This is a genomic window from Litoreibacter janthinus (assembly GCF_900111945.1).
In the GTDB taxonomy this organism is placed as follows: Bacteria; Pseudomonadota; Alphaproteobacteria; order Rhodobacterales; family Rhodobacteraceae; genus Litoreibacter; species Litoreibacter janthinus.
In genome coordinates this window covers 3,473,571-3,527,419 of sequence record NZ_FOYO01000001.1, presented here as the reverse complement: position 1 = coordinate 3,527,419, position 53,849 = coordinate 3,473,571, and the positions used below count along the sequence as shown (strand labels likewise).

Sequence of the window (53,849 nt, the reverse complement as noted above, 5' to 3'; positions counted from 1 at the left end):
GGCCTTGGCCATTGCGAACAACATGAAGATGAGCCAAATCGCCGCTATGGTTGCGCCATATCCGACGCTTGGAGAGGTTAACAAACGCGCCGCAGGTGCCTATTTCTCGCCAAGGCTATTTGAAAGCGATATGGTGAAGAAAGTTGTTGGTTTTGTGCAAAAATTTCTGCCTTAAAATGCGCCCGTGGGAGGCAATCGGTTGATTAATTCGCTCTCAGGTCGGTTTCTTTTGCTCACGATCATTTTTGTGATGATCGCTGAGGTGCTGATCTTTGTCCCTTCGGTGGCGCGGTTCAGGCAGGACTACCTGCTTGCAGGTCTTGAAAGGTCGCAGATTGCCTCGCTTTCGGTCCTCGCGTCGCAGGATCAAAGCATTTCTTCCAGCTTGGCACAGGAATTGTTGGATAATGCCGGCGTTTATAACGTCGTTTTGCGGCGTGACGCGGCCAGCCAGTTGGTGCTGTCCTCCCCAGTTCCCGGCCCTGTGACCACAATGGTTGATCTACGAGACCCATCGGCAATTTACCTGATGGTTGGTGCTTTGAAGCAGCTATTTGATGCGCCGGAGGGCGTCATCCGCGTGTTCGGCTCTCCGACGCAAGCAGCAGGCTCAATGATCGAAGTCGCGATGCCACAGGCGCCCTTGCGCGCTGCGATGATCGACTACGGATTGCGAGTTCTGGCACTATCTGCGGTAATTTCGATCATTTCGGCCGCATTGCTGTTCTTGGCTGTGCGCCGCTTCATGGTGCGCCCGATCAAGCGGGTGGTTCATTCGATGGAGGCTTATGCACAGGCCCCTGAGGATGCGCGTAGGGTGATCAAACCCACATCGACTATCACCGAGCTGCGCGCCGCCGAGGATACGTTGGCGGAGCTGCAAACACGTCTGACGGGGTCGCTCAAGCAAAAGGAGCGGCTGGCGCAGCTGGGTGGGGCCGTTGCTAAGATCAGCCATGACTTACGCAACATTCTGACCACAGCGACTTTGTTGGCCGACCGCATGGAGCGCTCGGAAGATCCTGCGGTGCAACGCTCCGCGCCCAAGCTGGTGAATTCACTAAGCCGTGCCGTGAATTTATGTGAAGGCACGTTGGCCTTTGGTCGCGTTGATGAGGCGCCCCCGAAACTGGCTATGACTCAGGTGCATGAAATCGCCGAAGACGTTATGAAAAGCGAGCAATTGTCTGCATCCGACACTGTCAGTTTCGAGAATGAAGTGCCGTCTCAACTGATGGTGCGCTGTGATGGAGAGCAGCTTTACCGTATTCTGGGGAACTTAGTGCGCAACGCGCATCAGGCGCTGGAGGCGTCGGGCAAACCGGGGCAGATAAAGATCAAGGGCAGCGAGGATGTCGATGGATGGCATTTGACCGTTTCTGACTCCGGGCCGGGGTTGCCACCTAGAGCGAGAGAGAACCTTTTCACGGCCTTTGAAGGTGGCGTGCGAAAGGGGGGGACAGGACTTGGGTTGGCGATTTCGGCAGAGCTTGCACGCGGGCATGGCGGATCACTCACGCTGGTGCGCTCTGACGAGCAGGGCACAGAGTTCAGGCTACACCTTCCCAAAGAAAACGCATTGTTCGGAAATGCTGCTGAATAAGCCAGCTTTCGCGATATCTCCCCAGACTCGACAATAAATTGCCAGTTTTTGCTGCGAGCTTTCCTTGAGATTTTTGAGGGGCTTAGGAACCGATGGGCAACTTTTATCGGAATGTCATTCTTGGAACCGCCGCCAGTTTTATGCTGGTTGTAATGGCGGGCTACGCGGTCACCAGCACAGAAGAGCCGCCGATGGTCTACACAACGGTCGACGAAAACGGTGCAAAGTCCGCAGCCATTGGTGAACGAGATCATACGTTCTCTATGACAGCGAAAGGCGCTTATGCCACTGAGATCAGCTTCGTCGACAGTGTCCGCGCTTGGTTCGGCGTAGATATCGAAGCCGAGAGACAAGCCGCACACCGCAAATCAGAACTCCGCAAACTCGAACTGCGTCGCAAAGGGCACAAGACCTACAACACACGCACTAAGGGGGTTCTCTACAATGGCTCTTAGGGAGGGAATGCCATGCTAACCAAAGTCGTTTGGAAAATGGCGCTTTTCAGCTTCAGCATCTTCATGTTGCTTTTGACCATGGGCTATGGGCAAGGCAACTACACCACACCTCAAAACTGGGCGATTTTCTCGGGACAAGCCAAGATTGCTCAGCCCGGCGCGCGGGTTTCGGGATTTCGATCCGTTGCGCCCGAAGCCGCGGCGGAAAAAACGATCTGGGACACTATTCGTGACACGACTGAAGAATGGATGGGCGGCGGCAATATGATGAGCGGCGGTAGCGACTCCGGCAAAAGCGAGCTTCAAAAACTCAACAGCCGTACCAAACGCGTCAACGCAATGGCAAAGATGCAATCACTGTAAGGTTTTCCTGATGAAGGCGATCGGTAAAGCAATCACATACATGGCGCTCAATGTTCTGGGGCTTGGCATTGTGTTCACGATCATGGCCTACGACATGCCCGGTGTTTATCCGGGGATTTCGGATGTACGGGCCTTCCTCAGCGAAAAACTCGGCAAAGGCCCGGCACCAGAAATGTCCGCGTTGCAAAGGCTGCGTGAGCGCAATGCGAGGTTGCCGCTTAAGGCGCAATGGCCAGGGGCGCCAATTGGCGGAGGAACGACCTACGGCATTTTAGACGTGTTTCGGATGAAGGAGGTTTTCCTGCCGAAAGATCGCCCGACCGAGCCACTACGGACCCGACCAGGGGAATACAGTAACGGCGCAAAGTTACCCACTGTTGGCGAAACCCGAAAATCAAACAACGTTCTTCGCACAACCGACTAAAATGCGCTTGCATTGCGGGGGGGGCGGGGTTACATCGCCCTCACCCCGCGCGCTGGTAGCTCAGTTGGATAGAGTACTTGACTACGAATCAAGGGGTCGGGGGTTCGAATCCTCCCCAGCGCGCCACTTTTTCCATTGTCAGACGACACATAGTTTTGACCCTTATGTTGTAAGGACTCCATCTTCGTGGGCCGCGCCGTAGCGCGGCCGAGAGCTCTTTCGCGCGCGTGTTCCTTGGAACTCGTGCCGAGACGATTGATTATTTCTCGTTAGGGCTACACCGATCATCGTCTAGTGGCTTGGCGGCGTGTGCGACGCTGTCCTTTGCGACAATTTCTGACAGGTCAAATGCCCGATGAGCTGCCAGATCTGTCCCGGCCGCAATATCCGCACCGACCATGCTCGCGACAGAAGCGCGCGCGATATCTGGAGAGATTTGCAGGACGAATTCGATGCACTCATCCTCTGCTTTCTTTTTGGTGTTCTTCAAGTTGCCGCGCACAGCCACTAGAACTGGATCGGCGTCGCGATGGACGACCACATCTTGCAGGTTATACTCTTTTGCAATTTCGATGACGCTCTCAACCAAAGCATCGGCGAGAACTTTACGGTTTCCAGAATTGCAGTTCATGATTTTCTCCTATCTCATCAATACGATTGCAGCTTCATTGCGAACTTCAGCCACGTCATCAACGCCAGACGTTCTGCCGTCGCCCGGCAGAAAATAAATGTCGTTGAAACTGAATGTCGAAAATGGCGCAATGGCGCTCGTCAGCGCGGACTGCAGGGGAGCTACTCCGTTAGGGATTCCGGCATTTAGGCGGCTTGCAACTTCACCGCCGCACAATCCGGCACCCTCGGTCCGGTTCCATTCCCAGTGATCAACTGAAGCCACAAGGTTCCCACTCGCATTGAGGCGAATGAACAGGTAATAATGGATCGTCGCTTCAGTATCATTTCCGCCGGCAAAACAATACCATGGTAGATCAATATTGACTCGGAATGACAGATCCACAAGCACCCGCCATGCAGGGTGTCTGGCTGGTTGATTTTGCCCGCCCCAAGTGGCGCTATACGGGACCATGCCAGCTCGAATGCCAGTGATCCGTCGGGCTCCCGATGGAAGGTTGGCGTCGAGGATGCGCCGATTGGCGCTGGTATCAAGCACCGGAACGAGGGCGATCACGATGTCCGAATCCTGACGAACGCGCGCAAGTGATGCTTTGCGGTTGCCAAAGGTCCATGTCACCCAAGCCCATCCATTTGCGGGGAAGCCGACGCTGTTACAATTGGCTGCCCCTGTGAAGGAACTTTTTTCGAAAATACAGCTCGTCAATGTAGGCATAACAACTCCTCAAAAATTTTTGCGCTGAACATGATCCACAAGGTCATATGCGAAAAAGAAATTTACAGAAAAATCGTGCCAAACGCGGTTTGCGGTAAGCGTTCGGCTTAAAGTCGGGGGATAGAAATTTTTAAGCCGAACAAAAAAATACTATCACAATTCGACGTCGTTTCATAGTTTATCAAGCTGTCTCGCAGCTCATGAGGAGCCGAACGTCCAGCTTCAAATGAACCATCCCGGTTTTTTGCAAACTGTTAGTTACGTTTTCCAAACAGCAAAACCGTCTGTCTCCAACTGCTTATAGTATGCGCGATCTGCTTTTCTGGCCGGAGGATTTTCATTTTGCAAAGGTGGTGTTTCATGCCGACTCGATCGGGTTTCTCACTCGATCGGGCCCTCTGCGATTGATGGCATCTGATCTAACTAATTCAATCACCGGTTTTGCAGAGGCGTTGTCATAGGAGGCGCCGACGGTGCTGCGCGATGATTCCAGCCCGACTTGGGCCAGCGGCGCGGTATATCTGATCGACTTCGATTGGGACTCGCGGTCCGTTTGGTGAAAGAGGCTTTCCACTGGGTTGCGTGCATAGACGCTAATGCTCGGCTCAGGTCTTCGTGCCCATCACCAGTGCTCTTGCTGCTGTGCTTCAGGCAAGCGTGGGGTGCAGCGAGTAAAGTGCAGCTTCAGATTAGAACCAGGAATTCTCGAGCCAATTTTCGGCGGAACTCAGGATGCACGAAGCAGCGTATCTGAAGCGCGTTACTCAGTGGTACGTTGGGGCAGGGGAAGTGCCAGAGATTGAGTGCTTTTTCTACGCGCCCAAGACCGCCTCTGTTTCATCCCGAAGCCGTTTGGCAGAGGCGCCTGGTGCTGAACCCCAAACGGCGATCCAGCGATAAAAGATTGGGGTCAAGAAAAGGGTGAACACCGTGGCAAAGCCCAAGCCTCCGACGATAACCCAACCCACAGCGATGCGCGCTTCGGCGCCCGCCCCCGAAGTCAGGACGAGGGGCAATCCGCCAAACACCGTGGACACCATCGTCATCATCACGGGGCGGATGCGCAAGTGCATCGCGTTGCGTATAGCGCTGTCGATGTCCTCTCCGGCCTCTCGCAACTGATTGGCGAACTCCACAATCAGAATGCCGTTTTTAGCCATCACACCGATCAGCATCACCAGGCCGATTTGGCTGTAGTAGTTCAATGATCCGCCGGTAATGGAAATCGCCAACAACGCTGCAGCAAGCCCGAACGGCACTGTCATCATGATCACAAGCGCACTGGCGAAACTTTCGAATTGTGCAGCCAACACCAACAGAACAACGATCAAGGCCACTCCAAAAACGGCGTACATGCCAGCCGCAGTGTCATCCAGTGTGGCGGCCTCGCCGGTTAGAAGTATGCCCATGCCATCGGGTAGGACTTCTTGCGCAATGGCCCGCATGCGCTCCACCGCCGTAGAAAGATTGACTCCTTCGCCGAGATTGGCCTGCATGGACACCGCCAACGCGCCGCCGTACCGTTCAATCTGTGCCTCGCTTACAACCGTTTCCAGCGACGCCACGGCCGACAGAGGAATGTATGCGCCGCTGTCCAGCCTGATCGATATGGAAGCAATGTCGGACGGATCATTAATCGGTGGGCCGCCCGGGACGACATTTACGTCGACCTCTGTGTCATTCGAGAAGACGCTGACGGCCACCTCGCCTTGCACCAAAGCCCGCACAAGCTTTGTGATGTCAGAACTGTTCAGGCCCATGTCCCCCGCGGCGCTATCATCCACCGTCACTTCCAATTGCGCGTCAACACTGTCGTTGGAAAGTTGCGGGTTTGAGAACGTTCCGTCTAGAGACATTGCAGCAACAAGATCGTCGGCGGCTTTCGTCATGTTCTCAAGGTTGGTCCCAGTGATTGCGAACCCGAGCCCTCTACCTGCGCCGCGGATGTTCAGGCTGTTGGTCGAGCGCGCGCTCACCTGTATCCCCGGAACGGTCGACAACTGACCGCTGATCTCGGCGATCAACTCCTGCTGCGTGAAATCACGGTTCGCCCAATCGGGTAGGCGCACGACGATAAACGCGCTTGTCCCGCCGCCCACGCCGATGATGCTCTGCACTGCTTCGATCTGGCCGTTGTCGATATATGGGGCAAGAATGTCTTCGACCAACAGAACTTGGGTGTCGAGGTAATCGACCGTCGTGTCCGATGCGCCACGTGCCTGAACAATGAAAAATCCTCGGTCTTCGTTTGGCGTCACTGTCGAGGGCAATGTCATCGCTGCGCCAACTGCGATCATGGCAAAACCGAAGGCCACGGCGAGAATGAGCAGGGGTGTTCGGATCGCGAAATCAATCACCTGGTCGAAGCTGCGGGACAGGCGGCCTGGAGGGGTGCCTTGGTCATTCGCCTTTGATTTTCCCGGATCTAGCAAAGCAGCCAAAACCGGCGCGAGCGTTAGCGCAGTGATCGACGATAAGGTGACGGCAAACGCCAGAACGAAGCCGAACTCGGAAAACACGCCGCCTGCCTGTCCGGGCAGAAATGAGATCGGGATGAAAACCGCAGCCAAAGTTGCCGTTGTCGATATGACTGCGAAAAAGACTTCGTTGGTACCGGATGCAGCGGCAGCAAATGCCCCCATCCCCGACTTACGTTTCCGAACAATGTTTTCAATCACCACAATCGCGTCATCCACAACCATCCCCGTCGCCAGAACAAGCGCCAGAAGACTGATGGTGTTGACCGAAAACCCCGTTAGCCAAATTGCGGCAAGCGTGCCGATTAGCGCGACTGGGATCGTGATGGCGGGAATTAGCGTTGCCCTTGGCGAGCGTAGGAACAAGAAAATGACCGCGATCACGATCACGGTCGCCAGCAGGATGGATTTCACAACTTCGTTGATAGACCCTTCTATGAAAATCCCGTCGTCTGACGTGATAAGAAGCTGCACACCTTCGGGAAGCAGAGCACGCAACTCATCGACGGCTGCTGTTACGTCCCGGGAAATCTCCAGCGTATTCCCGACGGATTGCCGCGTGATATCAAGCCCAACGGCGTTTTCGCCATTTACTCGCGCGTACACACTCGTTTCTTCTGGGATCAACTGAACAAAGGCGACGTCGGCCACTTGCGTTGTGTCGTTGACAGGCAATTCGTTGATGGACTTAACGGTGACTTCTTCGTTGCCAACCCGCAACGAAAGGGTCTGGGATTGCGTCGAAAGTGAACCCAAAGCTGTGTCATCGCGCAATTGCTCCAAGGCAGTCGAGACATCAAAGATAGTCAAACCACGGCTCAGCAACGACGGCATATTCACGGCAACGCGGAATTCGTTGGCTCGGTTACCACGCACCGTGACTTCAGCGATGCCGTCGATCAGAGACAGACGCTCATAGATCGGGCCTTCTGCAATCTTGGTAAGATCATCAAAGTTGGCGTCCCCCAGCAAAGCCAGACGGATAATCGCGTCCGAATTGCTGTCGCTTTTGCTGACGCTGGGATCGTCGATGTCGTCGGGTAGAGATCGCAGTGCGTCCGATACGATTTCGCGAGCCTCATTGGCGGCAATGTCCACGTCCGTTCCGTCCGATAGGTCAATCGTGATGCGGCTTGATCCTGCACTCGAAGTTGACTCGATATACGACATCCCTTCGAGGGCACTCAATGCGTCCTCAAGAACCTGCGTGACCTCAGTATCGACGGTTGTCGCCACTGCGCCGTCATAAGTGGTTCGCACGGACAAAACGGGTCGATCTACATCGGGCATTTCTCGAATGTCGACGCTGCTCAACGCCGCTAGACCGGCGATAATAATCAGAAGGTTCAAAACGATGCCGAGGATCGGTCGCGCGACGAAAGTGTCAGCAAAACCCGCCTTGTGCGCTCTCTTCTCTATGCTCATGAACCTTGAGCCTCTCGGGGCTGTGCCGTAGCGATTTGAGTGCCGTCCCGTAACTTCGAGGCACCTTCAACAACAATCTGCGCACCCAATGATGCGGCTGTTTCTATCCAGACCCGATCGCCTTCGCGATATCTAATGGTGACGGGAACACGGCTGGTCTTGCCATCCTCCGCAACCCAAATACCCGCGCCTGAGCGGTCCCATGTGATCGCGGTAGATGGCACGACGGGGAGTGGGGCGGTCTCTTCGTACATGCGGGTCGCAAAGGTCATGCCGGACAACAGCAAGCCTTCGGAATTGTCGATTTCGGCCTGGACCGTGGCGCTGCGAGTCACGCTGTCGAGGCGGCTGTCGAATGCTGTGATCCTACCCTCGAACACGCGCCCGGCATAAGTCGGCGTTGACACGAAAACCGGTTTACCTTTGGCCAACAGCCCGATCGAGCGTTCGGGAACCTCAAATTCCGCCAACAGGGTCGCGGACTCGTCAATCGTTACGATCAAATCACCGCTCGACAATCGATCGCCGACGTCGACGTCGCTCAGGCCGAGGCGTCCGGAAATTGGCGCGACTATTGTACGGTTTTCCAACGCAAGTTCGGCCAACCCGACATTGGCTTGTGCCAGCCTCAGTGCCACTCCGGCTTCGGACAGGGCGACGTCAGTAACGACAGAGCTGCCGTTTTTGTGAAGTCCTTCATAGCGCGTAACAGTAGCCTGCGCTTGATCGCGGTTGGCTTGCGCGATTTCAAGGGACAGACGCTGGGTACGATCATCTAAGCGCAGAATAATATCGCCCTTCTCGACCAGATTATTTGCTTCGAGCGCTGCTTCGACAACTTCGCCTGCTTCAGTCGACATCACATCGGCGCGGCGCAGTGAAATCGCACTACCAACCGCTCGCAATACGAGCGTGTAAGTGCTTTCCTCAAGCGGAGCGAGAACAACCGTAGTCGACCGGCCTGGCCCGCGTCGAACGGCATTTTTACCCCGCGTCTGATTGGCATTCTCAACTGGCGCGCTGCCAAATATCAGGGCGACCTGTTCAGGCACCCCAAATGCGATGCCGTAAGAGCCCGCAAGGACGCCCAACGAGGCAATGACAACAATCAGTTTTTTCAAAGTCTTCCTAGCTCCTAAATTCACGTCATATCTTGGGGAAGGTTTGGCGAAAATGTTGTGCCACCTAGTTGTGCTTCACATCATGCTTTCAAACACATCATCACGTTGAAACCATCTGTGCCGGACAACGGCTATGACAATGTGCCCGAACGCCACCGCTGCTAGAACCCATCCCATCTCGCAATTGCCATGCTCTAATCGAATACTTGGCGAACTAGGCCAAATCTGTCTGCACTGTCTGATAGAGTGATCATGAAGCAAGCTTCCTAGTGATTGTGCTCCCCTTACTACGGGCGATGTGGCCAACTCCGTCGATATTATTTCAACTTTTTTGTAACGTGAATTCCATGACCATCATGGCGGCATTTTCTTGGGGCACTACGGCCTTGTCATTTGCCATTGCCGCGGATCGTGCAAAGTCTCCGAGCGGCGCAGCACTACCGTGAGTGCGCGCTGAGCGAAACTCTGACAATCCTGCCGATGGTGGTGAGTACCGAACGGTCAGATGACCTCAGTTATCTTTTGGATTTTGGAACATGGTCAAGCTTTCCAGAAACGAGACGAGCTTCCCTTGTTCGAGCGGTTGCAGGGCCTTAAATGCCACAGCGCTGTCCTTCGCGTCCCCGCCGTGGCTGATGATGGCGTCTTTTAGGCTTGTGGCGCGACCATCGTGTAACCATGGTCCTGTCGCCCCGACACCTGCAAGGGACCGTGTGAGAAATTTGCTAGCGCCTAAGCCAAGTGGGTCGCTTGGATCGGCCAGTTCAGGTCCCATATCGTGGCGTTTGAAATCAGTGAACCAACGCGCCGTTGGTTGCCCATCTCCATCCATTTCCAACGCGCCAAGGTGATACGCCGCTCCGTCTTGCAAAGTGATCACATTGTTGGGTTGATCGCCATTCAGATCAAATGCCATGCCATTGGTCTGCGTAAAGCCATGGCTTTGCGGGTCAGATCCATCTGGAAAAGCCACATCAAAGAAGCCTGCGACGACACTGGGTTCACGGAAGACTGTGTCTTGCAGAGGCATTGATGGGGTGTGACAGCTTGCGCAACCGGCATCAGCGAAAAGCTGTTCGCCTGCGAGGATTGCTGAGCTCTCCTGCGCGCTTAACTCGATCAAATTAAGATCGGCCAGTTCCATTTTGCTCACGGGACGTTCGAGCGCAGCCATATACGTTGTCAGGGCGGTCATGTCCCCGACGGTTAGCTCGTCTGTTACGCCGTCGAAATCACCATCTTGATCGCCGACCAGCTCCACCGCTTGTAGGCCAAGTTCATTATGGGCAGCACCGCGCGTGAAGGCGCGGATCGTGGAATGGTTACCCTTCCAGCCGAAGGGCTTGATCACCAGATCGGAGTCGATACCCTTCAATCCTGCGCTGTCGATCTCTATTGTGCAGGGCTCCTGGCGTGTGCGGGTTAAGATCAATGTTCCGTAATCCACTCCCTTTGAACTCAACTTTGCGGAGGACTTTCCGTTGCTGCAGGCCGCCTGACGCGCGGCGTCACGTTGCAGGTAAAGGTCGGTGGTAATCTCTTCTGCCAGCCTTTGAGGGATGCCTAAGGCAAAGAGCGGCAAGGTATTGCGTTCAAGATACTGGCTGGGATCACCGGAATGAGCCGGGTCCACAACGACATTCAAAGCGATGTCGCCCGCGCCGTTCGCAAAGGGGGCGTTGTGGCAGGCGACGCACGACGTAGCATTTGCCCCACCTTCACGTTTCGGAAAATGGCTTGCCCATTCCATTGGCCCCTTGAGGTCAGCACGTGGGAACCGGGTGAACCTGCGTCCTTCGCCGATGTAGGCTCCAACGCCTTGGTCTGCGCCAAAGCTGAATTCGGTCAGCTTGTCCCCTGCTTCAAACGCTTCAAGAAAAGCGGCGACGGCCTCTCCGTCTTTGATCATTTGGGTGAGCGCGCGTTGGTCGACTGGTGGTGGTGCGCTATCTCCTTGGGCCGCGATTGGCAGGAGGCTCATCATTAAGGCTGTAAGAAAAATCTGACGCATGCTTTGTCCATTTTATGTGGTGGGGTGAGCCCTGATAGGGCGCGACTGACCGCAGGAAGTGACGGGAAATTCTGCGCGCCACTATTGGACAAAGGGGCCGTATGAGTGGCCCTAAGCCAAAGTGATAGGACAGCTGACGTTTCGAAAAATTGGGCTTCTTAGCCATTCCGGCTGCGCGGTTTCAACCGCTGAGATCGCCAAAGAATAGCTCTATGACTTTGGCTTAGGGCCGCGAAAACCCGACCCTAGATCAATATCGCAAGTGCTTGAAGTCGTCCAACACTGGGACATGCCACGGGGACTTCCAGCCGTGTTCAAAACCTTAACAGTGAGAAGAACTGACTATGTCCAACCCTTTCAACACGTCCGCAATGAATGTGGTGGCAGCCGTTTTGGCCCTTACCTCTACGACGCTCACATTTGCCGACGAAATGCTGATTATCGACCCAAATTCAGGTGAAGCCGTCTTTTTTACAGAGTCGGCGTCCGAAGCCTACTCGCAAGGCCTGCGCAATGACGATGGCGGCGCGTCGGCGACTAAGGGCTATCGAACCCAGATATACGATCTGGCGTCCGACTTACCAGAGGGGGGTGCAGGTGTTCTCGTAGTCGACCCAATCACTGGCGAGGTGGTTTCCTTGACTGACATCGATGTCTCAAGCCTAAGCGATGATGATCGCCGTTTCATTGGGGATCAGTTGTTCTTTCAGGGGATCGGCCCGAACCATGCAAGCCAAGGCGATCTCATCTTCAATTAGACCTGAGTCCACGGTGTATCAGTTGACATGCTGCGCAGTGACGGCTTAGCCAAACCACGCGACCAAAGGAAAGAACTCATGAAGTGGAATTTACTGGCCTCGGCAAGCATTTTGACAGTCTTGTGCCTGACCTCCGCAGCATACGCGCAGGACACTGTCGCCGACGCAGTTGTCGCGCGGCTTCAGTCGAACGGCTACACGGTCACAGAGGTTCGAAGATCTTGGCTCGGGCGCATTGTGATTACTGCACAAAGTGAAACGAACGAGCGTGAAGTTGTTTTAAACAGAACGTCGGGTGAGATCTTGCGCGACCAGACTTTTGCAGTGACCTCTCCGTCAACAGGTGCTCCGGCTCGCCCGACAAGCTCTAAAGGTGGCAAGCCCGGGCCAAAAGGGCCTGCTACACCTGACGGGAGCGCCCCTGGTGGCGGGACTGGCGGCGGTGGCATTGGCGGGAACGGCTAAAACAACGTGATGTCAAAAAATCAAACGTGGCGCAGCATTGCGCAGGTCAAGCTATGCTGACCCGTCCTTGGATCGTGTGGGTCCTCGTCATTATTCAAGGTCTATGCGGTGCTTACTTCCTTTGGGAGATCGTGGCCTCTGTTTTGGGTATTCCATCGGTTCCGCTCCGGTGGAATGCACGCGAACTCGTCGAAGCAGGTGCCAGCGTCGGCTTAATTCTTGGGGCCGTACTTGGCATCCGTCTGGCTTTGGTCGCCCAAAGCGCCACGCACCGCGCCGAAACTGCACGACGTCTCACATCTGGTGAGTTCGCATCCGTGGTCGAAGACTACTTTGCCAAGCTTGGCCTGACGAACGCTGAAACTGAAGTCGCATGGTTCGTGCTGAAGGGTATGTCATTGTCCGAAATCGCAGATTTACGGCAAACGCGCGTTGGGACAGTGAAGGCACAATGCACGGCTATTTACAGAAAGGCAGGAGTCAGCGGCAAGAGCCAGCTCTTTTCGCTGCTGGTCGAAGATATTCTATTGTAAATAAAGAACTTTCATTCTTGCTGGTTGTGACCGTCAACTTACCGTTGGACCGAGGGCGGCGACGTCGCAAGGAGGGGAGCTTCAGGTTCGAACCCGACTTGCCGAGATGCCGGAATGCGGCGCATGGCTGTTATCACGGGGGGAGATCGTTCAGCACCCCCTTTTGTCTTCATCGAGGATCATGGTGGTTTGAAACTTCGCAGTTGGGCCACGCTTCAGAAATCGCGTTTTGCTGGCTGACCCATATGTTTGACCCGCGAACACGGCGCTTTCGAGCCTTAGGAACTATGTTATCCCTCTCGTCCGGGTTCGTTCGGATCGTTGGAGAACAGGGCTATCTTGTTGCCTTGAGGATCACGCAGGTATCCAACATAAAAGTGGGGACCATACGCAGCGCGAAAACCGGGCTGACCCTCGTCATGGCCGCCAGCGGCAAGTGCGGCGGCGTGAAGATCACGAACCTGATTTTGGCTGCGAGCCTCAAATGCAACCATGGCACCGTTGCCAGCTGTTGCCGGATGTCTGTTGAAGGTTGGTTTGACGTAGAAATCCGGCAGTTGAAGTGTTTGCCCGGGTTGTACAGGCAACACGTAGCTAAGTCCTTCAGCACCTTCTTCCAGCCCATAGTCAAGGGCAGGGAGGAACGCCGAATAAAACCGTTTCGCTCGGGCAATATCATCGGCACCGACTGTAACATAGGCTATCATCAACGGTTTCCTTGCCGAGATTTGGATATCGAAATGAGATTATCGCAATAGGTTTGGCCAGCAAATAATTCGGCACACCATTCGATCCATTGTTGAATGTGGCGTTGTGCCGTTGCAGCATTGTGGACGCCACTGGTCTATCGCGCAATGGGTCGGACTAAACTTCATCGGCTATTTCAACCTTTAGCCGATACCGCTCACCTAAGTGGATTTGGGATGCTCTCGTGTTGGGTGTCGAGGATCAACCGAATGCTTCTGCAATCAACGCAATTGATGTCACAAGATCTCGCCCGCCGGTTACGGAAATAGATCGATAGATGCGGGCCAACATAAAGCGACTTGGCAACGAAGGACTTTATCCAAGCCTCGCAGGGTGACGTGACCCAGTTTGCAACCGTGTCTGCCGTCAGATTATATCTATGTGGTTTGCTACATGGGGCAGCACATAGTAATTTTGGTCCCAGGTCCCCTCCAACTTTGAGCGGACACCTTGGGGGATATCCGTCGCGTTAGGCGGGCATCTTTTAAGTAAGCCCGTGCGTAGAGGCCTGATTTTTGCATCACGATGATAGACCCTCCAGGATTGGGTTTTATTACGTCACCCCTTGGCCTCAACCTTTTTGTGGTGTCGGATATAACTGGTGAACCGATGCTGACGATCACTGTGCGAGCGATTCCGTTTGTCTTGTGCATGTTAGTGGTTGTTTTATTCACCGCTTACATGCCTGCCGCTTCCACGGCCCTTCTGTCTGATCACAATAAATAGGAACGTCCATGACCCGAGAGTATCTGAAGAAAGCCTCCCTAACCTCCAGGTCGGACGCGTCTGAAACCCACAAGATTGTGACGGACATCCTGTCTGATATTGAAAAGGGCGGTGACGCCAAGGCTTTGGAATACGCTGCTAAGTTTGATCGGTACCACGGCAACGTCTTGATGACCCAAGCCGAAATTGAAGCAGCGACCTCGTTGGTGCCAGAAAAGCTAAAGGCAGATATTCGGTTCGCCCATGACAACGTCAAACGCTTCGCTGAGTTGCAAAAGAGCACCGTTGCGGACGTTGAAGTGGAGATTGTTCCAGGCTTTCTGGCTGGGCAAAAGTCGATACCGGTGGATGCGGCCGGCTGCTATGTGCCCGGGGGGCGCTATAGCCATATCGCGTCGGCAATCATGACGGTGACTACAGCCAAAGTAGCAGGTTGCAAGAATATTACTGCTTGCTCACCGCCCCGCCCTGATGTCGGTGTGGCGCCCGCGATCGTCTATGCGGCGCACATTTGCGGAGCGGACAACATCCTCGCTATGGGCGGCGTGCAGGGAGTGGCAGCCATGACGTTTGGTTTGTTCGGCCTCCCGAAGGCGAACATTCTTGTCGGGCCGGGCAATCAATTCGTGGCCGAAGCCAAACGCATTTTGTTCGGTCGCATAGGCATTGATATGATCGCAGGTCCGACAGATAGCCTTGTGCTGGCCGATAAAAATGCGGACGCCCATATCGTCGCGACGGACTTGGTGTCTCAGGCGGAGCACGGATACAACTCGCCTGTCTGGCTCGTGACCGATGACCGTGAGCTGGCTGAAAAGGTAATGGCGCTTGTCCCTGACTTGATCGAGGACTTGCCGGAACTGAACCGCGACAATGCGTTCGCTGCGTGGCGTGATTATGCAGAGGTGATCATCTGTAAAGATCGTGTGGATATGGCCGCGTGTTCTGATGAATATGCGCCCGAGCATTTGACGGTTCAGGCAGAGGACCTTGATTGGTGGTTGGAGAATCTAACCTGCTACGGGTCGTTGTTTCTGGGCGAAGAAACCACCGTTTCCTATGGCGACAAAGCGACCGGTACAAACCACGTATTACCGACATCGGGTGCTGCTAGCTACACCGGCGGGCTTTCCGTTCATAAGTATATGAAAATCGTCACATGGCAGCGTGCTACGCGCGAGGGGTCCAAGGCTGTCGCAGAAGCCACGGCTCGGATATCGCGCCTTGAAGGTATGGAAGGCCACGCACGGGCGGCAGATGTGCGGTTGGCCAAGTATTTCCCAGGCGAGAATTTTGACCTCTCGTCCAATGGATAACGCGTCCTCACTCTTCGACGTCAGCGGTAAGGTGGCCTGTGTCACCGGAGCCAGCTCGGGATTGGGGCGTCGGGCGGCCATCGTGCTTGCATCTGCAGGGGCAAAAGTCGTCGGTGTTGCCCGACGTGCTGGCGCACTTGAGAGCTTTCAGAATGAAGTTGGATCGGCGGCAGCCGCCGTGGTTGCCGACGTGGCCGACCGGTCCGGGATTGAGCAGCTTGTCGCGGACATTTCCGCCCCATTTGGCGCCCCTGATATCGTGCTCCATGCCGCGGGAGTGAATACCCGCGAGGCGGCGGACGATGTAACGGATGCGGGGTGGGATCAGACGTTGGCCCTTAACCTGACAGCGCCGTTTTTTCTGAGCCAGGCGCTAGTGCCTGCGATGAAAGCAAAGGGATGGGGTCGGATTGTGAACTTTGCGTCCCTACAAACGACGCGCGCGTTTCCGGGTGGCATTGCTTACGGTGCAAGCAAAGGGGGGATCTCCCAGCTGACTCGTGCCATGGCCGAAGCTTGGTCACCGTTTGGGATCACTGCCAACGCGATCGGGCCGGGGTTCTTTCCCACGGAACTGACGGCGGCGGTCTTCGGTGATGAAGATCGAGCCGCACGCAATGCGGCCCAAACCTGTGTGGGGCGCAACGGTACATTGCAAGACATCGACGGCCCTGTTCTGTTCTTATGCTCCGACGCGTCCAGATACGTGACGGGACAAGTGCTAATGGTCGACGGGGGGTTTACCGCAAAATGAAAGCTCTGGTTTATGATGGTGTAGAGACATTAGGTTATCGGGATGTTCCTGACCCCACGCCTAGAGATGGAGAGTACTTAATCCGTGTTGAAGCCGTCGGAATCTGCGGGTCCGACATGCATGCGTATCTTGGCCATGACTCGCGTCGCCCCGCGCCGTTAGTGCTTGGTCATGAAGCGGCAGGCGTCATTCAAGGCGGACCGAATGACGGGATGCGAGTGACGGTCAACCCATTGGTCACCTGCATGGCTTGCAACGCTTGCAAAGCAGGGCGCGAGAATCTTTGTCCAGAGCGTCAGATTATCTCTATGCAGCCGCGTGAGGGGGCATTCGCTCAATACGTTGCGATGCCCATGCGCAATTTGGTTGAGGTTCCGTCGGGCGTCCCCCTTGAGAAAGCTGCCCTTGCCGAACCGCTCGCAGTCAGCTGGCATGCCGCAAGATTGGCCCTCGGCGCACTTCACCCGTCAATGGAGCGCCGTGCCGTGGTGATTGGCGGCGGTGCCATTGGGCTTGCGGCAGCGCTTGCTTTGAAAGCGATGGAGGTTGATGACGTTCTGATCGTGGAGCCGAACGCCGCTCGACGTGCATTTCTGACAGATCATTGCGGACACACCGTTGTTGAGAAGACGACGGACTTCGCGCCCATTGTGATCGATGCGGTTGGGTTTGGGGCAACCCGAGCGAGCGCCTCTCAATTGGTTGAGGCAGGCGGTGTCATTGCACATGTCGGGCTAGGTGACGAAAATCCGGGGCTGGATGTGCGCCGGACGACACTTCAAGAGATTACCTTCATTGGCACTTACACCTATACCGCACAGGATTTCCGCGACACGGCGCTCGCGATTTTTGACGGACGCCTTGGCCCTCTGAACTGGACGGAAACCCGCAAACTTAGCGACGGCTATGAGGCATTCCAAGACCTGCGGGAGGGCCGGGTCGCTGCACCAAAAATCATTCTTAACCCATGGCCGTAACTGGATTGCAGCGAGCAGAGGTCGCTCGTGTGTAGCAAGATGCGCATATCGATGGAACGTGATTACGGCGTGTCGACATTTCAAACCCGTTGGACGTCCCCGACAACCATCAATCCCAGCTTTGCCTGACACGTTTGTGGTTCCAAACGCATGGCGCACCAAAGAATAGTCAGTTTGGGAGAAGCGCTTCCTGAATGGCGTCATCCCAACCCAGATGAAGTGTGTCGCCGTCTCGAATGACAGGGCGTGCCATCACCTTGGGCTGAGCGGAAATCTGGGCTTCCGCCTCAGAGTTCTTTAGCCAATCATTCAGCGCACGGTAGTCGTTTGACGTCCTGTCCACGAGCCGATCACCAAATTCATTAATGAGTTCGGCGAGCTCATCGTCGCCTAAGGGTTCGGCACGGATATCGCGAAAGCTGACTTCTATGCCCGCGCCTTCCAGCGCTTTTCGTGCGCGTTGGCAGACTGCGCAGGTGTTCAATCCATAGATAATCATGTCGCAATCTCCTGTGGTGATACTTGCGCAACTTCCCGCATCGCTGTGCGCAACGCAACCGTTACAGAAAATCCCCAAATGTGCGCTTTTGGCTTTCTGACAGCGCTACTCTTGCACTTTCAGTATCCGGCTGTGCTTTTGGATTTCAGCCCTGACTTCGCCAAAGCTACGTAGCCCTCTGGCCTCTAGGATCGGGAGCATCGCAACAAGGACCTGAGCAGTTGCTATAGCGTCTCCAAGGGCGGTGTGTCTTAGGTCTGGGCGAATTTCAATGTTCAGCCTGTCGCAAATGGCATCCAAGGTATGCTCGGCAGAGCCGCCAAAAACGATTGCTGACAAATGCACGGTATCAAGAACCGGATTGTCGAAATGCAACGTGGCGGCTTGCTTGTCGCGGTGAAGAAACGCCATGTCGAACGGCGCGTTATGGGCGACCAGAACAGACCCTTTTGAGAAGCGATGGAAATCGGCGCGCGCCTTCGAAAACGGCGGTGCTTCGACAACCATTGCGTCGCTGACATGGTGCACTTTGGTTGAGCTTGGAGGGATCGGGCGGCCAGGGTTTACCAAGGTCTCGAACACTTCGGTTTCAATGATCTTGCCGTTCACCACACGGATTGCGCCTAGCTGCACAACATCGTCCTTGGCAGGATCTAGACCGGTCGTTTCGCTATCGAATACGACGAAACAGAGGTCTTTAAGGATCTTATCATTTGCGGGGCTTGGCCCGCTTTTCTCAAATAAGTCGAAGTCATAGACCAAAGGTCGCTCGGCATCGAATGCCAGCGGCTCCAGCATCAAAGTGTAGCCTGCATTGCCTTCGAAGCTCCGGATATGCCCAGAATAGGTGGTGCCGGAAAGCCCGCTAATTGTAATGGCGCGTCGTTTCGTTCCGTCTGCTTCCATCTCTGACAAGATTTTGCGCAGCGACGCTTCGTCCAGATAGTCAAAGACCGACCCGTTCAGACGGGCAGGGGCTTCGCGCTCCATCAGGGTGGCGGCTTGCCCATCATAGAGGACGATCTGATGATCCTGTGTCGCCACGATTACTGCGATGGGGATGTCCGACAGAATGCGTATAAGCTGGCCGCGCTGGCGTTCGAGCCGCGCTGTTTTCTGCGCAACAGTTTCTGCTGTTGCATGGCTGGCCGTTGCAAGTTTTTGATGAATGGCTGTCGCGGCAGGGGCCAGATCGCCCAGATACTGTGCTGTGCATGTGTCGATTTCAGTTTTGGTGTCAGCCGCCGAGTGAATGCGGAACTGTGCCGCCAAATGTTCGATCGGCTTACTGACATTCTCGTCAAACAAGCGCCAGACAAAGGCGGCGAGCGCGAGCAATCCAAACCCGGACACAATCGCGATTGTGGAAAAGGCCGACATCGCCTGTTGATCACCGAGTTGTCGATAGCCCAGCCAGACCGCGCCCAGAACAATCGCCATTCCGCCAAAACCGATCAGGCAGAAAAACAAGAAGATCCGAAGGCGAAGGCTGAGCGACCTCATGTCATGATGCCTCGCACGCCGCTGTCAGGATCGGGTCATCGGGCTCCACCGATCGCCATTCGGCGTCGAGCACTTTGCCGTCAGCGCCGAACTCGATGCCATCGACGACATCCGCGCGTTTGGCATTCATGCAATCGAACAGCATTGGGACTTTTGCCGTCCGCGCCCACCGTCCGTAGAACACCAGATCGACGATGCGCTGATCGGGTTGGGCGTCATGGGTGCGCGCCATAGCCTGATCAACAGCGACAAAGCGCGCGATGTATGGCTTGGCGTAGGTCCAAGGGCGGTAGAAAGCTCTTTCTTCGATCGCCTGGGCGACGACGAAGCCCTCGGGCATGCTGGCTTTAGTGCGTTCGAACCACCCATATTCGCTTGAGATGGTTGCCATAAGCATCGCAACGCCAGCGGCGGCGGGGATAAGCCACTTTGGCAGTCGCCCCTTCAAAGTGCGGTTTATCGCCCAGACGAGAAGGGCCGCAGCCGCGCCTGCCACAATCGTGCCGATAAGTTCAAAGAACATGTGCCCCTCCCTAAATTTGTTACCCTAAGACGCCGCGCCCCTGCATCAACGCCGATTGCATTGTCTTGATTACCACAAACGCGTCGCGAAGGTGACTGCGTTCAAAGGCAGATAACTCTGCCGGCGGTAAAAAGTTGTCGGGCTGTGTCCCGCGTCGGATTTGGCCCGCCTGATGTTGCAGACGGCTTTGCGCAACAAGGTCATAGGCGTCGAGCAGGTCTTGCCCGCCGCTCTTGCTTATCACCTCTGCAGTGATTGCCGCCTCAAGCCGTGCGCGAGTATTGACAACATCTAGTTCACCCTGCAGCGCATACATGCGGCCCAAATCGACCACGGGAACGACCCCGTTCAGCTTCATGTCTATGGTGTGGCGATGCTCGCCAGATCGGATGGTGGCCAGTCCCTTCAACAGCCCCAAAGGCGTGGCATGGGTCAGAGCGTTGCTGGCCATGTGGGCAGTGAAGATCGAGTTGGCTGCCGCCGCTTCGAGCGTATCGCCTTGGAGGCCTTCGAATAGGGCGGCATCCCCACCAATCGGGCGCAGGTCGAACATAACAGAAGCAAGCATCTGCGCTTCTTTACTCGGGCTTTTAATCCAGTGTTGGAAATACTCGCGCCAAACTGACACGGGCTGTCGCCAGCGCGGGTTGGTCGCCATCATGTCGCCGGGGCAATAGACATAGCCACAGGCGTTCAGGCCATCACATACGAAATGCGCGAAAGGTTCAAAATAGGCGAGCGCTGCCTCGCTCATGTCGTCCTCTAGGATGAGGCAATTGTCTTGATCCGACACTCCGGTTTGTTCTTGGCGTCCTTGGCTGCCGCACGCCAGCCAAACATATTTTGCTGGAGGCGGTCCGAACTTTTCTTCTGCAAGTGCAAGAAGCCGCCGCGTCACAACATCCGCGATATCCGTGATCATGCGCGTCACTACATCGTGCCGATTGCCCGCGGCGACCAACTGCATCAGCAGATTAGGAATGCGCTTGGTGACATCTGCCAGAGCCTCGGCCGATTTGGCCTGCCCTGCTTCCGCAACAAAACTTGCGGTGTTGGAAGCTTGAAATCGGGTGAGATCAGTTTGCGTGACGATGCCTACCAGCTGGCCGGCGGATGTGATCGGGAGGTGTCCAAGCTTGTATTCCATCATCAGATGCAGCACGTCGGAGCCGATCGCTGTAGGTGGCAAGGTGCGCGGGGCATGTGTCATTACCGCGCCAACGGGCGTTTCATAGCCAAGACCTTCTGCCAACGCCTTGTTCGCTAAATCTCGTAAGGTGAGGATGCCGACCAAAGCGCCGTGCTCAACAACGCAAAGGCTGGAGATTTTGCGCTCACGCATCATCTTGGCCGCGTCCTGAATGGTCAGTGTTGGTGCGCAGGTGGCAGGATCGGGTGCCATTAGTGTCTCGACACGTATGCTGGTCAGGTCAAATTTGCGCGAGGTGACATTGGTCTCGTCTGACCGCGTGCGGTCAAAGAATCGGCGGAAAGGATCATGTTCGGCGCGAAGCTTATGGAACAGGTCGGGCGCGAGACAAATTAACTGGCTATCTTCCTCCGCGCGAGCGGAAGTTACGGCGAACCCATCGCGCAATAGCCCGCGTTCTCCGAAGGAGTTTTCGCGGCCCAGATGCGAGATTTCGCTTCCAGCGTCATCGCGTACACAGATTTGGCCAGTCATGACGATGTAGAGCCCGCGGAGGAAATCCCCGACACTGTAAATATCTTCGCCTTTGGCGACTTCGATCACATCGGCCCGTTCGATTGCTGCAGCAAGCGCGATCTCGGGAAGCATGTCGTAGGGATGGAGGTGAGAAAGGAAAGGGCGGACGGTGTCAGTCATGAAATGTCCCGCGATCAGAGCGCCAAGGTCGCTCCAAATCTATAAAGTTCTGTGGGTGGGGACCAGCGGGCCAATTGCCGCTGGTCCCTGTGTTTTAGTGGTCGACTGCAGCGCCAGCACCTGCTGGTGTACGTACGCTTTCGACAAGGTCTTTGATGTCTTGCGGAGTGTCCGCGGTCGACATCGAGACGATGTAAGCCACTGCGAAGTTGATGATCGCACCCACTGCACCGATAGCGGTCGACTGAATGCCCAAGAGGGAACCGTCAACAGTATCAGGGAATGAGTTGGTGCCCGCGATGAACAACCAGCCCTTGTGCAGGAAGATGTAGACCAGCGTAAAGCCAAGGCCTGCAAGCATCCCAGAGACCGCGCCGACATTGTTCACGCGCTTGGAGAAGATGCCCATCATCAATGCCGGGAAGATCGACGCCGCTGCCAAGCCGAAGGCAAGGGCCACGGTTTGCGCCGCAAATCCCGGAGGATTGAGCCCAAGGATCGTTGCAACTCCGATAGCAATGGCCATAGCAATCCGTGCTGACATCAGCTCGGCTTTTTCGGACATGTTCGGTGTCAGTTGGCCCTTAAGCAGGTCGTGGCTCACAGCAGAAGAGATCGCCAAAAGCAAACCAGCTGCCGTGGACAGTGCTGCCGCAAGGCCACCTGCTGCAACAAGGCCGATAACCCAACCCGGAAGGTTAGCAATCTCTGGGTTGGCCAGAACAAGGATGTCACGGTTGAAGTTGGTCAGCTCGTTGCCTTGCCAGCCATTCGCAGCCGCTTTTTCCGCCATCGCGTCAGACTTGTCGTTGTAGTACTGGATTTTGCCGTCGCCGTTTTTGTCTTCCCAGTCGAGAAGGCCGGTTTTTTGCCAAGTAAGCATCCAATCATACTTTTCGTCAGTCTCGATGGTCTCAACCGAAACAGCCTCGCCGCTGGTTCCATTGGGCCACATCAGTTCGGTGATGTTCAGGCGAGCCATTGCGCCAACAGCAGGCGCCGTCAGGTAAAGCAATGCAATGAACACCAATGCCCAGCCAGCGGACCAACGTGCGTCAGACACTTTTGGTACGGTGAAGAAACGCATGATGACGTGAGGAAGACCGGCGGTACCGATCATCAGCGACAAGGTAAAGAGAACCATGTTCAGGTTATCTTTGTGCGCCTCTGTGTAACTTGCAAAGCCAAGCTCGGTCACGATTTGGTCCAGTTTGGTCAACAGGTAAATAGAACCTTCGCCGCCGGTGGCAGTAGTTTCAGAAAACAGACCGAACGCTGGGATCGGAGTGCCTGTCAGTTGCAGCGAGATGAACACAGCTGGAATGGTGTAGGCCATGATCAGAACGACATACTGAGCAACCTGCGTATAGGTCACGCCTTTCATGCCGCCCAGAACCGCGTAGGCGAACACCACACAAGCACCGATCAAAAGACCAGCAGTGTTTGAAATCTCAAGGAAGCGGCCAAAGGCCACGCCAACACCGGTCATTTGCCCGATCACATATGTCGTCGAGGCCACGATCAGACAGATCACAGCAACGAGGCGTGCAGTTGGAGAATAGAAACGATCACCGATGAATTCCGACACTGTGAACTTGCCGAATTTGCGCAAGTAAGGTGCCAGTAGCAAAGCAAGCAACACGTAGCCGCCGGTCCAGCCCATCAGGAAGGATGAGTTGTCGTAGCCGGTAAAAGCAATAAGGCCTGCCATCGAAATGAAAGATGCAGCCGACATCCAGTCAGCGGCAGTCGCCATACCATTGGTGACAGGGTGAACGCCGCGACCTGCGGCGTAGAATTCCGAGGTGGAGCCAGCGCGGGCCCAAATCGCGATGCCGATGTAGAGTGCGAATGACGCGCCTACAAACAGCAGGTTCAGTGTAAACTGGTCCATTAGATCAGTCCTCCTCTACGCCGTATTCACGGTCGAGTTTGTTCATTCGCCAAGCGTAGAAAAAGATCAGTGCGAGGAAAACAAGGATGGAGCCTTGCTGGGCAAACCAGAAGCCCAGATCAGTGCCGCCAATGGCGATGCCGGATAGCATTGGGCGAAGCAGGATGCCGAACCCGAAGGACACAAGTGCCCAGATGATAAGGCTGATGTAGATGATGCGAATATTGGCTGACCAATAGCCCGCTCCGTCCTTCTCTGCCTTTGTGTGAGTTGATTGATCCGCCATTGTGGCGCTCCTCCTCTTTGATGTTAAATTCGGTACACCACTGTCGATGCGTTGTGACTTAAGTTCTGCTCCGGCGCTGGGTCAGGGAGAGCGGAGGCGATGACTTGACTGGTGCGCGTAAACGCTTCAGCGGCAAATTGGATCGAATTCATGCTGATACCCATATCGCCCTCCTCAAACCTATGACCCCGAGGTGCCTTCCTGTGCGGATGACGGCTCCCCCTCCCGAGAGTCGATGTAAATAACCCTACGTCATTATGTGTAAAAAATGGACTAGTACGTTGTGTTGGAAGTGTTTTTTTGTAAATTAATTTTCCTTTTACGCTTTGTTGCTGTAAAGAAAATTTGCTCATCGGGCCAAATGTAAGCAATCACATAGCTTTGCGTGTTATTAGCACATGCAAATTTTTTGTGTTAGCGCCCAACAGTTTTGGAGGCTAGCGTCGCTTGCGTTCGAGTTTTCTGACCTTGTGCCACTAACACCGCGCCAATTGATCCTAGCGGGCCCAACTGAACCCGAATCCTGTCTTGATTGCCCCGATCTAGAACATCGACGTTCACCTCAGTTTTTTCCGCCAGGCTCGCTTCGCTCCATCAAGCGTCGTTAAGGGCGAAATCAATTCGATCGGCCTTGAACCGGGCAGCTGGCGTCAAGTTTAAGAAGGTTATTCTGGCCTCTGTTCCGCATCATTTGCATCAAGAAAGGTTTTCCGGCAGGAATGATGTACCGCGATCAGTTCTAGACTGACGTCCGTTCTAGCGCGGCGCGGTATCGGGATCATTCAGATTGGACTGAGGGCGATCTCAGTTGGGGGCTTCTCATGGTAGAAAAAAAATCGATAGCGGTCATTGGGCTTGGGTCCATGGGTTACGGTATCGCGCAGTCCGTGCTTCGTGCCGGTCATACAACCTATGGGTTCGACATTAACCCCGATGCCGTGGCGCGGTTTCAGGCTGAAGGCGGGGCCGCAGGCGCTTTGAGCGACGTTGCTGGCAGATTAGATGCCGTCATGGTTGTTGTTCTGAATGCCGCGCAAACCGAGGCTGTGCTTTTTGGAGCGGACGGTGTTGTTCCACGTCTTAAACCGGGTGCTGTGGTGATTTCATGCGCAACAGTCGCGCCGGACTTCGCCAGAGCTATGGAAGCAGCGTGCGAAGAAAAGGGTCTCAACTATCTGGACGCGCCAATTTCTGGCGGATCAAAGAAGGCTGCCGAAGGTGCGTTGAGCATCATGGCGTCTGGGACGCCGGACGCATTTGCGGCTGCGCAACCGGTTCTCGATGCGACTGCTGGGACAGTCTTCGAATTGGGCGATAGCGCTGGAGCTGGATCGGCTATGAAAGCGGTGAATCAATTGCTCGCTGGCGTCCATATTGCTGCAATGGCTGAAGCCCTTACCTTTGGGATGACACAAGGCGTGACACCAGAGAAATTCGTCGAAGTTATCAGCAAATGCGCGGGCACCTCTTGGATGCTTGAAAACCGTGCGCCGCATATTGTTGACGGAGATTATACACCGCATTCCTCGGTCGACATCTGGCCCAAAGATCTTGGCATTGTTCTTGATATCGCGAAATCAGCGAAATTCGGTGCGCCCTTGACGGCAGCAGCACTTCAGCAGTTCTTAGCCGCCTCTGGGTCGGGGCTGGGGCGTGAGGATGATGCTGCGGTGGCCAAGGTCTATGCGCGCAACGCTGGGCTCACTTTGCCGGGAGAGTCTTGATGCTGCTTGGATGCATAGGGGATGACTTTACAGGTTCGTCCGATCTCGCCAATACGCTGTCGAAGCAGGGCATGCGCACTGTTCAATACACAGGGATTCCAAACGGCAACGCCGAAGCCGATGTCGAGGCAGGGGTCGTCGCGCTCAAGTCGCGATCGATTGACCCGCAAGATGCAGTCACCCAATCTCTCGCGGCGCTGGAGTGGTTGCTGGCACAGGGATGCGAACAGATATTTTTCAAATATTGCTCGACCTTCGACTCTACGCCGGAAGGCAATATCGGCCCTGTTGCTGATGCTCTGGCGCTGGCTCTGGACGCGCATAAGGTCATCGTTTGCCCCGCTTTCCCGGGTACGGGGCGGTCGATCTATCATGGGCACTTGTTTGTGAAAGACGTGTTGCTCAGCGAGAGCGGAATGCAAAACCATCCACTTACGCCGATGACCGATCCCGACATTCGCCGCTGGCTTGCTCCGCAAACCAAATTCGAAGTGGGGCATGTCGGAGCAGAGTCGGTTTTGGCGGGTGCAGATGCGATCAAGGGCGCACTTGCGGCGGAGCACGCCAACGGGAAGAGACTGGTTGTTGTCGATGCGTTGCGCGATGCGGATCTGATGGAAATTGGCGAAGCCGCAGACGGACTTCCACTGATCACAGGTGGATCAGGGGTGGCGCTGGGTCTGCCGCGCAACTTCGCACGGCGCGGGCTGATTTCTCAGAACACAGCAACTTGGCGTGGAGAGACTGGTAAATGCGTCGCGTTGTCGGGTTCGTGCTCTAACGCAACCCGTGCACAGGTTGAGTTGCACAGCAGATCCAACCCGTCGATTGAAGTACCCGCTGCTGATGTGATCGAGGGTCGTTTGCTCCCCGAAACGGTGGTGCACTGGCTAGTGCAGGCCGATGGTATCCCTTTGGCGTTCAGTTCGGCTGACCCTGCGGCTGTAAAAGAAGTCCAGGCAGAATTCGGTCGCGAGCGCTCTGCTGAGGCGCTGGAGGGATTCTTTGCAGAGGTGGCGCGCCAGCTTGTGAGATCGGGGGTAACTAAACTCTTGACTGCGGGCGGTGAAACCTCTGGCGCTGTCGTTGAAGGCCTAGACCTGACCACGCTTGAAATCGGTCCGGAGATCGATCCCGGAGTGCCTGCGCTACGAGCCGGGAATGCTCTCGTCGTGGCTTTGAAATCCGGCAACTTCGGAGCACCAGACTACTTCGAAAAAGCTGCACGGGTGCTTGGTGCCAGCACTACTCAATAGGCCGAACGAGAGCGGATAGTGTGGCGTCGCCTCTTCGTGAAGCTCTCGTGGCGTTTGAAGACCTCGCACAAAACGTAAGGTGAGTCCCATCACAGCAGCGATCTACGGAATTGTCCGGTTGTGATCGGGCGCCTACGGGAATCCTTGCTCGGAGGCCCTGAAAACGGCAGGCCATTGCCCGCGAATTGTCGCAATTCTCGCCGAAGTGTTGCGCTAGTTGAGTTAGCGATAATCGGAAATCACGATGAACACTTTTAAGCAGTTGTCAGGCGTTAAACTGTTTGAACGAGCCAGAGGCAACTTATGAGTGTCCTCGCTGCTGTGCTCAAACGCATTCAGCTATTCGTCTTCGCTTTTATGCTTGCGGGTAGTTCTATGATGTTTGCCGGAATAGCCTCGGGCAAACTGGAACGCGGTGATCTCTATACAGGTTTGGCAGGACAGTTTGCGGCAGTGATTGCAGCAAATCCGGCGCTGTTGGGTTGGATCGCGGGAGGGGATCGTTTCGTAATGTCTGGCCAACAGGCTGGTGTTGGCAGTTACAGCGCTCCGCTGGGACCTGTTCCGCGCATCTCGACCCCTCAGCCGCCTCGGACGAGCTTGCAAGCGTTACGACAACGCCAGCAGCAATTTGTTGTGATAGACGAGCTTGCGACTGACGGGTAGGGGAACTGCCTAGAACGTCACTTCGACGCCGGGCAGGCGCAAACCCTTCATCAGCTCCCGCACTTCCTGACGGGCTGCGATGTTGGAGATGTTGAGGTTCTTCACACCGATGTCGCCCAAATCCAGCAGCGTTAGGCCACGTGGGAAAAGCTCGCGGAAGATGACGCGCTCTGAAAAACCGGGTGCGACGCGAAATCCGATCCTCTTGGCCAAGGAATCTACGGCGTCGGTAATCTTCTTCTTATTGTGCATCCGCTGCGTTCCAACACGGTTGCGCACGACGATCCAGTCAATCGGGGCAAGGCCAGCTTGCGCGCGCAGTTGGCGCGCCTGCCAAACCATCTCGGCATAGACAGATGGCCCGATAATCTTCTGCGTTTCCGGCTCGATACGCGCCAACAGGTCAAAGTCGATAAAGCTGTCGTTCAGGGGCGTTACCAAAGTATCGGCCAGCGAGTGCGCCACTTGGCTCAACCGCGTGTGAGAGCCCGGGCAATCAATTACGATGAAGTCGAAACGGCCTTCCATTCCAGCGACAGCTTCTGTCAGTCGGCGGTCATAGATGTTCTCGCCCGCGCCCAGCGTTGACGAATCGACTTCGGGCAACTCGACCACTTCGGGGCTGGGCAGTGTCAGCCCGTTTTTCTTGGCAAAGCGCACGCGGTTTTCGCAATATCGGGAGAAACTGCGCTGGCGGAGGTCAAGGTCCAATGCCCCCACAGTGAAGCCTGCCCGCACAAGCGCGGTTGCCACATGCATGCAGTTGGTTGATTTACCTGATCCGCCTTTTTCGTTGCCAAAGACGATAATATGCGCGGCCATGTTCTGTCCCGTATTTTAGTGCGTGCCCCTTGTCGGGGTTTGCAGGGGTTATAATCACGGGGCGAGGGGAGGGGAAGCAAAACCGCCGTAAAGACTGAATGCTTATGTGAAGTGTTATCGCGCGGGTAAATGACCCCATGGTAAGGCGAATGTTGGTGCGCGTTGATGCGGCCAGCACTTCATCCAATTTGAAGGCATAAAAAAAGCCGCTCTGAAAAGAGCGGCCTTTAAATCGATACAGAAAGAAGGGTTTAGAAGCCCAGACCTTCGTATTTGTTTTTGAACTTGGAAACACGTCCGCCAGTGTCCATCAGGCGTTGGTTGCCGCCGGTCCACGCTGGGTGCGCGGAAGGGTCGATGTCCAATGCCAATTGGTCGCCCTCAGCGCCCCAAGTGGATTTCATCTGCACAATGTCGCCATTGGTCATTTTGACGTTGATGATGTGGTATTCTGGGTGAGTATCTTTTTTCATGACAGTTCCCCTTACGCCTTAGGCGCTTTGTAGTTGGAATCCTCGGCGATACGAGCGGATTTACCGCGACGCGAACGCAGATAGTACAGCTTGGCGCGACGAACGCGGCCACGGCGGACTACGGTGATGCTGTCGATGTTGGTGGAGTGCAATGGGAACACACGTTCCACGCCCTCACCGAAGGAGATTTTGCGAACGCAGAACGAACCGGCAATACCTTTGCCGTTGTTACGCGCGATGCAAACGCCTTCGTAATTCTGAACACGGCTACGCGTGCCCTCTGTCACTTTGTAGCCAACGCGGATGGTGTCACCCGCTTTGAAGTCGGGGATGTCATGCCCCAGAGCGGCGATTTGTTCCGCTTCCAACTGTGCGATCAGGTTCATCTGAAACGCTCCTTTTGTGATCCCGGTTTACCCGGAGAATGTGTCTCGCGTTCTAAGAGCTCTTGGTCTTCTTCCGGGTCCACCGCAGTGCCCGCCAGAGTTTAGATCGACGTTGCTTTAAGTGCCTTAGTTTTGCATCCACAGAGTACGCCGAAAAAAGCGCGATGGATGACCAATAAAACAAAGGCTCCGGTCAGTATTCTGATTCCAGATTGGCGGGGTATAGGAGGGTTCGCCGCGTAGATCAAGCGGCCATGTCCCTAGACGCAATTATTAGTGATTTTCGCAACGGAACGGTTGAAGAGATCTCCGCGCCTGCCCATTCTCGGGCCCTCATAACCCGGAGCCTCCCAATGACACAATCAGACACCATCAACCGCAAAATCGTTCTCGCGGAACGCCCTGTTGGCCTGCCCAACGAAAACACCCTTCGTCTGGAGCAATCCGAGGTTCCGACAGCGGGCAAAGGGGAGATGCTTTTGCGTACGGTATATCTGTCGCTTGACCCTTATATGCGCGGCCGGATGAACGATGCGAAATCCTATGCCGAGCCCGTCAAGATCGGCGAAGAGATGACAGGTCAGGTGGTCGCAAAGGTCGTGACCTCGGATGTGGACGGCTTTGCTGTGGGCGATTTCGTTCTGGCTGGCAACGGTTGGCAGGATTATGCGGTGTCGGATGGCACTCAAGTCCTCAATCTAGGGACCGATCCTGAAAACCCGTCTTGGGCTTTGGGCATCATGGGGATGCCGGGCTATACTGCCTATGCAGGGCTGCTGAAAATTGGTGAACCCAAGGCGGGTGAAACCGTGGTTGTGGCGGCAGCGTCGGGACCGGTTGGGGCGACAGTGGGGCAGATCGCCAAGATCAAAGGGTGCCGCGTAGTTGGGATCGCGGGCGGAGCCGAAAAATGCGCACATGTGGTCGACAACCTTGGTTTCGACGTCTGCATTGATCATAAGGCTGAAGACTTTGCAGCACAGCTCAAGGATGCGTGCCCTGACGGGATCGACGTCTATTTCGAGAATGTTGGTGGGAAGGTTCTCTACGGGGTTCTGCCGCTATTGAACCCGTTCGCGCGGATGCCTGTTTGCGGCATGGTGGCATGGTACAATATTCCCGGCCTTCCAGAAGGGCCTGACATGGGCCCGGCGATCATGGGGACGATCCTTCGCATGAAAGTGAAGGTCCAGGGCTTCATCATTTTCGACAGCTTTGGCCCCGAGACTTACAAAGAGTTTGCCGCCGAGATGACAGGTTGGCTCGCCGAGGGCAAAGTGAAGTATAAAGAGCAGATTGTCGAAGGTTTGGAGAACGCGCCGGCCGCTTTGAATGACCTGCTTCTGGGTCGCAGCTTCGGAAAAATGGTGGTGAAGGTTTAGCGGTCAACATGCTTGCGCTTCGCCCAAAGATCGGGCCGGCGCGTTTTTGTCAGAGCTTCGGACTGCTCGCGGCGCCAGATGTCGACTTTGCCGTGGTCGCCAGAGGTTAGAACCTCTGGCACGCCGAGGCCTTTCCATTCGGCAGGGCGTGTGTACTGCGGGTGCTCCAGCATTCCGTCCGAAAAGCTCTCTTCCTCGGTTGATGCGGCATTGCCCAAAACGTCTGGCAGAAGGCGCACTGTCGCATCGATCATCGCTTGTGCCGCGATTTCTCCCCCCGTCAGGACGAAATCGCCAAGGCTGATTTCTTCGATCTCGTAGAAGTCCAATACGCGCTGATCCACCCCCTCGAACCTTCCGCACAGCAGGGTGATGCCATCGGCCTGCGCCCATTCGGCGGCCTTGGCTTGATCAAACGGTTTGCCGCGCGGTGAGAGGTAGACAACGGGCCATTTTGCCCGTTCTGATGTGCCGCGACTGGCGAAATCCAAGGCCTTGCCGACAATGTCCGCGCGCAGCACCATCCCCGCGCCGCCACCATATGGCGTGTCGTCGACATTGCGGTGCTTGCCTTCGCCGAAGATGCGCAGGTCGATCGGATCCAGAGTCCACTTGCCTTCTTGCAGAGCCTTACCGGTCAACGAGGCCCCAAGCACGCCGGGAAAGGCGTCGGGGAATAGGGTGATTACTTTGGCGGCCCAAGCGCCTTTCAGACGCGTGGGTTCCGCCATCAGGTCACGCGGGGTGAGTGAGGCAGTTATGGTCTTGCGGCCATGGGATTTGGATGGTGTGCTCATAAGCGCCATCTACGCCAAACCGGTTTGCATTGCAAAGTGCGATCCCGCGCAATCTGCCTTCTTGCGGCGGCACGTGTGCGCGAGTGTTATGGCGCTATCGCGTCCAATCGCTGGTTCGGGACTAGTCCAGAAGTCCTTCTGGAGGATCGGCAATGATGCGACCTGCGGCAAGATCCACTGTCGGCACAGCTTCCAAAGTAAAAGGCAGCAGAACCGACCCTTTCAAGTTCGGTCCGCGAAGCTCCAGTATGTCGCCTGCGCCATGGTTGAGAACAGCAGCCACTTTGCCCAGCAACTCGCCGCCGGTGTCCAGCACATCCAGCCCCATCAGATCGGCGTGGTAGTACTCGTCATCTGGAAGGGAGGGTAACAGGTCACGATCCGCGGATAGTTTGACCCCGCGCAACGCATCCGCCTCGTCTTTGAAACGGACGCCGGACAAACGCGCCGCAAAGCCGTTTTTGACCGGGCGCGTGATCTTGATGGTGTACTGAACCCCGTTGTCGCCCATAAGCGGTGAGTAGAGGGCGATGTCCTCGGGGTGGGCGCAGAAGCTCTTCAGCCGCACCTCGCCTTTGACGCCGAACGATCCGGCGATTGCTCCAACTACAATCTCATCTTTGCTCATTTGGGCTGTGCTCCAATGCAAATCCCGTCGACCATCGCTCCACCCGCTTGGGTGCAGCGACCCGCTGTTAACCCGCGCTCTACCTTGAGCCCGCCATAGAAGGCCAGCCCCATAAAAACCAATGTGAATAAACGTCGGATCATGCGTCGACTCCCATTGCGCGGGCGATCAGGCGGTAATCTGCCTCGGGGATTGAAAACTTGCCTTGTCGAAAAGCCATTCCCCAATGGCTGGGGCGGGTAACGAAGGTCAGATGCTCTAGAAGCGGGCGCACGGGCACTTCCTTGACGTCATCGAAATTGGCGTCCCGCACCCACGCAGGGAGGCCGGTCATGTAGTCCATTTGTCGTGGTGCTTCGCCGGAAATGGTGGCGTGACCCACAAAGGCCTGAACCGGATCGCCATCGAATTCGGTCTTCGGGGCGTAGAAGATCACTTTGTCGCCGACATCCAGATTGCGCACTGCGGCTTCTTTGCCGTGACTAAATGCGACGAACCCCTGCCTTTTGCCTGCCGCAACATGCAGGGCATGAACGACGCCTATGACATATCGCCGGCTCATGCGCGGGTTATGTCCAGCGTTGGGGCGCGGGCTTCCCAACCTTCGCGGAGCAGCTCCGGAGTGTCATGATCTTCCTCTGGATGGCCGAGGCAGAAATACCCGATCAAGGCCCATTCCTCAGACACGCCCAGATCGCGGCAAAGTTGGACTGGATCGAGAACCGAGACCCAGCCGAGCCCCAAGCCTTCTGCTCGGGCGGCGAGCCAGAACAATGTGACGGCTGACACCACCGAATACCGGCGCATCTCAGGCATAGTGCCTGCGCCAAGTCCGTGACCTTTGGGGCTGGCCTCATCACAAAATATCGCAAGCTGTACGGGCGATCGGTCCATGCCCGCGAGTTTCAGCTTGGCGTAGTTGTCTGCTTGGTCACCGTCATATCGGGCCAAGGCATCGGCGTTAGCGCGTTCAAAATTGGCGCGGGCGGCTGCGCGCGCCTTTGTACTTTCGACGCGAACAATGCGCCACGGCTCCGATAGCCCAACGGACGGGGCGTGCGAAAATGCGTCGAGGCACCGCATAAGCAGTGCCTCGTCCACGGGAGTGGTTCGGAAGCGGCGCACATCGCGCCGCCACCGCATCAACTCATATAGCTCGTCCCGGAATTCCGGTTCGAAGTTACGCATTGCTCAAAGCGCAGATTACTCTGCGGTTTCTTCGGCTGCAGCTTCTTCAGCTGGTGCTTCTTCTGCAGGAGCTTCAGCCGGAGCAGCAGCTGCTTCAGCAGCGGCAGCAGCTTTGGCGGCTTTCTCTTCGACGCGGTCCTGAGCTTTTTTGCCCGGCTCGCCTTTTTTCAGGTTGGCGCGCTCTTTCTTCTCGATAACGCCAGCAGCTTCGAGGAAGCGGGACACACGGTCAGAAGGCTGAGCACCTTGGTCGAGCCAATGCTTAACGCGCTCCATGTCCAGCTTTACCCGCTCTTCGCTGTCTTTTGGCAGCAGTGGGTTATAGGTGCCCAGTTTTTCGACGTAGCGGCCGTCACGTGGCATGCGGCTGTCAGCAGCAACAACGCGGTAGAATGGGCGCTTTTTGGACCCACCACGGGCCAGACGGATTTTCATTGCCATTGTGTAGTTCTCCTTAGGATGGCTGTGCCGGACAAGTGTCCGAAATTATTGAAACTTTTTGTGGTTCTGGATGACTTCCCGAATGATGAAGTTCAGGAAGGATTTAGCGAATTCAGGGTCGAGGTCGGCGCGTTTTGCCAAATCCTCAAGTCGTTTGATTTGCGTTGCTTCCCGATCAGGGTCGCTCGGCGGTAATTCGTGCTCGGCCTTCAGTTTTCCCACGGCTTGGGTGTGCTTGAACCGCTCGCCCAGCGTGTAGACAAGGATCGCGTCCAGACGGTCAATGCTGGCACGATGTTCTTTCAGGATTTCGGCGGCTTTGGTGACGGCGTCAGTCAAGTGCGAACCCTTTCGGTTTGAAGGCTGGATCATGATAGTGGCTGATCTCCATCGCGATCCCATGTGCGAGCTGGGTGTCTCTCAGCGCTTCGGGCGATGGGTGACGATACACGGAATCCTCATCCCCGATGGACTTGGCGTCCTTGTCCTTTTTGCAACCCAGTCGTTCGGCAAGCCGCACAGAGTCCAGATTGTAGGGGTCAAGATAGCTGACCGCACCTTCCCAGCCAGATTTGTAGAAATGACGACGCGCTGCATCGACAGCTTCAAGCGCATAGCCTTTGCCGGCAACTTCGGGCCAGATGATCCAAGCCAGCTCGCGCTCCGGCCACATGGCTGGTTGCCAGCCGCCGGCCATACCCAGCGTTACGTTGGTGTCCTTGTCGTGGATCATCCACATACCAAACCCGCGAATTTCCCAATGGCCGATCTCGGCTGCATAGAGCATCCATGCTTCGTAGGGGTTCAGCGGGCCGCCCATGTAACGGGCGCGGAAGCTGGTGAAGGTCGCTTTGAAATCCGGATAATCCTGTGGCTCTGGTCCTTTGAGGATCAGGCGTTTGGTTTCCAGAACGGGAATGTCGCGGTGTCCCATCTTACGCGGCCTCCGGCATTGGGTGGCGGTAAACAAGGCAGGGTGCGTCAGGTTTCGGCTGCACGGCATTCGGATCAAGAACCGCACCAAGACGCTCGGCCAAGGCAACGGAACGAGTGTTGCCGGTTTCGATATAACTTACTGCGGTGTCCCAGCCCAAAACGCGGAATGCAAAGTCGCGGGTCGCGGACGCAGCCTCGAACATGAGGCCTTTACCTTCGAGGCCAGCGTCCCAACACGTCCAGCCCAATTCTTTTTCTGGCCAGTTGATCGGGTAGTATGGCCCAACAGCACCAACTGCGGTGTCGTTGCCCCTCAGCGTTACAATGAACGTGCCAAACCCGCGCAGGGCCCACATCCCTGTGATGTGAGCAAACGCATTCCATGCCTGACGCAAGTCTGTGATCGGCCCACCTGCCATCGACGACCGATCCGTCGCGTAAAATGCACGCATAGGCTCGAAGTCGTCGAACTTTGGTCCGCGAAGAACCAATCGCTCTGTTTCAAGCGTGGGGGTCGAAAAGGTTACGATCATTTCTTTTTGCCGAACCCTGACAAACCAGGGGGGAGTGCGCTGCCGCCCAAGCCGGGCATTCCGCCGAGACCACCTGGCAGTTTGGCACCCATTTGCTTGGCGGCGGCTTCCATTGCTGCCGGGTCGTTCATATCGGGCATGCCGCCCTTGCCGAACATGCCTTTCATGGCTTGTTTCAGCATTCCGCCTTTGCCCATTTTTCCCATCTTCTTCATCATGTCGCCCATCTGGCGCTGCATCTTCAGAAGTTTGTTCAGCTCTGAAACCTCCATGCCCGCGCCTTTGGCGATGCGCTTTTTGCGCGAAGCTTGCAAAATCTGCGGGTTGGCGCGTTCTTTCTTGGTCATCGACTGGATCAGCGCAATCTGCTGCTTGAGCATCTTGTCGTCCATGCCAGCCTCTTTGGCCTGACCTGCCATCTTCTTCATGCCGGGCATCATACCCATGAGGCCTTCCATGCCGCCCATCTTGAGCATCTGCTCAAGCTGGTTCTTCAGGTCGTTCATGTTGAACTGACCCTTTTGGAAGCGCTTCATCATCTTTTCGGCTTGTTCAGCCTCGATGGTTTCTTGTGCCTTCTCAACCAAAGCGACGATGTCGCCCATGCCAAGAATGCGGCCCGCGATACGGTCCGGCTCGAAGGTTTCAAGCGCGTCCATCTTTTCGCCGAGGCCGACGAACTTGATCGGCTTGCCGGTGACCGCGCGCATGGACAATGCCGCACCACCACGCCCGTCGCCGTCCATTCGGGTCAGAACCACGCCGGAGATGCCGATTTTGCCATCAAACTCTTCTGCGACTTCAACGGCGACCTGACCAGTCAGGCCATCGACGACCAGCAGCGTTTCGCGTGGTTTGACGATGTCACGGACGTCTTCGACCTCTTGCATCAACACTTGGTCGATTTGCAGACGGCCCGCTGTGTCGAGCATGTAGACGTCGTAGCCGCCCAATGTCGCTTGTTGCTTGGCGCGTTTGGCGATGTCGACGGGTTTTTCACCTTTGACGATCGGCAGGGTGTCTACACCGATCTGCGCGCCCAATATTGCCAACTGCTCCATAGCGGCGGGGCGGTTCACATCGAGCGATGCCATCAGCACGCGCTTATTGTTTTTTTCCTTGAGCCGTTTTGCCAGCTTACCCGTCGTCGTCGTCTTACCGGAGCCTTGAAGGCCGACCATCAGGATTGGGGCGGGCGGGCTGTCGATCTTCAGCTCACCGGGTTCTTCGTTGTCGCCCGCCAGAATGTGCTTCAACTCGTCATGGACAATTTTGACAACTTGCTGGCCGGGGGTAACCGATTTGGTCACGTTTTGACCGGTGGCTTTGTCAGCGACGGCTTTGACGAAGTCTCGGGCCACAGAAAGGGAAACGTCCGCTTCCAAAAGGGCGACGCGCACCTCGCGGAGGGCGGTTTTTACGTCGTCCTCGGACAATGCGCCTTGCTTAGTGAGCTTATCAAAGACGCCAGAGAGGCGTTCGGACAGGTTCTCAAACATGGGCTCTCGGCTCCTTTATTCTCACATGTGACCCATACCTAAGCACGGACCGGCGAAACGACAATTGCCCCCTCCCAGTCATCAAGGGTGGGGTCAAAACAAACAGTTTGGCCCCCATGGGCGCGACGCGCTGATGGGGGGCGATCCCTACACTAGGCAGGGACCGGAAGACTGGTGCTTCCGGATGTTGTGCGCGATTTACGCGGTGGGGTGCTTGGAGTCAAGCAGTGCGCTTAACGGCATGGTCTCTGAGTTCATTCGCCACGATGAGCCGTGAGCCAAGAGTTGATTATATTAGCCATACCCCGATGATCGCTAAAATTGTCATATACCAAAGTCAAAGGATGGATACCTGCGCTTTGGCCGTGCGGGAAGCTTAAAGCGACACGGTAGGTCGTCCCCTTGTCACCTGTGCTGCTTTGCACGATGGCTTCTGACACCTCGTCGATCCGGTGCTCGATAGTCGAGCCGCCAAGCAAAGAGCGCCGCCTTATAATCACTTTTCCCTCAGGGCCGAGAAAGAGAACCTGTGTGCGACGCGCGAAGGCGAAGAGCATTCCGAATGGGATAAGACCCAACCCCATAAAGACCAATCCCATCAATTCGCCGCTGAGGAAAATCGATAGTCCGATCCCAATGAACAATAGACCACCTGCCACCAGAGCGAGTGAGATAACCCAAGGGCGGTTCTCGATAACGAGTTGCTCTGGGATGTTGCGCGTTACCTTCATGAGCTGGACATTAGCCAATAGGACGCGGTTGAGAAGGCCGTTCTCATTTCGCGAGGCTATTTTCGCTTGCAAAATTGAACGAAACTGGAGTTGTTTGGGGTAAATCGCGCGCTTTCGCACAAAAGGAATCTAACCCCATGAATATCGACAATTGGGACGAATATCGGACGGCTTATCAGGTTGCCCGCCTTCGCACGGTCAGCGCCGCTGCGGAGGTACTTGGTGTCCATCATGCTACAGTGATCCGTCATATAGACAGCTTAGAGGGTAAGTTGGGGGCCAAGCTGTTCCAGCGTCATGCTCGCGGCTACACCCCCACTGAGGCTGGGGAAGATTTGTTGACCGTTGCAGCGGCGACTGAGGATCAGTTGACGCAACTTGCAGGACGCATTCATGGCCGTGGGGCGTCGGTCTCGGGCGACCTGATCGTAACCTGCCTGCCGCAAATGTCGCCATTGATGGCGCGCACCATCACCAAATATCAACGTGATAACCCCGACATTCGCGCTGAATTGATCGTCGACACGCGTCCGCTTCGACTTGAATATGGTGAGGCCCATGTAGCTTTGCGGGCTGGCGCGCCGGGTGACGATCTGGACAATATCGTGCAGGAGTTGGCGCGCCTACCGATGGGGCTTTACGCTCACAAAGACTATATTTTCCGGCACGGCCCGCTGAATGGTATTGAAGATATCCCGAACCATCGCTTTTGCAGGATATCCACGATCAACCCTCGTGCGCCGTTTATGAAATGGATCGGCGAGCATGTGCCGGAAGAGAACGTGGTCTATAGGTGTTCTGACACGAATTCTGTCGAAGATGCAGTGATCGCAGGGGCCGGTATCGGGTTTTTGCCTGCATATATCGGCAATGAACATCCCGACATGAAAGAGGTTATGCCGTCCGATCCAACTTGGTCTTCCACATTTTGGTGCGTGACCCATGTGGATCTTCACCGGACCGCGAAAGTGCATTCTTTCGTTACCTTCCTGAAGGAAGAGGCCAAAGGGTGGGCCGATCTTTAAGATGACCCGTCGCATCGTATTGTTCGAAGGCAAGTTTCCAAGACTATCCCGTGCCCGAACGGCGCAGAAATGACCCCTTCAAGGCGCGGCCATCTGGCTATGCTGTTGTTCTCCGTCTTGGTGGCCGGATCTTTCGCGCTCGGTTCGCTTGCTGCAAATGAAATAGCGCCTGCTGCATTAAACGCAGTGCGCTTCATGATCGCGGCGGCTGTGATCGGCGTCGCTGCCTTCGTGACGACAGGGCTGCCACGCGCCGCAATGGTCGCCCCTTGGCGATATCTGGTCCTTGGCGGGCTATTGGCTGCCTACTTCGTCTTAATGTTCGAAGGGCTTAAGACCGCGCCGCCCGTAAGCGCCGCAGCTGTATTCACTTTGACACCTTTGTTGTCAGCAGGTGCAGGCTATGCGTTACTGCGCCAGATACTGACCCCGCGAATGGCGCTGGCCCTTGTCCTTGGTGGAGCAGGGGCGTTGTGGGTGATCTTTCGCGCCGATATCTCGGCATTACTGGCCTTCGAGATCGGGCGCGGCGAGGCGATATACTTCGTCGGCTGTGCCGCCCATGCGGTTTACACTCCGCTTGTTCGAAAGCTGAACATGGGGGAGTCCCCGGTCGTATTTTCGTTTTTCACCATGTTGGGTGGGCTTGGGCTACTTATCGTCTGGGGGTGGTCGGATCTTTGGGCCACGGATTGGGCTGCGCTTCCGCCGATTGTCTGGATTACGATCTTCTACGTCGCGGTCATCGCTTCTGCCATGACCTTTGTTTTGCTGCAATATGCGGCACTGCGACTGCCATCGTCGAAAGTGATGGCTTATACCTATCTGGTGCCGAGCTGGGTGATCGTGTGGCAATTGGCACTTGGCGGACCGGCCCCGTCTTTGCTCGTTTTCGCAGGGGTAGGTCTTACGGTTTTGGCCTTGGGGATGTTGCTTAAGGAATAGGTTTTAGGAACCGTTTTCGATCCAGCATGGTCCTTCTGCGCAGATAACAGCCTTCGTGGATTTGGAACTCTGGTTCTGCCCGTTTCGCAGGTGGCTGGACTTTGGCTCAGGAGCCAAGCTCATTATCTAGAAAGCGCTCGAAAGCTTCGAAGTTCAACGCTTCTAGTTGGCCGAAGCTCTCGATCCAGACAATTGCGCTCCGCATGGCGTCGGGCTCAAGTTTGCACCATTTGACTCTACCGCGTTTTTCCTGAGATATCAGGCCGGCACGGGTCAGGATGGACAGGTGCTTGGAAATCGCAGCAAGAGACATATCGAAGGGTTCGGCCACGTCCGTGACAGCCATGTCGTCTTCTAACAACATCGTCAGGATTGCCCTTCGAGTACTATCGGCAAGGGCCGCAAAGGTTGTGTCTAGTGACGCGCTCATAGTCGTGTCATGGCGTGCGGCTTCGCAATCGTCAACCAAATGGTTGAATATGGGTTTGCTGCATGCCAAGCTGCGACGAGGTGTCCTGCCGTTCTTTGGTGGGAATTTTTTTATTTAGAAACATGGACTTGATGGCGTGGCGTGGCCCTGTTTAGAGCGATTGACTCTGTGGTGCCCGCGGCCTATCCCTCCATCAAACCTCCCGAGGGGTGATTTTTGATGACCGAAGACCCGAATAAGGCCCAGCTCGATGCGCTGAGCGAGCGGATCGAAGGCCTCAAGAAAACCTCACAGGCCGAAAAGCCAAGGGGGGACGAGCACTATTCAGGCGCCCAACAGGGCTGGCGGATGGTGACGGAACTTGTTGCCGGTCTTGGGATCGGTCTGACCATTGGATACGGCCTGGATTGGCTGTTCGGCACATTGCCGATCTTTCTGGTGGTTTTCACATTGCTGGGCTTTGCGGCCGGGGTGAACGTTATGCTTCGCACCGCCAAAGAAGTCCAAAACGAACATGTGGCCAAAGCGGCCAGCGAGAAGGATTGAACGGATGGCGACAGAAGCTCACGGCGCGGAAGAAGGCGGTCTGGTTTTTCACCCGATGGACCAATTCATCGTTAAGCCGCTGTTTGGCCATGGCGATGTTGGTGCTTTCACCATCACTAACGTGACGCTTTGGATGGCTTTGACAGTCGTCTGCATCATCTTGCTGCTGGTTATCGGCACCTCGCGCCGCGCTATCGTGCCATCGCGCAGCCAGTCCATCGCTGAAATGCTGTATGGCTTTGTCTACAAGATGGTAGAAGACGTCACCGGTAAAGACGGTGTGAAGTACTTCCCCTACATCATGACGTTGTTCATGTTCATTCTGGTGTCGAACTTCCTTGGCCTGTTGCCAATGGCCTTCACAACCACATCGCATATTGCGGTGACAGGTGTTCTGGCAATCTTCGTATTCTTGGCAGTCACCGTCTTGGGTTTCGTCAAAAACGGCATGGGTTTCCTGGGCCTGTTCTGGGTGTCTTCGGCGCCACTGGCGCTGCGTCCGATCCTGGCGCTGATCGAAGTCATCAGCTACTTCGTGCGGCCGGTGAGCCACTCCATTCGTTTGGCGGGCAACATGATGGCGGGCCACGCCGTTATCAAAGTGTTCGCGGGCTTCGCTGCCATCGCGGCAATCTCACCTCTGTCCATTCTGGCGATCACCGCCATGTATGGGCTCGAAATTCTCGTAAGCGGCATCCAGGCTTACGTGTTCGCAATTCTGACCTGCGTGTATCTGAAAGATGCGCTGCATCCTTCCCACTAAGGTCACGAAGACTAATCACCTCAATTCCATCGTAAGGAGAAAAGACATGGAAGGCGATATCGCACAAATGGGTCAATTCATCGGCGCAGGCCTGGCATCTGTTGGCATGGGCGGCGCAGCCGTCGGTGTGGGCAACGTTGCTGGTAACTACCTGTCCGGCGCTCTGCGCAACCCGTCCGCAGCTGCTTCGCAGACTGCAACACTGTTCATCGGCATCGCATTCGCGGAAGCTCTGGGGATCTTCTCGTTCCTCGTAGCCCTTCTGCTGATGTTCGCCGTTTAAGAACCAAGCTATACCATCCTTACGGTCGGGCGGGCCTGAAGCGGGCCCGTCCGATGTAAGATCTAAGTATTCAGACACATCTGGGGGCCATCATGGCAACTGAAACCGGTGAAGTAGTGAAAGAAAGCGCGGGCATGCCCCAGCTTGATTTCTCGACCTTTGATAACCAGATCGTCTGGTTGCTGATCACGCTTGTGGTCATTTACTTTGTGCTGTCGCGCGTTGCGCTGCCGCGCATCGGATCGGTTCTGGCAGAACGTGCCGGCACCATAACCAACGACATTGCTGCCGCCGAAGACCTGAAGCAACAGGCTTTGGACGCGGAAGCGGCTTACGACAAAGCCCTGATCGACGCACGCGCCGAGGCAGGTCGGATCGTCGGCGAAACCAAAGCGGCCATTCAGGTCGATTTGGACAAGGCCATCGCAAAAGCGGATGCAGAGATTGCCGCCCGTTCTGCCGAAGGTGAAAAAGCGATCGCAGCCATTCGTGATAGCGCCGCTGAAAGCGTCGCGACAGTGGCTAAAGACATCGCAAAAGATATCGTGTCCGCAGTGGCTCCCGGCAAAATCGACGCAAAATCGATCACTGCCGCCGTCACTGCTAAGATGAAAGGATAAGAGATGAAGAAGCTTCTCACTCTTGCTGCAGTGTTGCCCGCCCCCGCGCTGGCCGCGAGCGGTCCTTTCGTGTCGCTGCACAACACAAACTTCATTGTGCTTCTGGCGTTCCTTCTGTTCATCGCAGTCCTGTTCTATTTCAAAGTTCCGGGCATGCTTGGCGGAATGCTCGACAAGCGCGCTGAAACCATTCAGTCCGAGCTTGATGAGGCCAAGGCCCTTCGCGAAGAAGCTCAAACCTTGCTGGCCTCTTATGAGCGCAAGCAAAAAGAGGTGGCTGAGCAAGCTGACCGCATCGTGGCCGAAGCCAAGCGTGAAGCCGAAGCAGCAGCTGAGCAGGCGAAAGAGGATCTGAAAACCTCCATCGCGCGTCGTCTCCAGTCTGCGGAAGAACAAATCGCAAGTGCTGAAGCTTCTGCCGTTCGTGAAGTTCGCGACCGTGCCGTATCCGTTGCCATCGCTGCTGCCGCAGATGTGGTGGCCTCCAAAACAAGCGCTGCGGATCAGAACGGTTTGATCGACGACGCAATCGCGCAAGTGAAAGCAAAGCTGCACTAAGGTTTAGCTGATAGTTTCTGAAAGCCTCGGTGCCGCAAAGCACTGAGGCCTTTTTCGTTTGGGTGGGTCAGTTCCGCGACATGCTTTCTGCCAAACGTATGAGTTGCACGGCCTCGGCTCTGTATCCGAACTCATCACTGCCCTTGTTGGCATTTGCGAGTGCTACGGCGTCGGCATAGTTCCAATCACCCAGTGCAGTTTCGCCGCGCAGCAGTTGCGCGAAGCCTGCGATCGCTGCGCCAAATGACGCCTCGGGCCCTGCATTCTGAACGCCGACCGGTACGACCTCTTCAAGCAGTTTGCTTTGTGTAACGCCAGGCTCCTTGTAGCGCAGGCGCAGGAACGCGAGGTCAGACGTATTTCCATCCTCAACAGTTGACCCGAAACGCAGCGGGTCGGTCAGCACAGCGTCGGAGCCAACAGGGGTAATCTCATAGAGTGCGGTGACCGTATGGCCAGCCCCGATTTCGCCCGCGTCCACCCTATCATTGTTGAAATCCTCGCGTCTCAGCGCGCGGGTCTCGTAGCCGATAAGGCGATATTCGGCGACGGTGGCGGGGTTGAACTCCACCTGAATCTTGACGTCTTGGGCGATGGTGAACATCGCGCCGGAAAGTTGATCGACCAGCACCTTTTGTGCCTCGGCCAAGGTGTCGATATAGGCGGCTTGGCCGTTTCCATTCTGGGCAAGGGTCTGCATCAAAGCGTCGTTCACATTGCCGCGCCCGAAGCCGAAGACCGAAAGATATGTGCCGGACTGGCGCTTTTGCTCCACGAAGCTCTTTAGCTCCGCGTCTGATTGCATACCGACGTTAAAATCCCCATCGGTGGCCAATAGAACGCGCGAGACCTCTCCGTCGCGGCTCATCTGATCTGCAAGCGTATAGGCCGCGCGCAGGCCTTCGCCGCCGGCAGTAGAGCCACCTGCCGACAAGCGCAGCAAAGCGTCTTCGATCTTGCGGCGCTCGGATGCTTTGGTGGGCTCTAGGACAGTGCCAGCGGAGCCCGCATAGGTGACGATTGCAACCTCATCTTCTGGGTGTAGCTGGCCAAGCATCAGGCGGAAGCTTTGCACCAGTAAAGGCAGCTTGTTTGCGTCCTGCATAGAGCCTGAGGTGTCCAGAAGGAACACAAGGTTTAACGGTGGACGATCCGTGATCTGCGCGCCTTGAATAGCGATGTGCATCAGTTGGGTGTCTGTGTTCCATGGGGTTTCGCTGACAGTCACGGTTTGGCGGAATGGCACGTCGCCTTCAGGTGCGGGGTAAGCGTAAGGGAAGTAGTTCACCATTTCCTCGACCCGCACCGAATTGGGGTCTGGCATCTGGCCGCGCGACAGGCTGGAGCGGACCCAAGAATAGCTGGCCGTATCCACGTCGATTGAGAAGGTGGAAACAGGTTCTTCGGATGTCACCTTCAAAGGATTATATGAAACATCAAGAAATTGGTCGCGAGACTGGGAGATGCCAGACTGAGGCAGACGGTCGCGAAGTGGCGGCGAGGAAGTTGTGAGGTTACTCACGGCCACTCCTTGCGCCGAAAAGCCCTCGGCACTTTTAGCCATTCGCATCGGCCCTGGGGCAGCCACACTTGCGGTTGCATCGTCACGCTCCGGAGCCGGTTGGCTCGTCGCCGCGCGCGCGCGCGGCGACTCTTGCTCGGCGTCATTCGCCGCCTCGCTCAATTCAGAGATCGATACGGGACTTGGCTTGGACGCAACGGCCTCGTTTCTCAATGCCGGAGCTGATTGCTCTCGCAGAAGGGGCATTGTCAGCACCACGCCAACGCCGACAATCACCAGAGATGACGTTGCCAGCATCATCGGCTTCAAATTGGGTTTCATAAACATCTGTCCAAGTCCTTTCAAAAATCCTGCCCGCTTGGGGCTAATATCTGTAGGACGTGCGGCAGAGGCCGATCCTTGGAGGCGTTCAAAATTTTCTTCTGCCCTGCGCAAGGCGGCCTCCTTGGTGGCTTCATCTGGCGCTGGTGCCTCGCGCAATGCGGCGCGGAGTTTGTCTAGTTCGTCTTCAAATTCTGGCATCTACCTGGCCCCCTCTTTGGCCATTTCGCGCAAGTGGCGTTTCACTTCTGACATACGCCACGCAATTGTTCCTTCCGACAGCCCCATAACCTCAGCTGCTTGGGCTTGCGTCAGTTCTTCGCCCAAAGTCAGCACCACGGTCTCGCGCAGTTCAGGCGGCAGGGCGCGCATGGCGTTGGCCAACCAGTCTTGTGCCTCGGCACCTTCTGCGGCCTCAGCTGCGCGCCTGGTGTAGTCTTGGCCCCAGCCTTCGCGGGCACGCCTGCGGCGCTGTGACTTGCGAGCGCGATCGGTCGCGGCGTTCAAGGTCACGCGGTAGAGCCACGTCGTGAACTTGGAGTCTGCACGGAAAGCGCGCAATTTGGCAGGGAGCGCTGCCAGAATGTCATGCGTCAAGTCCTCAGCATCGGCGCGGTGGCCGGTTAATCGCCAAGACAATCGGAACAACCGGTCGTAGTGACGCCTGACCAGAAGGCTGAATGCCTCGCTGTCCCCGTCACTCGCGGCTTGCGCCAATGCCTCGTCGCTGGTTTTCATACGCATAGTGATGGTAGGACGCATGGGCGGCGTCAATCCTTGGGGTAAAGTTGAAAAGAATGTCGAAAACTCAGCAAGAGCTTGATCTGGAATATGAAAATGGCGCCTTTATCCCCAACGCGCAAAGCTATGTGGACGCGTGGGAGGCGGCATCGGCGGCGCTTCGCGCGGCGAAAACGGGCGAGTATGATGTGGCCTACGGCGACAACCCTCGCGCAAAATATGATCTGATCCGTCCCGATGGCCCTGCGAAGGGTCTCTTTATCTTCGTGCACGGCGGCTACTGGTTGCAGCGGCACAAGGATGACTGGACCTGTTTCGGTGAGGGTGCCTTGACCGCGGGATGGGCCATTGCGCATCCGGGCTACCCTCTGGCACCAGAGGTTCGGATCAGCGAGATTACAAAACATGTCGCGCAGGCTATAACGGCTCTGGCAGAGCAGACCGACGGGCCGATTGTTTTGGCAGGGCATTCGGCGGGCGGGCATTTGGTGGCGCGCATGGCCATGCCGGGCGTTTTGTCAGCATATGTGGCCGCTCGATTGTCTCATGTATTGTCGATATCGCCCGTTTCGGATCTTCGCCCGATGCTTCCGTTGACGATGAACGACACGTTGCGCTTGGATGCCGCAGAAGCGCAGGCAGAAAGCCCTGTTTTGGGGCATTCATTGGATGTGCCAGTGACTGTGGCGGTCGGTTCGCAAGAGCGCCCGGTGTTTCTGGACCAAGCCCGATGGTTGGCCGAGGCATGGGGCGTAGGCCACATGATTTTGCCAGGACGCCACCATTTCGATGTGATTGACGTCTTACGTGATGCGAAAAGCCCCATCTTGAGAGCTGCGCTGTCGTAAATTACCTTACAGCCGGTTTTTGCTATGGCGTGGGGCGGGTTCGACGTGGCAAACTCTTTAAAACTGCAATTCTTGCCATTATGTGAATGGTGATAACATTTAAACGAGGGGATATTCTTTATGGCCAATTTCGACGCGCAAGTTCGTGAAAGCCAAGAGCAAGTGGCTGAAGCACAAGCTAAAATCGCTGAAATGACCAGCAAGATTGAATCTGCGCGGGCCAAGTTGGACGCCGGAGATGTGCTGGAGTTGGACATTGAGAACGCTTCGCTTGAAGACGTGCATGCCCATACCGCGGCTATGGACGCTAATATTGCCGAGCTGATTATGGGCTTGGACGACGTGACCTCCGGCTTCTCCGAAGACTTTTCCGCGATGCGCGACAAGACCGGATGGGAAAGCTTTGTGGGCATTTTCTCCCAAGGCAAGTCGGAAAGCCTGCGCCAAGAGCGTATGCGAACCGCGTCGATTGATGACAAATTGCAAGATCTCATCGGCAAGTCCGATACTATCGTGGCGCTGCTTCAGGGCCAGTTGACCATGCTAAACGAGCAAAAGGAAAAGGTTGAAAGCAACCTGACCGCGACGCTCGATGATCGCGAATTCACTGTGGGCGAATTGGAAACCCTGCGCACCGAGATCGTGGCGATGGACCCGAAAATCATCGAGTTGGAGAATAAGATATCTGTAGAGCAGGACGCGGCTGCGCGCACTAAGTTAGAGACCGAACTGGCGGGGTTGAACTCGCTTTATAACGAGAAGGTGCAGGCCGAACAGGTGAAGCTGGCCAAAAGCCAGACTCTTGAGCGTTATATCGAGCAGGGTAAAACCTGGATCGACTCGCTTCAAAACCAAGCGGCGACGCAGATGGTTTTGATCAACAAGCTGGAAACCGACACCAAGCAACGCGTGGTGCTTTACGATGCGTTGACCAAGTCGTTGAAGACGGCTCAGCAGCAGGACGTGGCGCACAAGATCAACGAGATTGGCGTGAAAACCGACCAAGAGGCGCAATCCGCCATGGCCGGCATCGGTGCCGCCACCAACAAGCGCATGACTGAGATGATGGAAGCCCATGAGGACCAAATGGTTTTCGCCCGCAAAGTGCTGGAGCAGAAGGCGAAGGCGGATGAGCGGTTCGCGCGGCGCTTCGAGAAGATCGTCGAGAAGCACGACAAAAATCTGTATGGTGCCTAACCTTGCTTAGGTCACTTGGGGTCATCGCTGTCACTATCATCACAATGATCTTCGTGTTCTACGGGCTGCGTGGGTTTGTTGGTGATACGTGGCCTAGATTTGACTCTGGGGTTTTCGAAGTGCTGATCTTTGTCATATCCGCGCTTTATGGTTTCTGGTTCAATGGATGGTTGGATCGCGCATTGCCGGATGCCGCAAGTGATGACTGAAGACCTCAACCTCACCGCCGACCACTCCGGCTTGACCGACGACCTCGCCGCGCGGCGCTACTTTGCCAAGTTCGAGCGGATCACCGGCCATCTGGCCCGCGTGGCCGCCGAGATGGAGGTGGAGCGGACGTTCTCAAAATCCGATGTGGCAATTATTTCGGACTACGTGACCCGCATCGCGCAGACTTTCCGTGCTCTGAGCCACAAATATCTGCTGACCGGGCGTGACACCGGTGTGTTCTTTGGATCGTTGTCCATCGACCGGCACGAAAGCGGTTTCCCGGTCTTTGCCGAACTAATGAAGATGGCCAACGACGCTCAACAGGCGGAGACCCATTTGGCGGGGATGCGCTCGAGAGCGAAGCTCAAAGACGAAATGGTTCGCCAGATTGTGGGCGATTTGACCGTGCCAACCAAACTGCAATTTGCGATGTCTCAACGCTTGTATTACGAGGCATTGGCTGAAGGCGGACTGTTTTGGGCGACCAATGATCCCCATGCGTTGTGGACGGGCAACAAGGACGATCGGCGCAGCTATCTGCTCCATTGGGCGGTCTATGACAGTCAGCAAAACGTGCCGACAATCTATATGATGGATGTAGAGGATACGGGCGAGGTGGCGTTGCCCAAAGACGCGCGGCGCTGGCCTTCGGCGCAGGCTCATTTGATGGCTCAAGGCTCTGCGGGGCTCAAGCTTTTGACCATCGCGCAAGGGTTCGACCGTGACTTCGACGATTTGCACCCCAAGCGCTTGCGGCGTATCCATGTTGGCCCGATGTATTCATCGGTCTTCACCTCGCAATCCGGCCCAATCCGCGAAGTGCTGGAAGAGGCGCAAGGCCCCGTGGGCGAGGATTGGACGCTGGCATGGACAGTTGAAGATCTCCATTCCGAGCGTACAGAGATGGAAAAGAAGGGCTGGTTCAGCTCGGTCGAGCGCGAGATTTTCAAGCTCGACCCCTTTGCGGGGCGCGGGGCGGAGACGGGAACGACGAGCATCGAACGCTCGATCATTTTGCCGCAACGCCCGTTTCAGGTGCTGGCCGAGAAGAACCCCGCCGGCTTTCATGACGTGCGCAAATTTGTGGTCAGCCCTGCTGGCCGCGTGGTGAGTTATCGGTAGTCCATACCGACCTATTTTAAGAATAAAGATGAGGGTTTGACGTGAGCCAATCAGCTGATTTTATGGAACTGACCGAAGACGATATTCGCAAACATTATGCGGCTGCCGTCGCAATGCTGGAAGGCGTGGACCACACACCGCGCATTGCCACTGCAAAAGAGGCACTGCAGACCGAGAAATCAGCGGGCCTTGGTACCCGCCGCCGGTTCCGTTCAACCACTCCTGGCTTAGTGACCCGCTCTACTGCGCGCCCCGAGGGCGTGCGTCTGATCGAGCGTGTCGAAAGCGTGGGCGAAGATGCCCTGCCATCTGCCATTCAAGCCAGCGTGCTTCACGGCATTCGCCGCGCTTTGGCGATTGCTCTCGCGGCAGGCGAGGCGTTTTCTGAAGCCACCGGACTGTCGGAGCTTAAGAAAGAAAACCTCGCTGGCCGTGTGGCCGAAGCACGCCGCGCAGAGTTCGGCGAGTTGCTGGCGGCGGAAGCCTTGGCGACATTGTTCACTTTCGCCAATGCCACGTCGTTCCTGCTGGCGTCACAAGCCAGCGAGACGTCGGTGGAGATCGGCGCTGTCGAAGAAATCCTATCTGATAACGCGCAATTGGCGCTACATGGCGCGTTGTGGGAGCTGGACCAAGATCTGACCCTGTTCGCCAGCGACGACGCCAAGCTGGTTGCCACAGTTCTGGCCTATGCCGAGCAGGTGATGGAAAAGGCCGCGTTGCGTGCGCAGAATACCCCACGGTTGGCGGCGTTCAATTCTGCGTCCTACCGCGTCGAGGCGGACAATCTGACGATCAACGGCTTCACCCCCGCCCACGCGGCCAAGGGCAGCAAGCTGACGATGACCTTCAAAAAACCGAACGAGGTCGTCGGCAACCACATCGCCAAATACCAGTCGATGAAGCTGGCCAAGATGCTGATGGCCTACGACTTCGACCGCAAGCTGAACCCGTTTGCGGAGCTTGGCGGCTTCATCTTTACCTTCATGGGCGACGGCGCGCCGGGGACGGGGAAAACCACGCTGATCCAGATGATGGCGGGGCTGGTCTCGGGCTATTGCGAGACAGCGGGCTATCCGTTCCGCTACCAGAACCTGTCGACGGATAATATCGACAGCTATCAAGGTAAATCAGGCCAGAACGCCAAGGCGTTCATCAACAACGTGATCGACCCGAATGTGATCGGGTTTGGCACCATTGACGACATCGACCAGTTGGCGGGTAAACGCGGCGACCGGCAGTCGAGCGCCGGTCAGCTGGAAATCACCGCCGTGCTGATGGAATCTTTTGCGGGCGCCAACACCGTGGTGCGCGGGAATTGCACGTTTGGGATGTTCTCGAACTACCCTGAAAACGTCGACGACGCCTTGCGCCAGCGGGCGGGCGCGCGGTTCCTTGTGGACGGGCCGATCACGCGGGACGACTACATCGACATTCTGGCACTGCTGATGGGCAAGAACCACGACATCCCCTTGGGCGAACACACGGTCTTCGCCGCGCAAGAGATCAAGAAGGCCGTTGCCGCATCGTTCGAGGGGCACTCGAAACCCCATGAGGACGGCTTGCTGCAGGTCTACGAGCGGGTGTCGAAGGACATCGGTAGCTTGGATACGATTGCCAAGCTCGGGACGTACCTGAAAGGCATCCAGGAGGCCGACCACCGCTTCACCGGCCGCGCGATCAAGAACATCACCGACGCCGTAAAGGTGCGGGCGATGGACTTCGAGTTGCCGGACGAATGGATGGAGGAGCCGGACCTGTTCCTGTTCAAATCCTATGACGAGAAGAAGGGCATGATCGAGGAGCTACGCCAGCCGATCACGGTCGACATGGTGATCCAGGAAATCAACCGCTACGCCGATAGCGAGTTCCGCTATGCCGACAAGTCGGACGAGGTGGCGATTGCCAATATGGTGCGGGAGTTTGGTTTGAGTGAGGAAGCAAAGCGGCGGTATTTGGAGAGTAAGGGTGGCATATGACTATAAGCCTGGTTGGGATGCGAAGGCGATTTCTCGCATTGCGAAAGAGCATTTTGGCGGTTGGACGCAAATGTTTGAAAGCCATGGTTGGCCAGAGCGTGGCGCCAAGATGATGCCATCAGTTCAACGACGTGTGGCTGAGACATATGGCTCAATTTTGGCTTTCACTGAAAAGTATGAGACAGCAGGCGAAAGCAAAGAATGAAGATTAACCGCCAAACATCTGCGTTTGCGCGAATAGACGGCTTAACCCATGCGTAAACTCCTCCTCCCTATCCTGCTCGGCCCGATCCTGCTCGCATGGGCGGTGACGGCCTACCTGTTCGGCGCGCTCACGCCCTCGGGGGCGAATTACGCGGGGCATACGGAGGGGTTCGGGGAGATGTTCCTGAGCTTGTCGATCATGTTCTGCATCGCCATATGGGTAGGGGCGCTGTTTAGTTACTTGTTAATCTATCGCCGCGGCGATGGGACGAAGGGGCCTGACCAATGATGCGTTTGATCGAAAAAGGCCTGATGTATGGCAACCTGTTCCATGTGAACGGGCAGGCGATGGCGGACCGCTACAACCGGGCGCTCAAGCATCTGACGGGCAAGGAGACGACGCTGACGGATTTCCACGTCGATATCTCCGGCTACGCGCCTGAGGTGGGCGAGGAGTTGGAAGACCATCTGTATTTGAACCCCCAAGGGTGCAACCGGCAATTCATCTTGTTGTCGACAGAACAAAAATCGGCGCCCTTGCTAGAGGCCAAATTCTCCACTTCGCGCGGGATTTTGCGACAGTTTATCACCTCCAACGAGGCACAACTTTTTGCCCTGACAGCCCGTGATGCCATCGCGGGGGAGCTGGTGAATTCGGTCTATAGCGTCACGAAACCCTCCCACCTTTTCGACATTCGCAAGATCAGAGTCGAGGCCGATACGACCTCCGGCGTGGTGTCGGATGCGGGCAAGCTGGACAGCATGATCACCGAGTTCCGCAGTCGCGATGATGCGTGGTGGGATGACGTGCTGATTGCCGACATGATCAAGTTGGCCCACAAAACCGGCGATGTGACCCGCGTTCCGATCAGGTTGGGCCACACCGAATATGAACAGGGCAACTTCTGGACGTCGCATTTCGGCGGGCTCTATGCGTTTCGGGATGTTGAGAAACCGGCCGTGATTTCTGTCTCGGACGAGGATTTGGGCAACCTGCCTGTCGGCAAAGGCGGCGGCGCCATTGGCTTGCATGAACGAACCAAGATTGCGAAGTTCCTAGAGGACAACGATCTGGTCGAGCCTATCGTCAAAGCACGGGGCGTGGATGCCGTGGCGATCCTGCGCCAAAAACTAGATTTCATCATAGTCGATGTGGCGGCGACGATGGAGGCGGATTTGAACCGCCTGCGGCGCCAGGATCTGCGCTCGCTTGCCCGCCGCTACTCAGAATTGCTGCCGGTAGAGTTTCACACGCTGGCGAAACTTTTGCGTTGGGCCGAAGGCGGCGGCGCGTGGCCGCGAATATCATCGAATGATCCCGCGTATTTCTACACTCTTCGCTCAAAGCCCCACGCGGACCGTGATCTGGTCAACATGCTGCTGGCTGAATTGTCGATGCTGGATGTCCGGCAATTGTTCATTTGCCACAAAGAGCTCTTCTACAGCCGCTACCGCACGTGGCCTGATCAGAAGAAGGCATTTGTAGCTGATTTCCTTGCGAGGGAGTATCAAGTGGACAAGGCGGGCGCCCGCGAGGCCTTGTTCGGAAGCGGTGACGCGTCTATGGAGGAGCCGCCCCAGGCTGAACCGCGCGACGTCGTTGACATCGTCGGTCCTTGGGGCGCGGTAAGGAGAACGCGATGATTTTCGGAATTATACGCCTCTCGGTGATAGCGTTCATCGTTATGCTGGTCGTCTATTTCATTTTGTCGGCATGGTCGCGCTCTGTCCGGCGGGGCAAGCTGGCAGAAGAGTGGGACGAAGAGGTGCGGACTGGGGATCGTGATGCGTTTATCGAGCAGGGGCTTGAAGACTACGACGGATCCTTGCGCAGAAAGCTAATTTTAGGCGTCTTCGTGGTGCCCTATCTCGTGATCGGTGTGCTGGTCTACGTGGTCAACTTCCAATAAGGAGCCTCGCTGATGCGTTGGGTGAAATACACAATCGTTCTGTTGTTCTGGGTGCTGGTCGCAGCCTTCCTGCACTACACCTTGCCGCAACGTGACATCGTTCGCATCGTTGAGACCGAAGTGCGCCGCGTTGATTTCGGCGAGAACTCGATCTTCTGGGCGAGCGCGGATAGCGGGCAGGATACCACTGGCGCAAATCGCGATGTCCGGTTTATCAACGCCGTGCTTTATGACAGCGGCAAGGCCGACAAGAGCGGGCGCGTTATGGTTTACCGCAACGAGGATACGGGCTGGGGATGGCCTCCCTACTTCAAGCTGGATTCCTCAAACCTCCAAACAGAAGCGGCGGATTTGGCTTCAACCAAAGCAGACCCTCAATGGGTGGTGATCACACATTACGGCTGGCGCAACGAGTTCCTGTCGATCTTCCCTAACGCTGCAGCAGTTCGGGCAACTGATGACCCAGAAAAGACGTTGATCCCATATTTCAACATTCTCATCCTGATCATCCTCGCAGGCATCTGCCTTGGGTTTTTCCGCCTCAGTCAGTGGTTCAAGAGGTCCAAAATTGATCCGATAACGGAAAGCGTTGGCGAGACGTGGGACGCGGTGGATGACTACGCAGACGAGAAGCGCTCCGGCTTCCGCTCATGGCTCGACACCTGGAAAGGCAAGCCGCGCAAGTAGAGCCGGTCAAAGTCTCGCCGTGACTTTGAGTACAAACGTTCAACGAAAGTTTGGTTTTGCGTTATTCGCCGTAGGGCACCCAGATGTTTTTCACCTCGGTCGCGGCGTCCAGCATCGTCTTGGCGGCACCGGGAACAGGAGCGATCAATGTTCGTTTCAGGTTGCTTGCGGAGGCGGCTTCAATTGCTGCGGCATGGCGCGGATCCGAGAAGCTCCAAACCGCGTCAATATCCATATGCGCTCCCATATGCTGCGCCACGTCCTTGTGGTCGCCGGTCAGCAGGTTGACGACCCCGGCAGGGACGTCGGAGGTCTCTAGTATCTGTATGAAATCAGTCGCCGCCAGCGGGAAAACCTCGGAGACGGATGCGACTACCCGATTGCCCATTGCCATTGCGGGGGCGATCACCTCGAGCAGGCCTGCC

The 53,849-nt window shown here is 56.0% G+C and carries 61 protein-coding genes, 1 tRNA gene and 2 pseudogenes (2 of these 64 cut by a window edge); 34 read left to right on the top strand and 30 right to left on the bottom strand.

The features are described from left to right. The 6 genes from BM352_RS17715 to BM352_RS17690 form a co-directional block, all read left to right on the top strand. Positions 1 to 175 carry the end of a dihydrolipoyl dehydrogenase family protein gene (locus BM352_RS17715; RefSeq protein ID WP_090219589.1) on the top strand. 1,244 nt of this gene lie to the left of the window's left edge, so the window shows 175 of its 1,419 coding nt (coding positions 1,245–1,419); its start codon lies beyond the left edge, outside the window; the stop codon is at positions 173 to 175. A gap of 24 nt (positions 176 to 199) precedes the next feature. After that, positions 200 to 1,603: a sensor histidine kinase gene (locus BM352_RS17710; protein WP_090219587.1), complete on the top strand. Its 1,404-nt coding sequence runs from the start codon at positions 200 to 202 to the stop codon at positions 1,601 to 1,603. A gap of 92 nt (positions 1,604 to 1,695) precedes the next feature. Then, positions 1,696 to 2,058: a hypothetical protein gene (locus BM352_RS17705; protein ID WP_090219584.1), complete on the top strand. Its 363-nt coding sequence runs from the start codon at positions 1,696 to 1,698 to the stop codon at positions 2,056 to 2,058. Between the two features lie 12 nt (positions 2,059 to 2,070). Then, entirely contained in the window at positions 2,071 to 2,421 is a 351-nt protein-coding gene (locus BM352_RS17700; protein WP_090219582.1) for a hypothetical protein, read from the top strand. A gap of 10 nt (positions 2,422 to 2,431) precedes the next feature. Further along, positions 2,432 to 2,845 (top strand): hypothetical protein, encoded by a 414-nt coding sequence (locus BM352_RS17695; protein WP_090219580.1) that lies wholly within the window; start codon positions 2,432 to 2,434, stop codon positions 2,843 to 2,845. A gap of 49 nt (positions 2,846 to 2,894) precedes the next feature. After that, positions 2,895 to 2,971 (top strand) — tRNA-Arg (locus BM352_RS17690). Positions 2,972 to 3,104: 133 nt separating this feature from the next. On the opposite strand, the gene BM352_RS17685 is transcribed toward BM352_RS17690, so the two are convergent. From BM352_RS17685 to BM352_RS17665, 5 genes are all read right to left on the bottom strand, one after another. Further along, entirely contained in the window at positions 3,105 to 3,476 is a 372-nt protein-coding gene (locus BM352_RS17685) for a hypothetical protein (protein ID WP_090219577.1), read from the bottom strand. A gap of 9 nt (positions 3,477 to 3,485) precedes the next feature. Beyond that, positions 3,486 to 4,190 carry a hypothetical protein gene (locus BM352_RS17680; RefSeq protein ID WP_090219576.1) on the bottom strand — a complete coding sequence of 235 codons (705 nt, stop codon included), beginning with the start codon at positions 4,188 to 4,190 and terminating at the stop codon, positions 3,486 to 3,488. A gap of 812 nt (positions 4,191 to 5,002) precedes the next feature. Then, entirely contained in the window at positions 5,003 to 8,092 is a 3,090-nt protein-coding gene (locus BM352_RS17675) for an efflux RND transporter permease subunit (protein WP_090219574.1), read from the bottom strand. Next, positions 8,089 to 9,213: an efflux RND transporter periplasmic adaptor subunit gene (locus BM352_RS17670; RefSeq protein ID WP_090219572.1), complete on the bottom strand. Its 1,125-nt coding sequence runs from the start codon at positions 9,211 to 9,213 to the stop codon at positions 8,089 to 8,091. Before BM352_RS17670 ends, BM352_RS17675 begins: the two co-directional genes overlap by 4 nt. 511 nt (positions 9,214 to 9,724) lie before the next feature. Then, positions 9,725 to 11,224, bottom strand: coding sequence for a di-heme oxidoredictase family protein (locus BM352_RS17665; protein WP_090219569.1), 1,500 nt, complete (start codon positions 11,222 to 11,224; stop codon positions 9,725 to 9,727). A 344-nt stretch (positions 11,225 to 11,568) separates the two neighbouring features. On the opposite strand from BM352_RS17665, the gene BM352_RS17660 reads away from it, so the two are divergent. The 3 genes from BM352_RS17660 to BM352_RS17650 all read left to right on the top strand — a co-directional run bounded on the left by BM352_RS17660 (position 11,569) and on the right by BM352_RS17650 (position 12,980). Further along, positions 11,569 to 11,982, top strand: a complete 414-nt coding sequence (locus tag BM352_RS17660) for a hypothetical protein (RefSeq protein ID WP_090219567.1) — start codon at positions 11,569 to 11,571, stop codon at positions 11,980 to 11,982. Between the two features lie 78 nt (positions 11,983 to 12,060). Beyond that, positions 12,061 to 12,447 carry a hypothetical protein gene (locus BM352_RS17655; protein ID WP_090219564.1) on the top strand — a complete coding sequence of 129 codons (387 nt, stop codon included), beginning with the start codon at positions 12,061 to 12,063 and terminating at the stop codon, positions 12,445 to 12,447. A 53-nt stretch (positions 12,448 to 12,500) separates the two neighbouring features. Next, positions 12,501 to 12,980 (top strand): helix-turn-helix transcriptional regulator, encoded by a 480-nt coding sequence (locus tag BM352_RS17650; RefSeq protein ID WP_245781016.1) that lies wholly within the window; start codon positions 12,501 to 12,503, stop codon positions 12,978 to 12,980. 290 nt (positions 12,981 to 13,270) lie between these two features. On the opposite strand, the gene BM352_RS17645 is transcribed toward BM352_RS17650, so the two are convergent. Then, on the bottom strand, positions 13,271 to 13,687 hold the full coding sequence (locus BM352_RS17645; protein ID WP_090219561.1) for a VOC family protein: 417 nt from the start codon (positions 13,685 to 13,687) through the stop codon (positions 13,271 to 13,273). A gap of 553 nt (positions 13,688 to 14,240) precedes the next feature. Here BM352_RS17645 and BM352_RS18850 point away from each other — a divergent pair. The 4 genes and pseudogenes from BM352_RS18850 to BM352_RS17630 all read left to right on the top strand — a co-directional run. Continuing rightward, positions 14,241 to 14,453: pseudogene (locus BM352_RS18850) on the top strand (TRAP transporter large permease); the annotation flags it as partial. A gap of 8 nt (positions 14,454 to 14,461) precedes the next feature. Next, positions 14,462 to 15,769 (top strand): histidinol dehydrogenase, encoded by a 1,308-nt coding sequence (gene hisD, locus BM352_RS17640; RefSeq protein ID WP_090219559.1) that lies wholly within the window; start codon positions 14,462 to 14,464, stop codon positions 15,767 to 15,769. After that, entirely contained in the window at positions 15,762 to 16,523 is a 762-nt protein-coding gene (locus BM352_RS17635) for an SDR family NAD(P)-dependent oxidoreductase (RefSeq protein ID WP_090219557.1), read from the top strand. Before hisD ends, BM352_RS17635 begins: the two co-directional genes overlap by 8 nt. Next, positions 16,520 to 17,500 carry an alcohol dehydrogenase catalytic domain-containing protein gene (locus BM352_RS17630; RefSeq protein ID WP_090219554.1) on the top strand — a complete coding sequence of 327 codons (981 nt, stop codon included), beginning with the start codon at positions 16,520 to 16,522 and terminating at the stop codon, positions 17,498 to 17,500. Before BM352_RS17635 ends, BM352_RS17630 begins: the two co-directional genes overlap by 4 nt. Before the next feature lie 169 nt (positions 17,501 to 17,669). Here BM352_RS17630 and BM352_RS17625 read toward each other — a convergent pair whose 3' ends face one another. The 6 genes from BM352_RS17625 to BM352_RS17600 all read right to left on the bottom strand — a co-directional run bounded on the left by BM352_RS17625 (position 17,670) and on the right by BM352_RS17600 (position 24,051). Further along, positions 17,670 to 17,999: an arsenate reductase family protein gene (locus tag BM352_RS17625; protein WP_090219552.1), complete on the bottom strand. Its 330-nt coding sequence runs from the start codon at positions 17,997 to 17,999 to the stop codon at positions 17,670 to 17,672. A gap of 105 nt (positions 18,000 to 18,104) precedes the next feature. Beyond that, positions 18,105 to 19,502 (bottom strand): 3'-5' exonuclease, encoded by a 1,398-nt coding sequence (locus BM352_RS17620; protein ID WP_090219550.1) that lies wholly within the window; start codon positions 19,500 to 19,502, stop codon positions 18,105 to 18,107. A 1-nt stretch (position 19,503) separates the two neighbouring features. Further along, a complete protein-coding gene (locus BM352_RS17615) occupies positions 19,504 to 20,025 on the bottom strand; it encodes a hypothetical protein (RefSeq protein ID WP_090219547.1) in 522 nt (173 codons plus the stop codon). Between the two features lie 19 nt (positions 20,026 to 20,044). Further along, entirely contained in the window at positions 20,045 to 21,871 is a 1,827-nt protein-coding gene (locus BM352_RS17610) for a DUF294 nucleotidyltransferase-like domain-containing protein (protein ID WP_090219545.1), read from the bottom strand. Between the two features lie 94 nt (positions 21,872 to 21,965). Continuing rightward, positions 21,966 to 23,765 carry a sodium:solute symporter family protein gene (locus BM352_RS17605; RefSeq protein ID WP_090219542.1) on the bottom strand — a complete coding sequence of 600 codons (1,800 nt, stop codon included), beginning with the start codon at positions 23,763 to 23,765 and terminating at the stop codon, positions 21,966 to 21,968. Positions 23,766 to 23,769: 4 nt separating this feature from the next. Continuing rightward, entirely contained in the window at positions 23,770 to 24,051 is a 282-nt protein-coding gene (locus tag BM352_RS17600) for a DUF4212 domain-containing protein (RefSeq protein WP_090219539.1), read from the bottom strand. A gap of 797 nt (positions 24,052 to 24,848) precedes the next feature. Between BM352_RS17600 and ltnD the strand changes: the two are divergent. The 3 genes and pseudogenes from ltnD to BM352_RS17585 all read left to right on the top strand — a co-directional run. Next, positions 24,849 to 25,775: pseudogene (gene ltnD / locus BM352_RS17595) on the top strand (L-threonate dehydrogenase); the annotation flags it as partial. Next, complete coding sequence (otnK, locus tag BM352_RS17590) at positions 25,775 to 27,031, top strand: 3-oxo-tetronate kinase (RefSeq protein ID WP_090219535.1); 1,257 nt, start codon at positions 25,775 to 25,777, stop codon at positions 27,029 to 27,031. The pseudogene ltnD and the gene otnK, both read left to right, overlap by 1 nt. A gap of 303 nt (positions 27,032 to 27,334) precedes the next feature. Further along, complete coding sequence (locus BM352_RS17585; RefSeq protein ID WP_090219532.1) at positions 27,335 to 27,697, top strand: hypothetical protein; 363 nt, start codon at positions 27,335 to 27,337, stop codon at positions 27,695 to 27,697. A gap of 9 nt (positions 27,698 to 27,706) precedes the next feature. Here the strand turns inward: BM352_RS17585 and BM352_RS17580 are convergent, their stop codons facing one another. From BM352_RS17580 to rplS, 3 genes are all read right to left on the bottom strand, one after another. Beyond that, positions 27,707 to 28,519: a division plane positioning ATPase MipZ gene (locus BM352_RS17580; protein WP_090219529.1), complete on the bottom strand. Its 813-nt coding sequence runs from the start codon at positions 28,517 to 28,519 to the stop codon at positions 27,707 to 27,709. 251 nt (positions 28,520 to 28,770) lie between these two features. Continuing rightward, entirely contained in the window at positions 28,771 to 28,992 is a 222-nt protein-coding gene (rpmE, locus tag BM352_RS17575; RefSeq protein ID WP_090219527.1) for a 50S ribosomal protein L31, read from the bottom strand. Positions 28,993 to 29,003: 11 nt separating this feature from the next. Further along, the gene (rplS, locus tag BM352_RS17570; protein WP_073142406.1) at positions 29,004 to 29,378 is read right to left on the bottom strand and encodes a 50S ribosomal protein L19; all 375 of its coding nucleotides are present in this window, start codon (positions 29,376 to 29,378) and stop codon (positions 29,004 to 29,006) included. 353 nt (positions 29,379 to 29,731) lie between these two features. On the opposite strand from rplS, the gene BM352_RS17565 reads away from it, so the two are divergent. Further along, complete coding sequence (locus BM352_RS17565) at positions 29,732 to 30,760, top strand: NADP-dependent oxidoreductase (RefSeq protein WP_090219524.1); 1,029 nt, start codon at positions 29,732 to 29,734, stop codon at positions 30,758 to 30,760. On the opposite strand, the gene trmD is transcribed toward BM352_RS17565, so the two are convergent. The 11 genes from trmD to BM352_RS17515 form a co-directional block, all read right to left on the bottom strand. Then, positions 30,757 to 31,557, bottom strand: coding sequence for a tRNA (guanosine(37)-N1)-methyltransferase TrmD (gene trmD, locus BM352_RS17560; RefSeq protein WP_090220412.1), 801 nt, complete (start codon positions 31,555 to 31,557; stop codon positions 30,757 to 30,759). The two genes, BM352_RS17565 and trmD, sit on opposite strands and share 4 nt — an antisense overlap. A gap of 121 nt (positions 31,558 to 31,678) precedes the next feature. Beyond that, on the bottom strand, positions 31,679 to 32,185 hold the full coding sequence (rimM, locus tag BM352_RS17555; protein ID WP_090219521.1) for a ribosome maturation factor RimM: 507 nt from the start codon (positions 32,183 to 32,185) through the stop codon (positions 31,679 to 31,681). Continuing rightward, a complete protein-coding gene (locus BM352_RS19045) occupies positions 32,182 to 32,328 on the bottom strand; it encodes a hypothetical protein (protein WP_175500720.1) in 147 nt (48 codons plus the stop codon). Before BM352_RS19045 ends, rimM begins: the two co-directional genes overlap by 4 nt. Next, positions 32,325 to 32,747, bottom strand: coding sequence for an EVE domain-containing protein (locus BM352_RS17550; protein ID WP_090219517.1), 423 nt, complete (start codon positions 32,745 to 32,747; stop codon positions 32,325 to 32,327). The genes BM352_RS19045 and BM352_RS17550 overlap by 4 nt, the downstream gene beginning before the upstream one ends. Beyond that, positions 32,744 to 33,373: a 5,6-dimethylbenzimidazole synthase gene (gene bluB, locus BM352_RS17545; RefSeq protein ID WP_090219515.1), complete on the bottom strand. Its 630-nt coding sequence runs from the start codon at positions 33,371 to 33,373 to the stop codon at positions 32,744 to 32,746. The genes BM352_RS17550 and bluB overlap by 4 nt, the downstream gene beginning before the upstream one ends. Before the next feature lie 15 nt (positions 33,374 to 33,388). After that, positions 33,389 to 33,814: a 30S ribosomal protein S16 gene (gene rpsP, locus BM352_RS17540; protein ID WP_090219512.1), complete on the bottom strand. Its 426-nt coding sequence runs from the start codon at positions 33,812 to 33,814 to the stop codon at positions 33,389 to 33,391. Positions 33,815 to 33,859: 45 nt separating this feature from the next. Continuing rightward, positions 33,860 to 34,153, bottom strand: a complete 294-nt coding sequence (locus BM352_RS17535) for a chorismate mutase (RefSeq protein ID WP_090219509.1) — start codon at positions 34,151 to 34,153, stop codon at positions 33,860 to 33,862. Then, entirely contained in the window at positions 34,146 to 34,748 is a 603-nt protein-coding gene (locus BM352_RS17530) for a GNAT family N-acetyltransferase (RefSeq protein ID WP_090219506.1), read from the bottom strand. The genes BM352_RS17535 and BM352_RS17530 overlap by 8 nt, the downstream gene beginning before the upstream one ends. Position 34,749: 1 nt before the next feature. Then, positions 34,750 to 35,283, bottom strand: a complete 534-nt coding sequence (locus tag BM352_RS17525; protein WP_090219503.1) for a GNAT family N-acetyltransferase — start codon at positions 35,281 to 35,283, stop codon at positions 34,750 to 34,752. After that, positions 35,280 to 36,782, bottom strand: coding sequence for a signal recognition particle protein (gene ffh, locus BM352_RS17520; protein ID WP_090219501.1), 1,503 nt, complete (start codon positions 36,780 to 36,782; stop codon positions 35,280 to 35,282). Before ffh ends, BM352_RS17525 begins: the two co-directional genes overlap by 4 nt. 254 nt (positions 36,783 to 37,036) lie before the next feature. Next, complete coding sequence (locus tag BM352_RS17515; RefSeq protein WP_139229863.1) at positions 37,037 to 37,513, bottom strand: hypothetical protein; 477 nt, start codon at positions 37,511 to 37,513, stop codon at positions 37,037 to 37,039. Between the two features lie 137 nt (positions 37,514 to 37,650). Between BM352_RS17515 and BM352_RS17510 the strand changes: the two genes are divergently transcribed. Both BM352_RS17510 and BM352_RS17505 read left to right on the top strand, forming a co-directional pair. Further along, positions 37,651 to 38,538 (top strand): LysR family transcriptional regulator, encoded by an 888-nt coding sequence (locus BM352_RS17510; protein ID WP_342713616.1) that lies wholly within the window; start codon positions 37,651 to 37,653, stop codon positions 38,536 to 38,538. A 69-nt stretch (positions 38,539 to 38,607) separates the two neighbouring features. Further along, the gene (locus BM352_RS17505) at positions 38,608 to 39,483 is read left to right on the top strand and encodes a DMT family transporter (RefSeq protein WP_090219496.1); all 876 of its coding nucleotides are present in this window, start codon (positions 38,608 to 38,610) and stop codon (positions 39,481 to 39,483) included. Positions 39,484 to 39,589: 106 nt separating this feature from the next. Here the strand turns inward: BM352_RS17505 and BM352_RS17500 are convergent, their stop codons facing one another. Continuing rightward, positions 39,590 to 39,913 (bottom strand): ArsR/SmtB family transcription factor, encoded by a 324-nt coding sequence (locus BM352_RS17500; RefSeq protein WP_090219494.1) that lies wholly within the window; start codon positions 39,911 to 39,913, stop codon positions 39,590 to 39,592. A 219-nt stretch (positions 39,914 to 40,132) separates the two neighbouring features. On the opposite strand from BM352_RS17500, the gene BM352_RS17495 reads away from it, so the two are divergent. From BM352_RS17495 to BM352_RS17475, 5 genes are all read left to right on the top strand, one after another. Then, entirely contained in the window at positions 40,133 to 40,459 is a 327-nt protein-coding gene (locus BM352_RS17495) for an AtpZ/AtpI family protein (RefSeq protein ID WP_090219492.1), read from the top strand. 4 nt (positions 40,460 to 40,463) lie between these two features. After that, entirely contained in the window at positions 40,464 to 41,222 is a 759-nt protein-coding gene (locus BM352_RS17490) for a F0F1 ATP synthase subunit A (protein ID WP_090219490.1), read from the top strand. Between the two features lie 46 nt (positions 41,223 to 41,268). After that, positions 41,269 to 41,505 (top strand): F0F1 ATP synthase subunit C, encoded by a 237-nt coding sequence (locus tag BM352_RS17485; protein ID WP_021099431.1) that lies wholly within the window; start codon positions 41,269 to 41,271, stop codon positions 41,503 to 41,505. A gap of 92 nt (positions 41,506 to 41,597) precedes the next feature. Further along, the gene (locus BM352_RS17480; protein WP_090219487.1) at positions 41,598 to 42,125 is read left to right on the top strand and encodes a F0F1 ATP synthase subunit B'; all 528 of its coding nucleotides are present in this window, start codon (positions 41,598 to 41,600) and stop codon (positions 42,123 to 42,125) included. 3 nt (positions 42,126 to 42,128) lie between these two features. Further along, positions 42,129 to 42,683 (top strand): F0F1 ATP synthase subunit B, encoded by a 555-nt coding sequence (locus BM352_RS17475; protein WP_090219484.1) that lies wholly within the window; start codon positions 42,129 to 42,131, stop codon positions 42,681 to 42,683. A gap of 67 nt (positions 42,684 to 42,750) precedes the next feature. On the opposite strand, the gene BM352_RS17470 is transcribed toward BM352_RS17475, so the two are convergent. Together BM352_RS17470 and BM352_RS17465 are read right to left on the bottom strand one after the other, a co-directional pair. After that, positions 42,751 to 44,727: a vWA domain-containing protein gene (locus BM352_RS17470; RefSeq protein WP_090219481.1), complete on the bottom strand. Its 1,977-nt coding sequence runs from the start codon at positions 44,725 to 44,727 to the stop codon at positions 42,751 to 42,753. Next, on the bottom strand, positions 44,728 to 45,264 hold the full coding sequence (locus BM352_RS17465; protein ID WP_090220408.1) for an RNA polymerase sigma factor: 537 nt from the start codon (positions 45,262 to 45,264) through the stop codon (positions 44,728 to 44,730). 59 nt (positions 45,265 to 45,323) lie between these two features. Between BM352_RS17465 and BM352_RS17460 the strand changes: the two genes are divergently transcribed. From BM352_RS17460 to BM352_RS17415, 10 genes are all read left to right on the top strand, one after another. Next, a complete protein-coding gene (locus BM352_RS17460) occupies positions 45,324 to 46,115 on the top strand; it encodes an alpha/beta hydrolase (RefSeq protein WP_090219479.1) in 792 nt (263 codons plus the stop codon). Between the two features lie 120 nt (positions 46,116 to 46,235). Beyond that, positions 46,236 to 47,312: a hypothetical protein gene (locus tag BM352_RS17455; protein ID WP_090219477.1), complete on the top strand. Its 1,077-nt coding sequence runs from the start codon at positions 46,236 to 46,238 to the stop codon at positions 47,310 to 47,312. A 2-nt stretch (positions 47,313 to 47,314) separates the two neighbouring features. Then, the gene (locus tag BM352_RS17450; RefSeq protein WP_090219474.1) at positions 47,315 to 47,521 is read left to right on the top strand and encodes a hypothetical protein; all 207 of its coding nucleotides are present in this window, start codon (positions 47,315 to 47,317) and stop codon (positions 47,519 to 47,521) included. After that, on the top strand, positions 47,514 to 48,644 hold the full coding sequence (locus BM352_RS17445; protein ID WP_090220405.1) for a hypothetical protein: 1,131 nt from the start codon (positions 47,514 to 47,516) through the stop codon (positions 48,642 to 48,644). The genes BM352_RS17450 and BM352_RS17445 overlap by 8 nt, the downstream gene beginning before the upstream one ends. A gap of 41 nt (positions 48,645 to 48,685) precedes the next feature. After that, the gene (locus BM352_RS17440; protein WP_090219470.1) at positions 48,686 to 50,623 is read left to right on the top strand and encodes an ATP-binding protein; all 1,938 of its coding nucleotides are present in this window, start codon (positions 48,686 to 48,688) and stop codon (positions 50,621 to 50,623) included. Then, positions 50,613 to 50,828 carry a hypothetical protein gene (locus BM352_RS17435; protein WP_090219467.1) on the top strand — a complete coding sequence of 72 codons (216 nt, stop codon included), beginning with the start codon at positions 50,613 to 50,615 and terminating at the stop codon, positions 50,826 to 50,828. Before BM352_RS17440 ends, BM352_RS17435 begins: the two co-directional genes overlap by 11 nt. Positions 50,829 to 50,876: 48 nt before the next feature. Next, complete coding sequence (locus BM352_RS17430) at positions 50,877 to 51,116, top strand: hypothetical protein (protein ID WP_090219465.1); 240 nt, start codon at positions 50,877 to 50,879, stop codon at positions 51,114 to 51,116. Further along, complete coding sequence (locus BM352_RS17425; RefSeq protein WP_090219462.1) at positions 51,113 to 52,471, top strand: DUF6638 family protein; 1,359 nt, start codon at positions 51,113 to 51,115, stop codon at positions 52,469 to 52,471. The genes BM352_RS17430 and BM352_RS17425 overlap by 4 nt, the downstream gene beginning before the upstream one ends. Further along, positions 52,468 to 52,737: a hypothetical protein gene (locus tag BM352_RS17420; RefSeq protein WP_342713615.1), complete on the top strand. Its 270-nt coding sequence runs from the start codon at positions 52,468 to 52,470 to the stop codon at positions 52,735 to 52,737. Before BM352_RS17425 ends, BM352_RS17420 begins: the two co-directional genes overlap by 4 nt. Before the next feature lie 12 nt (positions 52,738 to 52,749). Further along, entirely contained in the window at positions 52,750 to 53,424 is a 675-nt protein-coding gene (locus BM352_RS17415; protein ID WP_090219460.1) for a DUF1523 family protein, read from the top strand. A gap of 61 nt (positions 53,425 to 53,485) precedes the next feature. Here the strand turns inward: BM352_RS17415 and BM352_RS17410 are convergent, their stop codons facing one another. Beyond that, positions 53,486 to 53,849: the end of an aldehyde dehydrogenase family protein gene (locus BM352_RS17410; protein WP_090219457.1), read on the bottom strand. It continues 1,937 nt past the right edge of the window; only the last 364 of its 2,301 coding nucleotides appear in the window; its start codon lies beyond the right edge, outside the window; it ends in the stop codon at positions 53,486 to 53,488.

What these genes read in the sequence shown, in the direction of transcription:
- BM352_RS17695 (WP_090219580.1), top strand. Translation starts at nt 2,432, where the DNA reads ATGAAGGCGATCGGTAAAGCAATCACATACATGGCGCTCAATGTTCTG.
- rpsP (WP_090219512.1), bottom strand. Translation starts at nt 33,814, where the DNA reads ATGGCAATGAAAATCCGTCTGGCCCGTGGTGGGTCCAAAAAGCGCCCA.
- bluB (WP_090219515.1), bottom strand. Translation starts at nt 33,373, where the DNA reads ATGCGTAACTTCGAACCGGAATTCCGGGACGAGCTATATGAGTTGATG.
- BM352_RS17615 (WP_090219547.1), bottom strand. Translation starts at nt 20,025, where the DNA reads ATGTTCTTTGAACTTATCGGCACGATTGTGGCAGGCGCGGCTGCGGCC.
- hisD (WP_090219559.1), top strand. Translation starts at nt 14,462, where the DNA reads ATGACCCGAGAGTATCTGAAGAAAGCCTCCCTAACCTCCAGGTCGGAC.
- ffh (WP_090219501.1), bottom strand. Translation starts at nt 36,782, where the DNA reads ATGTTTGAGAACCTGTCCGAACGCCTCTCTGGCGTCTTTGATAAGCTC.
- BM352_RS17705 (WP_090219584.1), top strand. Translation starts at nt 1,696, where the DNA reads ATGGGCAACTTTTATCGGAATGTCATTCTTGGAACCGCCGCCAGTTTT.
- BM352_RS17445 (WP_090220405.1), top strand. Translation starts at nt 47,514, where the DNA reads ATGACTGAAGACCTCAACCTCACCGCCGACCACTCCGGCTTGACCGAC.
- BM352_RS17430 (WP_090219465.1), top strand. Translation starts at nt 50,877, where the DNA reads ATGCGTAAACTCCTCCTCCCTATCCTGCTCGGCCCGATCCTGCTCGCA.
- otnK (WP_090219535.1), top strand. Translation starts at nt 25,775, where the DNA reads ATGCTGCTTGGATGCATAGGGGATGACTTTACAGGTTCGTCCGATCTC.
- BM352_RS17415 (WP_090219460.1), top strand. Translation starts at nt 52,750, where the DNA reads ATGCGTTGGGTGAAATACACAATCGTTCTGTTGTTCTGGGTGCTGGTC.
- rpmE (WP_090219527.1), bottom strand. Translation starts at nt 28,992, where the DNA reads ATGAAAAAAGATACTCACCCAGAATACCACATCATCAACGTCAAAATG.
- BM352_RS17580 (WP_090219529.1), bottom strand. Translation starts at nt 28,519, where the DNA reads ATGGCCGCGCATATTATCGTCTTTGGCAACGAAAAAGGCGGATCAGGT.
- BM352_RS17425 (WP_090219462.1), top strand. Translation starts at nt 51,113, where the DNA reads ATGATGCGTTTGATCGAAAAAGGCCTGATGTATGGCAACCTGTTCCAT.
- BM352_RS17605 (WP_090219542.1), bottom strand. Translation starts at nt 23,765, where the DNA reads ATGGACCAGTTTACACTGAACCTGCTGTTTGTAGGCGCGTCATTCGCA.
- BM352_RS17655 (WP_090219564.1), top strand. Translation starts at nt 12,061, where the DNA reads ATGAAGTGGAATTTACTGGCCTCGGCAAGCATTTTGACAGTCTTGTGC.
- BM352_RS17470 (WP_090219481.1), bottom strand. Translation starts at nt 44,727, where the DNA reads ATGCCAGAATTTGAAGACGAACTAGACAAACTCCGCGCCGCATTGCGC.
- BM352_RS17645 (WP_090219561.1), bottom strand. Translation starts at nt 13,687, where the DNA reads ATGATAGCCTATGTTACAGTCGGTGCCGATGATATTGCCCGAGCGAAA.
- BM352_RS17455 (WP_090219477.1), top strand. Translation starts at nt 46,236, where the DNA reads ATGGCCAATTTCGACGCGCAAGTTCGTGAAAGCCAAGAGCAAGTGGCT.
- rplS (WP_073142406.1), bottom strand. Translation starts at nt 29,378, where the DNA reads ATGAACCTGATCGCACAGTTGGAAGCGGAACAAATCGCCGCTCTGGGG.
- BM352_RS17650 (WP_245781016.1), top strand. Translation starts at nt 12,501, where the DNA reads ATGCTGACCCGTCCTTGGATCGTGTGGGTCCTCGTCATTATTCAAGGT.
- trmD (WP_090220412.1), bottom strand. Translation starts at nt 31,557, where the DNA reads ATGAGCACACCATCCAAATCCCATGGCCGCAAGACCATAACTGCCTCA.
- BM352_RS17585 (WP_090219532.1), top strand. Translation starts at nt 27,335, where the DNA reads ATGAGTGTCCTCGCTGCTGTGCTCAAACGCATTCAGCTATTCGTCTTC.
- BM352_RS17665 (WP_090219569.1), bottom strand. Translation starts at nt 11,224, where the DNA reads ATGCGTCAGATTTTTCTTACAGCCTTAATGATGAGCCTCCTGCCAATC.
- BM352_RS17660 (WP_090219567.1), top strand. Translation starts at nt 11,569, where the DNA reads ATGTCCAACCCTTTCAACACGTCCGCAATGAATGTGGTGGCAGCCGTT.
- BM352_RS17675 (WP_090219574.1), bottom strand. Translation starts at nt 8,092, where the DNA reads ATGAGCATAGAGAAGAGAGCGCACAAGGCGGGTTTTGCTGACACTTTC.
- BM352_RS17680 (WP_090219576.1), bottom strand. Translation starts at nt 4,190, where the DNA reads ATGCCTACATTGACGAGCTGTATTTTCGAAAAAAGTTCCTTCACAGGG.
- BM352_RS17600 (WP_090219539.1), bottom strand. Translation starts at nt 24,051, where the DNA reads ATGGCGGATCAATCAACTCACACAAAGGCAGAGAAGGACGGAGCGGGC.
- BM352_RS17630 (WP_090219554.1), top strand. Translation starts at nt 16,520, where the DNA reads ATGAAAGCTCTGGTTTATGATGGTGTAGAGACATTAGGTTATCGGGAT.
- BM352_RS17530 (WP_090219506.1), bottom strand. Translation starts at nt 34,748, where the DNA reads ATGGGACACCGCGACATTCCCGTTCTGGAAACCAAACGCCTGATCCTC.
- BM352_RS17610 (WP_090219545.1), bottom strand. Translation starts at nt 21,871, where the DNA reads ATGACTGACACCGTCCGCCCTTTCCTTTCTCACCTCCATCCCTACGAC.
- BM352_RS17480 (WP_090219487.1), top strand. Translation starts at nt 41,598, where the DNA reads ATGGCAACTGAAACCGGTGAAGTAGTGAAAGAAAGCGCGGGCATGCCC.
- BM352_RS17685 (WP_090219577.1), bottom strand. Translation starts at nt 3,476, where the DNA reads ATGAACTGCAATTCTGGAAACCGTAAAGTTCTCGCCGATGCTTTGGTT.
- BM352_RS17500 (WP_090219494.1), bottom strand. Translation starts at nt 39,913, where the DNA reads ATGAGCGCGTCACTAGACACAACCTTTGCGGCCCTTGCCGATAGTACT.
- BM352_RS17635 (WP_090219557.1), top strand. Translation starts at nt 15,762, where the DNA reads ATGGATAACGCGTCCTCACTCTTCGACGTCAGCGGTAAGGTGGCCTGT.
- BM352_RS17515 (WP_139229863.1), bottom strand. Translation starts at nt 37,513, where the DNA reads ATGAAGGTAACGCGCAACATCCCAGAGCAACTCGTTATCGAGAACCGC.
- BM352_RS17465 (WP_090220408.1), bottom strand. Translation starts at nt 45,264, where the DNA reads ATGAAAACCAGCGACGAGGCATTGGCGCAAGCCGCGAGTGACGGGGAC.
- BM352_RS17505 (WP_090219496.1), top strand. Translation starts at nt 38,608, where the DNA reads ATGACCCCTTCAAGGCGCGGCCATCTGGCTATGCTGTTGTTCTCCGTC.
- BM352_RS17700 (WP_090219582.1), top strand. Translation starts at nt 2,071, where the DNA reads ATGCTAACCAAAGTCGTTTGGAAAATGGCGCTTTTCAGCTTCAGCATC.
- BM352_RS19045 (WP_175500720.1), bottom strand. Translation starts at nt 32,328, where the DNA reads ATGATCCGACGTTTATTCACATTGGTTTTTATGGGGCTGGCCTTCTAT.
- BM352_RS17550 (WP_090219517.1), bottom strand. Translation starts at nt 32,747, where the DNA reads ATGAGCCGGCGATATGTCATAGGCGTCGTTCATGCCCTGCATGTTGCG.
- BM352_RS17565 (WP_090219524.1), top strand. Translation starts at nt 29,732, where the DNA reads ATGACACAATCAGACACCATCAACCGCAAAATCGTTCTCGCGGAACGC.
- BM352_RS17510 (WP_342713616.1), top strand. Translation starts at nt 37,651, where the DNA reads ATGAATATCGACAATTGGGACGAATATCGGACGGCTTATCAGGTTGCC.
- BM352_RS17460 (WP_090219479.1), top strand. Translation starts at nt 45,324, where the DNA reads ATGTCGAAAACTCAGCAAGAGCTTGATCTGGAATATGAAAATGGCGCC.
- BM352_RS17625 (WP_090219552.1), bottom strand. Translation starts at nt 17,999, where the DNA reads ATGATTATCTATGGATTGAACACCTGCGCAGTCTGCCAACGCGCACGA.
- BM352_RS17420 (WP_342713615.1), top strand. Translation starts at nt 52,468, where the DNA reads ATGATTTTCGGAATTATACGCCTCTCGGTGATAGCGTTCATCGTTATG.
- rimM (WP_090219521.1), bottom strand. Translation starts at nt 32,185, where the DNA reads ATGAGCAAAGATGAGATTGTAGTTGGAGCAATCGCCGGATCGTTCGGC.
- BM352_RS17525 (WP_090219503.1), bottom strand. Translation starts at nt 35,283, where the DNA reads ATGATCGTAACCTTTTCGACCCCCACGCTTGAAACAGAGCGATTGGTT.
- BM352_RS17490 (WP_090219490.1), top strand. Translation starts at nt 40,464, where the DNA reads ATGGCGACAGAAGCTCACGGCGCGGAAGAAGGCGGTCTGGTTTTTCAC.
- BM352_RS17475 (WP_090219484.1), top strand. Translation starts at nt 42,129, where the DNA reads ATGAAGAAGCTTCTCACTCTTGCTGCAGTGTTGCCCGCCCCCGCGCTG.
- BM352_RS17485 (WP_021099431.1), top strand. Translation starts at nt 41,269, where the DNA reads ATGGAAGGCGATATCGCACAAATGGGTCAATTCATCGGCGCAGGCCTG.
- BM352_RS17620 (WP_090219550.1), bottom strand. Translation starts at nt 19,502, where the DNA reads ATGAGGTCGCTCAGCCTTCGCCTTCGGATCTTCTTGTTTTTCTGCCTG.
- BM352_RS17495 (WP_090219492.1), top strand. Translation starts at nt 40,133, where the DNA reads ATGACCGAAGACCCGAATAAGGCCCAGCTCGATGCGCTGAGCGAGCGG.